31 protein-coding genes are annotated in these 50565 nt (G+C 40.8%); 11 read left to right on the top strand and 20 right to left on the bottom strand.

The annotated features are described in order from the left end of the window. Positions 1 to 508: 508 nt before the first annotated feature. The 3 genes from fba to epd all read right to left on the bottom strand — a co-directional run bounded on the left by fba (position 509) and on the right by epd (position 4027). On the bottom strand, positions 509 to 1573 hold the full coding sequence (gene fba / locus CWC16_RS16970; RefSeq protein WP_055015101.1) for a class II fructose-bisphosphate aldolase: 1065 nt from the start codon (positions 1571 to 1573) through the stop codon (positions 509 to 511). A gap of 204 nt (positions 1574 to 1777) precedes the next feature. Then, positions 1778 to 2953 carry a phosphoglycerate kinase gene (locus CWC16_RS16965; RefSeq protein ID WP_138542366.1) on the bottom strand — a complete coding sequence of 392 codons (1176 nt, stop codon included), beginning with the start codon at positions 2951 to 2953 and terminating at the stop codon, positions 1778 to 1780. 63 nt (positions 2954 to 3016) lie between these two features. After that, the gene (gene epd / locus CWC16_RS16960; RefSeq protein ID WP_055015099.1) at positions 3017 to 4027 is read right to left on the bottom strand and encodes an erythrose-4-phosphate dehydrogenase; all 1011 of its coding nucleotides are present in this window, start codon (positions 4025 to 4027) and stop codon (positions 3017 to 3019) included. 340 nt (positions 4028 to 4367) lie between these two features. Between epd and CWC16_RS16955 the strand changes: the two genes are divergently transcribed. Further along, the gene (locus CWC16_RS16955; RefSeq protein ID WP_138542365.1) at positions 4368 to 5027 is read left to right on the top strand and encodes a response regulator transcription factor; all 660 of its coding nucleotides are present in this window, start codon (positions 4368 to 4370) and stop codon (positions 5025 to 5027) included. Here the strand turns inward: CWC16_RS16955 and CWC16_RS16950 are convergent. Then, positions 5024 to 8563, bottom strand: a complete 3540-nt coding sequence (locus CWC16_RS16950) for a hybrid sensor histidine kinase/response regulator (protein ID WP_138542364.1) — start codon at positions 8561 to 8563, stop codon at positions 5024 to 5026. The genes CWC16_RS16955 and CWC16_RS16950 overlap by 4 nt on opposite strands. Before the next feature lie 210 nt (positions 8564 to 8773). On the opposite strand from CWC16_RS16950, the gene CWC16_RS16945 reads away from it, so the two are divergent. From CWC16_RS16945 to CWC16_RS16905, 9 genes are all read left to right on the top strand, one after another. Next, the gene (locus CWC16_RS16945; RefSeq protein WP_138542363.1) at positions 8774 to 9814 is read left to right on the top strand and encodes a DcaP family trimeric outer membrane transporter; all 1041 of its coding nucleotides are present in this window, start codon (positions 8774 to 8776) and stop codon (positions 9812 to 9814) included. Positions 9815 to 9939: 125 nt separating this feature from the next. Next, positions 9940 to 10758, top strand: coding sequence for an ABC transporter ATP-binding protein (locus CWC16_RS16940; RefSeq protein WP_055019332.1), 819 nt, complete (start codon positions 9940 to 9942; stop codon positions 10756 to 10758). Continuing rightward, a complete protein-coding gene (locus tag CWC16_RS16935; protein ID WP_138542362.1) occupies positions 10758 to 12728 on the top strand; it encodes a long-chain fatty acid--CoA ligase in 1971 nt (656 codons plus the stop codon). The genes CWC16_RS16940 and CWC16_RS16935 overlap by 1 nt, the downstream gene beginning before the upstream one ends. Next, complete coding sequence (locus tag CWC16_RS16930) at positions 12725 to 13618, top strand: branched-chain amino acid ABC transporter permease (RefSeq protein ID WP_138542361.1); 894 nt, start codon at positions 12725 to 12727, stop codon at positions 13616 to 13618. The genes CWC16_RS16935 and CWC16_RS16930 overlap by 4 nt, the downstream gene beginning before the upstream one ends. A 78-nt stretch (positions 13619 to 13696) precedes the next feature. Continuing rightward, on the top strand, positions 13697 to 14770 hold the full coding sequence (locus tag CWC16_RS16925; protein WP_138542360.1) for a branched-chain amino acid ABC transporter permease: 1074 nt from the start codon (positions 13697 to 13699) through the stop codon (positions 14768 to 14770). Between the two features lie 62 nt (positions 14771 to 14832). Further along, complete coding sequence (locus CWC16_RS16920; RefSeq protein ID WP_138542359.1) at positions 14833 to 16080, top strand: ABC transporter substrate-binding protein; 1248 nt, start codon at positions 14833 to 14835, stop codon at positions 16078 to 16080. Between the two features lie 78 nt (positions 16081 to 16158). Then, a complete protein-coding gene (locus tag CWC16_RS16915) occupies positions 16159 to 16980 on the top strand; it encodes an ABC transporter ATP-binding protein (protein ID WP_089348525.1) in 822 nt (273 codons plus the stop codon). A gap of 50 nt (positions 16981 to 17030) precedes the next feature. After that, positions 17031 to 18278 (top strand): phenylacetate--CoA ligase family protein, encoded by a 1248-nt coding sequence (locus CWC16_RS16910; RefSeq protein WP_138542358.1) that lies wholly within the window; start codon positions 17031 to 17033, stop codon positions 18276 to 18278. 83 nt (positions 18279 to 18361) lie between these two features. Beyond that, positions 18362 to 18838: a PaaI family thioesterase gene (locus tag CWC16_RS16905; RefSeq protein ID WP_138542357.1), complete on the top strand. Its 477-nt coding sequence runs from the start codon at positions 18362 to 18364 to the stop codon at positions 18836 to 18838. Between the two features lie 89 nt (positions 18839 to 18927). Here CWC16_RS16905 and CWC16_RS16900 read toward each other — a convergent pair whose 3' ends face one another. The 7 genes from CWC16_RS16900 to CWC16_RS16870 all read right to left on the bottom strand — a co-directional run bounded on the left by CWC16_RS16900 (position 18928) and on the right by CWC16_RS16870 (position 25818). Then, entirely contained in the window at positions 18928 to 19587 is a 660-nt protein-coding gene (locus CWC16_RS16900; protein ID WP_138542356.1) for a peroxiredoxin-like family protein, read from the bottom strand. 79 nt (positions 19588 to 19666) lie between these two features. Then, complete coding sequence (locus tag CWC16_RS16895; RefSeq protein WP_138542355.1) at positions 19667 to 20395, bottom strand: SIMPL domain-containing protein; 729 nt, start codon at positions 20393 to 20395, stop codon at positions 19667 to 19669. Positions 20396 to 20473: 78 nt separating this feature from the next. Further along, positions 20474 to 21169 (bottom strand): hypothetical protein, encoded by a 696-nt coding sequence (locus CWC16_RS16890; protein ID WP_138542354.1) that lies wholly within the window; start codon positions 21167 to 21169, stop codon positions 20474 to 20476. A gap of 58 nt (positions 21170 to 21227) precedes the next feature. Further along, positions 21228 to 21851: a 3'-5' exonuclease gene (locus tag CWC16_RS16885; protein WP_138542353.1), complete on the bottom strand. Its 624-nt coding sequence runs from the start codon at positions 21849 to 21851 to the stop codon at positions 21228 to 21230. A gap of 15 nt (positions 21852 to 21866) precedes the next feature. Beyond that, positions 21867 to 23705 carry a DUF294 nucleotidyltransferase-like domain-containing protein gene (locus CWC16_RS16880; protein WP_138542367.1) on the bottom strand — a complete coding sequence of 613 codons (1839 nt, stop codon included), beginning with the start codon at positions 23703 to 23705 and terminating at the stop codon, positions 21867 to 21869. A 114-nt stretch (positions 23706 to 23819) separates the two neighbouring features. Next, entirely contained in the window at positions 23820 to 25544 is a 1725-nt protein-coding gene (locus tag CWC16_RS16875; RefSeq protein ID WP_138542352.1) for a sodium:solute symporter family protein, read from the bottom strand. A gap of 10 nt (positions 25545 to 25554) precedes the next feature. Then, entirely contained in the window at positions 25555 to 25818 is a 264-nt protein-coding gene (locus CWC16_RS16870) for a DUF4212 domain-containing protein (protein ID WP_004586074.1), read from the bottom strand. Positions 25819 to 26210: 392 nt separating this feature from the next. On the opposite strand from CWC16_RS16870, the gene CWC16_RS16865 reads away from it, so the two are divergent. Further along, the gene (locus CWC16_RS16865; RefSeq protein WP_138542351.1) at positions 26211 to 29651 is read left to right on the top strand and encodes a PAS domain-containing hybrid sensor histidine kinase/response regulator; all 3441 of its coding nucleotides are present in this window, start codon (positions 26211 to 26213) and stop codon (positions 29649 to 29651) included. 70 nt (positions 29652 to 29721) lie between these two features. On the opposite strand, the gene CWC16_RS16860 is transcribed toward CWC16_RS16865, so the two are convergent. The 9 genes from CWC16_RS16860 to CWC16_RS16820 all read right to left on the bottom strand — a co-directional run bounded on the left by CWC16_RS16860 (position 29722) and on the right by CWC16_RS16820 (position 50540). Beyond that, entirely contained in the window at positions 29722 to 32427 is a 2706-nt protein-coding gene (locus tag CWC16_RS16860; protein WP_138542350.1) for a DUF2339 domain-containing protein, read from the bottom strand. Positions 32428 to 32558: 131 nt separating this feature from the next. Next, positions 32559 to 33920: a hypothetical protein gene (locus CWC16_RS16855; protein ID WP_138542349.1), complete on the bottom strand. Its 1362-nt coding sequence runs from the start codon at positions 33918 to 33920 to the stop codon at positions 32559 to 32561. A 153-nt stretch (positions 33921 to 34073) separates the two neighbouring features. After that, positions 34074 to 34931 carry a GGDEF domain-containing protein gene (locus tag CWC16_RS16850; RefSeq protein ID WP_249929298.1) on the bottom strand — a complete coding sequence of 286 codons (858 nt, stop codon included), beginning with the start codon at positions 34929 to 34931 and terminating at the stop codon, positions 34074 to 34076. 270 nt (positions 34932 to 35201) lie between these two features. Next, complete coding sequence (locus CWC16_RS16845; RefSeq protein WP_138542347.1) at positions 35202 to 35786, bottom strand: YqaA family protein; 585 nt, start codon at positions 35784 to 35786, stop codon at positions 35202 to 35204. A 117-nt stretch (positions 35787 to 35903) separates the two neighbouring features. Beyond that, positions 35904 to 36482 (bottom strand): OmpA family protein, encoded by a 579-nt coding sequence (locus CWC16_RS16840; RefSeq protein ID WP_138542346.1) that lies wholly within the window; start codon positions 36480 to 36482, stop codon positions 35904 to 35906. A gap of 2 nt (positions 36483 to 36484) precedes the next feature. Beyond that, positions 36485 to 37786, bottom strand: coding sequence for a TolC family outer membrane protein (locus CWC16_RS16835; RefSeq protein WP_138542345.1), 1302 nt, complete (start codon positions 37784 to 37786; stop codon positions 36485 to 36487). 12 nt (positions 37787 to 37798) lie between these two features. Next, the gene (locus tag CWC16_RS16830) at positions 37799 to 39106 is read right to left on the bottom strand and encodes an HlyD family type I secretion periplasmic adaptor subunit (RefSeq protein WP_138542344.1); all 1308 of its coding nucleotides are present in this window, start codon (positions 39104 to 39106) and stop codon (positions 37799 to 37801) included. Beyond that, positions 39106 to 41226, bottom strand: coding sequence for an ATP-binding cassette domain-containing protein (locus CWC16_RS16825; protein WP_138542343.1), 2121 nt, complete (start codon positions 41224 to 41226; stop codon positions 39106 to 39108). The genes CWC16_RS16830 and CWC16_RS16825 overlap by 1 nt, the downstream gene beginning before the upstream one ends. After that, entirely contained in the window at positions 41223 to 50540 is a 9318-nt protein-coding gene (locus CWC16_RS16820) for a T1SS-143 repeat domain-containing protein (protein ID WP_212747446.1), read from the bottom strand. The genes CWC16_RS16825 and CWC16_RS16820 overlap by 4 nt, the downstream gene beginning before the upstream one ends. Between the last annotated feature and the right edge of the window lie 25 nt (positions 50541 to 50565).

The following is a 50565-nucleotide window of genomic DNA, read 5'->3' as shown; positions in this document are numbered from 1 at the left end:
TAAATTGTCCCTAGGCAGAACTCTTCGGGCAGCGCCTGTTTGGCATTTATACGACGTTAGCGCCTATTCATGGGGAATAACCACACTACACAGGCTCTTCCTTGCCTAAATACCAAATAGACTGCTGCAAATTTAACCTCGAAAGATAAACAGGCTCTAGGACACATCATTGCGTGGTTAAAAATAGATCTTTTTTTTACTAAGCAGCCTAAAAAGGATCAGGTTTTTACTAAGCTGTTCGGATTTGGGATCATGGTTATACTTAGTCAAATAACTAACTAGCTGATCTATTGTATAAATAAAATACGATCTGATTAACTGAGCGCCAAAGTTAGCGTAAATCTATGCACTAGTTAGTAAATGAATGATCCAAAAACTGCGTGGTTAGTAAAACCGTGATCCCATTTTACTGTGTGGGTATAACAGTGATCCCGTGCTTTATGGTATAAAAAAACCAGCTAGATCACGCCAGCTGGTTTTTATTACACTATGACTTAGTCAAAGATCGTTATCTAATTTTTGGGTCTAGCTCACCGCTTAAGTATTTAAGGTGCATGTCGTCCAGTGAAATTGGCTTAATTTTACTCGCTTGCCCAGCAGTACCAAATGAATTGTAACGTGCTACACAAATCTCCGTCATCGCTTTGGTTGCTTCAGCTAGGTACTTACGCGGATCGAAGTTAGAAGGGTTAAGCGCTAAATGACGACGAATAGCACCGGTAGAGGCTAAACGTAAGTCAGTATCAATATTCACTTTACGTACACCGTATTTGATCCCTTCTACAATTTGCTCAACTGGCACACCGTAAGTTTCAGGAATTTCGCCACCGTATTGATTTATGATCTCTAACCACTCTTGTGGTACAGACGACGATCCGTGCATTACTAAATGCGTGTTGGGAATACGTGCGTGAATTTCTTTAATACGATCAATTGCTAAAATGTCATCTGTTGGCGGGCGTGTAAATTTATAAGCGCCATGCGATGTACCACACGCAATTGCCAGCGCATCAACATGGGTTTTATTTACAAAGTCAGCAGCTTCTTCTGGATCGGTAAGCATTTGGTCAGTAGTTAGTTTACCTTCTGCGCCTACACCATCTTCTTCGCCCGCTTCTCCGGTTTCAAGTGAGCCAAGTACACCTAACTCGCCTTCAACCGATACACCACAGGCATGCGCCATAGCGACGGTTTCGCGTGTTACATCTACATTGTATTCATAGCTTGATGGGGTTTTTCCGTCTGTCATTAGTGAGCCATCCATCATTACAGATGAAAAACCTAGTTGAATTGAGCGTTGGCAAACACCGGGTGAGGTGCCGTGATCTTGATGCATTACGACTGGAATGTGCGGCCATTCTTCAACGGCTGCTAAAATCATGTGGCGGATAAATGGAGCACCAGCGTAAGCACGTGCGCCTGCTGATCCTTGAACAATTACTGGGCTGTTTGTTTTGTCAGCCGCTTCCATTATTGCGCGCATTTGCTCTTGGTTATTCACGTTAAAGGCTGGAACGCCGTAACCGTGTTCAGCTGCATGATCTAAAAGTTGTCGCATACTGATTAAAGCCATTGGGTATTCTCCAATTTATCGACAGCAGTCTCCTGCCATCTAGTTTGAACGGATGTGTTAATTTGACGCAATCACTGCGTCACGAACCATCGCAACTAAAACTGCAAAGTTTCGTCTTAATTAACTATTAAATAAGGGTGAGAGGTATTTAATAATTAATCGTTGGTGAGGGTTTCCCCTCACCTAATGCGGCTAAATAATGAATTATTTAGCGCGCGACTCTAGCATCTCTACTGCTGGAAGTTTTTTGCCTTCTAAAAACTCTAAGAACGCACCACCACCGGTAGAAATGTAAGATACTTTATCGGCAATGCCGTATTTATCAATAGCAGCTAATGTGTCGCCACCGCCTGCAATCGAAAACGCATTAGAGTTAGCAATGGCTTGTGCAATAGCACGTGTACCATTACCAAACTGATCAAACTCAAATACGCCAACTGGGCCATTCCATACCACAGTGCCGGCGTTTGCTATAATTTTAGCTAGCTGGTTAGCTGTGTCTGGGCCAATATCAAAAACCATGTCTTCGCTGGTTACTTCGCTTACATCTTTAAGCGTAGCAACTGCAGAGTCTGAAAATTCATTACCTACAACAACATCAGTCGGTACCGGAATTTCGCCATCGTTTGCTTTAGCTGCTGCACACAAGCGGTTTGCTTCATCCATTAAATCAGCTTCATAAAGTGATTTACCAACCGGGTAACCCGCAGCTGCAATAAAGGTATTAGCAATGCCGCCACCAGTTACAAGCTGATCAACAATTGTAGAAAGCGATTCTAAAACGGTTAATTTAGTTGATACTTTAGAACCACCAACAATAGCAACTAATGGGCGAGCTGGGTTATCTAGTGCTTTGCCTAGTGCTTCAAGTTCTGCTGATAATAACGGACCAGCACAGGCTACATCGGCAAATAAACCAACGCCATGCGTAGAGGCTTGCGCACGGTGAGCGGTACCAAATGCATCCATCACATACACATCACACAGTGCAGCAAGTTGCTTTGATAAGGCTTCGTCGTTTTTCTTCTCGCCTTTATTAAATCGTACGTTTTCAAATACAACCACTTCGTTATCGGCAACTTCAACACCGTTTAAGTAGTCTTTTTCAAGGCGTACATTTTGCTCAAGTGCATCGTTTAAGTAATCGGCTACAGGGGCAAGTGAAAATTCGTCATCGTACTCGCCTTCAGTTGGACGGCCAAGATGTGACATAACCATTACTTTAGCGCCTTTTTCTAGGGCTAGCTTAATAGTAGGCAGTGCAGCACGAATACGCGCATCTGAGGTCACTTTACCTGCTTTAACTGGTACATTTAAATCTTCACGAATTAATACGCGCTTGCCGTTTAAATCTAAATCTGCCATTTTTATGACCGACATAACATCTCCTTAGTTAACGATACTTGAACCTGAAAAATAAATTTTTAAATTATTATAAAATGCTTACTTAGCCATCATCGCACGTGCTGTATCTAGCATGCGATTGGCAAAACCCCATTCATTATCACACCAGACAAGTAATTTTATCAGGCGTTTGTGACTAACACGTGTCTGCGTGCCATCAATAATACAAGAATGTGGGTCGTGATTAAAATCAACCGATACCAAAGGTTCTTCGGTGTAACTTAAAATACCTTCTAAGCGGTCTTTTGCTTGGGCTTTAAGAGCCGTATTTACCGCGTTTAAGTCTACATCGGCATTTACTGTAACACTTAAGTCCATTGCCGTTACGTTAATTGTCGGCACGCGAACCGCAATGGCTTCAAAGCGCCCTTCAAATTTGGGTAAAATGCGGTCTATTCCGCGTGCAAGCTTTGTATCTACCGGAATAATAGACTGACTCGCAGCGCGGGTACGGCGTAAATCATGATGGTACGCATCAATCACTTGTTGATCGTTCATCGACGCGTGAATAGTGGTAATAGCACCCGACTCAATGCCAAACGCATCATCTAGCACTTTAATAACAGGCACCACACAGTTTGTAGTACACGAGCCGTTAGATACAATAGTATGCTCGCGCTTGAGCTCATCGTCGTTAATGCCATACACAATGGTGGCATCTACATCGTTATCAGCTGGGTGCGAAAATAACACCTTTTTAGCACCCGCAGTAATGTGTAATTGTGCATGCTCGCGCGAGTGATAAACACCGGTACATTCAAGTACTACATCTACATCTAGGGTTTGCCAAGGTAATTCTACTGGGTTTTCTTCACAAAATAGTGCAATGGTATCACCTGCAACGCTAATGGTGTCTTCACCAAGTTTTACAGGAAAAGAAAAACGACCGTGGGACGTGTCGTATTTTAATAAATGAGCAATAGCTTCAGGGTCAGCAAGTTCGTTAATCGCAACAATTTTTATCTCGTCGCTCAAACCTGACTCGTACAACGCGCGGACAATATTTCGACCAATACGACCAAAACCATTTATTGCAAGTTTGATTGCCATGAAATATAAAATCCACTCTCTTTACGTGCAGACAAAGGCATCAATGCCTTTTAGATGGCTGTATTGTAATCGACCTTGAACATTTTTATAAGAGGGAGCGATTAGAAACTTTAAATTAATAAACCTTTTCATATCAATATTAATAATCAAAATTTGTTAACAGTATTTTTATCCCTCTAATTAACCAATAAAAGTCTTAGTCCTTTAGTCTAATTTGTAGAATTAACATTGAATTTTAATCTAATCGGGTTATGTTATAAATCTCAAAAAATTTACCTTTTATTAAAAGTAAATTATCAAATAAAAGATCATTTATCTAAACTTTAGGTTAGAAAATAAAATGACAACACACACTAAAATTATCATTGCAGATGATCACCCGCTGTTTAGGCAAGCATTATCACTTATGCTTACATCGAGCTTTAATGACTCTTCGCTCCTTGAGGCTCAAACCATAGCAGAACTAGAACAAGCACTTACTGATACACCCGACATCGATCTTATTTTATTAGATTTAGATATACCAGGTGCAGAGGGGTTTAATACACTTAATAATATTCGCTTAAAATACCCACATATCGCGGTAGTAGTTATCTCTGGATTTGAGGAGCCAGAAACTATTAATAAAGCAATAGAATATGGAGCTGCTGGTTTTATACCTAAATCGACCCCTGTTAAAGACATGGTTACAGCACTTAATAGCATTATTAATGGAGAGCTTTGGGTTCCTGCTTACGCATTAAAACAAGGGGCGCAGCAAGATAAAGAAGAAAGTAAAATTTCAACACTCACTAATCAACAGCGAAAAATATTGTTTATGCTGGCTGATGGACTACTCAATAAACAGATTGCGTACGACCTAAACCTGTCTGAGTCGACAATAAAAAGCCATGTGAGTACTATATTTTTAAAGCTGGGTGTTAAAAACCGTACTCAAGCCGTTATTTTGCTAAACCAGCATAAGCATGAGCATGACTTTTTTACGCATAACACACCTTAAAGAAACGTATCGGATATATAGTTTTTTTCTAACCGCTTAGTTAAAAGGGAGCTCATCAACGCTCTTAACGCAATAGGCTTAACTATTTTACGCAAATATCCGATATCAGCACTCTGCGCTTGTTTTTGAACTGATTCATCCATTGTCGCTGTAATGAGAATTGCAGGTAATGGATAAGGACTTACTTCACGTATAGCTTGAATCAGCTCAATACCGTTGTAATAACAAATGTTAGAAGGGCTATGTTTTTGTGCCCCGAGTAATCCCGTGCTCGTTTGTGAATCACATGCGGGTACTGCCTCGTCTGTTAGCTGATAATCAACTAGTAAAATATCAATATCTTCCTCGTGGCTTTTGTAAATTGACATAGCTTGTTGAGCACTTGAGGCTATTAGCACATTACACTTCCATGCAGATAGTAAATCACTCATACCCGCCGTCACACTTTCTTCGTTGTCTATGCATAGCACACACACGCCTTGTAAGTTGTTACTGGCCTGCATAGGTTCAGCTATTTCAGGCTTAGCTACTGACGCTAATGGCACTTCTACACTAAACGTACTGCCACAATTTACTTTTGAGAGCAACCCAAGCTTATGGTCAAGTATTTCAGCGAGGCTTTTTGCAATATTTAGGCCTAAACCAAGCCCTTTTGGCCCCACTAACTTGGTTGATAATTGTGTAAACTGCTCAAACACTTGTTGTTGTTTTTCGTGTGGGATCCCGGGGCCATTATCAATCACTTGTATGCACAAATTTTGCCCCTTTCTACGACAGCCTAATAATACTTTTCCATCGTGCGCATATCGAAAAGCATTACTCAAAAAGTTTTGCACAATTCGAGCAAGTAAAGTTAAGTCACTTTTTATATATAACTTACTCGACGTACACCTAAAATCTATCGCGTAATCGTGCGTTAAAGCTGAAAACTCAAGCGTTAACATAGAGAATAGTTTTTCAAGTGGAAATACGCTTATATCAGGAGATATATTACCGCTTTCAATACGTGCTATTTCGTTTAAATCGAGTAAAAGATTATTAGCAATCTCTAACGAGTTATCTATTTGCTTAATCTGCATACGCTCTTGTGGCGAAACTTTGGCGCTCAAACTCACCGCCGATGAAAACAAACGCGCAGCAGAAAGAGGCTGTAATAAATCGTGGCTACATGCTCTTAAGTATTGGCTTTTTTTAAGGTGGGCTTGCTCTGCTTTTAGTTGTGCTGCAACAAGTTCTTGATTCGCTTTTTCGAGCTCAACATTCGCTTGCTCTAACTCTTTTGTTCGTGCTAAAACGCGGCTTTCTAAATCTGTATTTTCTTCTTTTAAGTATTTCTCGGCTTTCCTAAACGCTGTTATATCCGTAAAAATCATCACAAAGCCCCCGCCTGGGATCGGGTTTCCTTCAATATTAATAATTTTATCGTTAAGCAAACGTCGTTCAGACTGGTGCCTACTACCTGCTTTTAAATACTCTAGCCGTTTATTTACTTGAGCTTCTATATCACATACATAACGCTTTTGATTAGTAAGATTGTATCTAATAAGTTCACTTATAGGGCAACCAATATAGATAAAGTCTTCAGGATAATTAAAAATATCTAGGTATTGCTTATTCCAAGCTACTAAATTTAAGTCGCCATCAATCACTGAAATACCTTCACTGGTATTCTCAATTGCCCCCTGTAAAACTGAGCGACTAAACTCGAGCTGCTGAGTAGAATTGTCTTCTACAATTTTTGCCACTTGGTCAAAAGCCATATCACGCCCCCCCAAGCCAAAAGACAATACTAGTTTGGCCGATGCGGCTCCTAGTACCGGCGCCAACGTATTTTCCGCATGAAACAACAACGCTTCATTGTAGGTTTTATGCTTTTTATCTTTATGCAGTAAATTAAATTGCGCAAAACACTCTTTTGACTTTTCTAAGCCAATAAAACGGGCCAACAATAATTCAAGCTCACTTATATCCACCTTAGGTTGCTTAGGAAAATGCCGGTGGTAGTTTTTACCTTTATCGTAAAAAAACTTGCTTTGCATTTCTTCGCGGATGTTTTGTCGCGTCAATAATGACACTATAAATAACACACTTATATTCAGACTTAGCCCTATTAAGGTCATTACGGTGGTTTTTGGCCAAGAGGTGCTACTAAATAAGTGCTCGTAAAAGCCAAGCTGAGGAAGTAAATTGCCAAACACCCAAATTAGAAAACCGCAACAGATCCCCCAAAACACGCCCTTTTGTGTGGCCCTAGGCCAGAAAAAAGCAGCAATCAATGCAGGTCCAATTTGCGCAATAGCGCCAAAAGCAATTTCACCCAACGATGATAACGCGCCTGGTGGTGAAATAAGCAACATTCCAAGGCTCAATGCAATTACAACAACCACTAACGCCTTTCGAATAAATAAAAGCCGTGCTTGAAAATGCAAATAATCATGGTTTTTTCTAGGTGAAAATTTAAATATAAGCGGAAAGACAATTTCATTGCTTAACATCGTACTTAAAGCAATGGTTGATACAATAACCATGGAACTGGCTGCAGAAACAGCCCCTAAAAATGCAAATAATGACAGCCACACGTGCCCATAATAGGCGGGTAAAAATAATACATAAGCATCAGCATTGAGTGAATCAGCATAATTTAAAGTACCCGCTAAACCAATTGGCCCTGCAAAAAATGCAAATACAAAAATATAAGTAGGTAGCAACCAACGTGCCATGCGGCTTGTTTTTCTATCTTTGATTTCAACAAACATAACTTGAAATTGGCGCGGTAAACATAAGCACGCTGACATCACAATAAATAGTAAACCAAACATCCCCACTAAGTTACTTGGCTCAAATTGCTGTGCTAAAGAAACATGCCCTTTTGACTTTTCTAAAATTTCTAAAGGTGAGTCATAAATTACAAACGATACAAACAGTCCAACAAGTAAAAATGCGATTAACTTAACTGTGGACTCAAAAGCAATGGCTATCATTACGCCTGGGTGGCGCTCTGTTACATCAATTGTTCTGATCCCAAAAATAATTGTAAAGCCAGTTAAAATAATACTCACAATCAAACCTAGCTGCCAAATAGGGAGGTCCTGGCTTTCTTGCAAAATAATATATGAGTCAATAATTGCTTTAAGCTGTAAGGCTATATAGGGCAAAGTGCCTATTAACGCGACTAGCGTAATAATAAGTGCCAAGCTTTGTGACTTACCAAAGCGGGCTGAGAGTAAATCTGCTATTGAGTTTGTTTTTAATTGCAGGCTCGTTTTTATAATTCGTTGTATAAAAGGCCAAGCAAAGACAAATAATAAAATTGGGGCTAAATAAACAGGGATATAATTGAAGGAGCCACCAGCAGCTTGTGCAGATGTGCCTAAGAAACCCCACGAGGTACAGTAAACTCCCAGCGATAGCGCATAAATAATGGCATGCTGCTTAGCAACTAGTTTGTGACGGTACTTGCCGCCTAAAAAAGCGATTAAAAACAGTAAACTTATATAGCCAATGCTTACACTTATTAGTAACCAATTAGAAAACATAATGAGCTTCTTTTGCGCGCTTTTAGCACGTTTTTTATTATTAGTAGAAGTGGGAGTTACCCTTTTTACATTCTGAATTTAACCATATAGCACCCAACTAAAGAACTAGACTAAAGGACTAAACGCTAGGTGCTAAGTCTTATTACTAATTGTTGCTTTGTTCGGTTTACTTACTATTAGCTGAACAACTAATACAAGGGAATAAGCTAGATGTTCGATTCAAAATATAAAAAACTACTCTTGGCATCTTCGTTACTAACTGCAAGTTCAACCGCTTTTGCCGGCTACGAAATCAAACTAACAGAAAACGATAAACTCACATTTGGTGGCTATATAAAAATAGACTCTCGGTATGTTGATGGAGATGTAGCTTATCGTGATTTTTGGATTGGGGATGGTGCAGCGCTTGAAGAAGACGCCTCTCAGTTTAAAATTTTTGCTAATGAAACCCGTTTCAACACCAAGTATGTCCATGGCGATGTTACCGGCTTTATTGAAATGGATTTTAACGGTGGTGGTGGTAACGAAATCATATCGAACTCTGCAAACCCACGTATACGTCACGCTTTTATAAACTATCAAGACCTTACTGTTGGCCAAACGTGGTCAACATTTATGAATACTAGTGCCATTCCAGAAGCAGCCGATTTTGCAGGTGCGACCACAGGCTTAGTTTTTATTCGTCAAGGGCAAGTGCGTTATAACATGGGTAATTTTCAACTGTCGCTAGAAAATCCAGAAACATGGGGCGGCGATACCTCTAACGACAAACTTCCCGATTTAGTCGCTCGCTATAACTTTAAAGATGATTGGGGCAACGTATCAGTATCTGCCCTTGCGCGTCAGCTTAACACCCTCTCAGGTGAACAAGAATCAGCTTTTGGTATGTCTGTGGCAGGCTTAGTTAAAACAACTGGCAAAGATGATTTACGCTTTCAATTTCACAAAGGTGAGCTTGGCCGCTATGTCGGCGCTGCCGCTGCAAAAGATGTATACGATAACGAAGTTGAAGATCTCACTTCGGTACTCATAGCATACCGCCATTTTTGGACAGATACACTTCGTTCAAGCGTACTCTACGGAAAAGTTGAAGGTGATGTGTCTGAGCGCGAACGTACTCAATGGGGCGTTAACGTATTTCAAAATTTAACCAAAGATTTAGTGGTGGGTTTTGAAGTAGGTAACTTCTGTATGGATGAACAAGATAAAGACTCTAACTACGTTCAAGCCACATTGAGGTTTGCACTTTAAGCCACTCTACCTCTAATGCTTAGCACCGCGTAACACTTCCAACCAATGTTGCGTTTGGGAGGAGAATACTCTCCTCCCCTTTTTTGCTTTAGAGATAGTCTACCCGAAAAATTTGGAGAGCAGCAATGACAGCTTCAATACTTAATGTAGAAAACATATCACTTGCTTTTGGTGGGGTTAAAGCCTTAACCGATGTGAGCTTTTCTGTAAAAGAAGGGTCTGTTTTTTCGATTATTGGCCCTAATGGGGCCGGTAAAACCTCAATGTTAAATTGTATTTCAGGACGCTACACCCCTAATAGCGGTAACATTTTTTTTAATAATAAAAACGTAACAAGTTTGCAGCCAAACGACCGCGCCGATTTAGGCATGGGACGAACATTTCAAAACCTCGCGTTATTCGGTCATATGTCGGTATTAGACAATATTATGGTTGGCCGTCACCACTTATTAAAAAACAATTGGCTAACGGGTCCATTATATTGGGCATCCGGTGCGCAAAAAGAGGAACTTGAACACAGACGAAAAGTTGAAGAAGTCATCGACTTTTTAGAAATATCACACATCCGCAAATCCATAGCAGGCACCCTGTCTTATGGTTTACGCAAACGCGTAGAGCTTGCAAGGGCAATGGCCCTCAATCCTAAACTTATTTTACTCGACGAGCCTATGGCAGGCATGAACCTAGAAGAAAAAGAAGATATGGCTAGGTACATTCTTGACCTTAATGAAGAGTTTGGGGTCACCGTCGTCATGATTGAACACGACATGGGCGTAGTGATGGATATTTCACATGAAGTAATGGTTTTAGATTTTGGCAAAAACTTAATTTGTGCCAAACCCGAGCAAGTAATGGCAGACCCATACGTAAAACGTGCCTATTTAGGACTCGAAGAAGCCGATAGCGAACCTGAAGAAGCTACCACATTAGAGGAAGTAAGCTAATGACTCACCATGATTCAATTAATGACTTTGAAATGGCCGAACTCAATACCTTTCCTAAAATATTACAGTTTAATGCCCAGCAATGGCCCCATGAAATAGCCATGCGAGAAAAAGAGTTTGGTATATGGAATGAATTTACATGGGAAGACTATAACAACCGAGTTAAGTGGCTCACGCTTGCATTACTTGATAAAGATGTAAATAAAGGTGATGCAATTGCTTTGCTTGGCGATAATCGCCCAGAATGGGTATGGGGAGAAGTAGCTGCACACGCAATGCGATGCCACTCTTTAGGTATTTATCAAGATTCAATGCATGAGGAAGTGGCCTACTTACTCCAAAGTAGCCATTCCACGGTTGTAATAGCTGAAAATGAAGAACAGTGCGATAAATTACTCGAACTAGGCGATGAAATTTCACACGTAAAATTAATTGTTTACTGCGACCCTAGAGGCATGCGCAAATACAGCGATGAGCGCTTAATTGACGTAAATTCGCTGTATACACTTGGCCAAACCATAGATAACAGTGAACCCAATCGCTACCCACAACTAGTTGAAGCAACCTCCCCAGACGACATAGCAATTTACTGTACAACATCCGGCACTACTTCAAAGCCTAAAATAGCACTACTCAATGGTGGTAATTTTGTTAAACATTGCAGCGCTTACTTAAGAGCCGATCCACGCCAACCAGGCGATAACTACGTATCGGTATTACCTCTGCCTTGGATAATGGAGCAAGTTTATGCTGTTGGCCAAGCGCTTATTGCACGTCAAATAGTTAACTTTGTTGAAGAGCAACAAACATTAATGTCTGATCTTAGAGAAATAGGCCCAAGCTTTGTATTACTTGCCCCACGCGTTTGGGAAGGAATATTAGCGGATGTTCAAGCTCGGATGATGGACTCAACTCCATTAAAAAGAAAACTATTTTCTTTTGCCATGAGCATTGCCCAAAAGAGCCAGCTTAAAGGTAAAAAGTCGTGGCTTGCAGAGCTTATTTTAATGAGAGCGCTTAGAGACAGACTCGGCTTTTCATATTTAAAATCTGCAGCAACAGGTGGAGCCGCAATGGGACCTGACACATTTAGGTTTTTTCAAACCATTGGGGTACCGTTAAGACAACTTTATGGTCAAACAGAAATGTGCGGCGCTTATACAATTCATCATCAAAACGATGTTGATTACGATAGCGTTGGCTTTGCGTTTGATAATGCGCAAGTAAAGGTTATTAACGAAGATGAAGCAGGTGTTGGCGAAATTGTTGCAAAAACAGTGGGTATGTTTACCGGCTACCTTAATAATCAAGATGCATACAACGAAGATGTTAAAGATGGATGGATGCAAACAGGCGATGCTGGCTACTTTAAGCCTTCAGGGCATTTGGTTGTTATTGATCGGATAAAAGACTTAGCATGTACAAGTAACGGCGTTCAATACTCACCGCAATACATTGAGAATAAATTGAAGTTTTCGTCATTTATTGGCGAAGCCGTCATATTAGGTAAAAACAAACCTTATTTATCAGCCATCATTTGTATTCGTTTTAGTATCGTTGCTAAATGGGCAGAACAACACGGTTACTCATTCACAAATTACACTAACTTATCGACCCACCCTGAAGTTTATAAAAAGCTCAGTGAAGAAATACAACGTGTTAATGAATCGCTTCCTGACGCACAAAAAATACATAAGTTTTTACTGCTTTATAAAGAACTTGATGCGGATGATGGAGAGCTTACACGTACGCGTAAAGTAAGACGCAGCGTTATTGCCCAAAAGTATGGCGATATCATAGATGCGATATACCAAGATCAAAATATAGTTGATATTGATACCCTTGTTGTATTTCAAGATGGCACTAAAACACGCATTCAAACGCAACTTAAAATCCAATCTCTTATTAATACTCCCACAGTCACTCCCGTGGCAAACACTCACACTGAAGCACAACGGAGAGCATCATGAACTTTGAATTACTCATTCAGTTAATCATTAATGGGCTTATTGTCGGCCTGCTGTATGGCGTCGTCGGTATGTGTTTTGTTTTAGTTTACAAGTCGACACAAATTGTAAACTTTGCACAGGGTGAATTTTTACTTGTAGGTGCCTGGGTGTGCTGGAGCGTGCTTATTTATTTAGAACTCCCCTTTATTGTTGGCTTTTTGCTCACAATGGCGTTTATGGCGGCCTTTGGTATTTTAATTCAAATGATTGTATTACGCCCTATGATTGGCGAGCCAATTATTTCAGTCATTATGGTCACAATTGGTTTATCTATCTTTTTCCAAGCATTGATGAAATGGAGCTTTGGTGTATCAGCGCAAAGTTACCCGCAGGTATTTGATGCGCAAAGCATTCAAATTTTTGGCCTAAATATTGAGTCAGCCTACTTAATGAGTACGGTTATCGCCTTAATTATTATGGTTGCATTTTACCTCTTTTTTAAACATTCAAAATATGGTCTCGCTATGCGAGCCACTGCATTTAATCAGCAAATTGCACAAAGCTTAGGTATTTCCGTTAAACAAGTGTTTGCTATGAGCTGGGGCATTGCGGCAACGGTATCAGCAACAGCCGGTATTGTAATAGGGATGGTTAACGGGGTTTCAAGTTCCCTATCAATGATGGGGATTAAAGTGTTCCCAGCCGTTATTTTAGGTGGCCTTGACTCGATTGTAGGTGCAATTGTGGGTGGTTTAACAATTGGAGTGTTGGAAAACTTAGCTGAGTTTTTTGATAGCCAATACCTTCATGTTGGCAACATGTACGACATAGCGCCATTTTACGTCCTTCTCATCATACTTTGGTTTAAACCTTACGGTTTATTTGGGACTAAAGATATTGAACGAATTTAAGAGCTTACATTTAGCGACGCGCTGAAAAAATACAGCGCAATGCGCTTACACATAAATTATAAAAATTAGGATTTTATTATGTCTAGCTTAACTATGCGCCCATGTGGCGACTTTAGAACCAGTTACAAACAAGACAATACCATTTACGAAACTAAAACTATTCGTAACGTAGCTATTATTGCCATTGCACTACTATGCTGCGCACCATTTTTGGTCGATGCATACTTTCTAACGCTTTTTATTCAAATTTCATATTTAGGCATTGCAGCACTAGGCCTTAACATTTTAGTCGGTTATACGGGTCAAATATCATTAGGCCATGGCGCCTTTTTTGGCTTTGGTGCGTTTTCCTCAGCTTGGCTGAATATGTCCTTTGGCATCCCTGTTTTATTGTGTATCCCTATTGCAGGCTTTTTAACTATGTTGGTAGGCATGCTATTTGGCCTTCCCGCTTCGCGTATTAAAGGGCTTTATTTAGCAATTGCCACTTTAGCCGCCCAGTTTATTCTCGAAGACTTTTTTGCTCGCGCCCAATGGTTTACTGGTGGCTCAGCAGGCTCATCAGCCGACCCTGTCTCTATTTTTGGCTTTGTGTTTAATACCGACCAACGCTTTTTTTACATTGCGTTGTTTGCCCTTGTTTTTATGTATATCTGGGGATGTAACCTAATGCGCAGCCGAGAAGGTCGCGCCTTTATTGCAGTAAGAGATCACTACCTATCAGCAGAAATTATGGGAATAAAACTTAATAAGTACCGTTTGCTGTCATTTGGAGTTTCATCTTTCTATGCGGGTATTGGCGGTGCGTTATATGCGCATTACCTAGGCTACGTTTCAGCTGAAGGATTTACATTATTCATGTCGATTCAATTTCTAGCGATGATCATCATTGGTGGCTTAGGTTCTATTAAAGGCACTCTTATGGGTGTTGTATTTATGGTGTTTTTACCTGAAGTGTTAGAAAGCTGCGTTGGATTAATGAAAATGACTGATTGGGGCAATATTCCTATGGTGGTTGATGGCCTTGCTTACATTAAGGAAATGGCTATTGGCCTCGTCATTATTTTATTTTTAATTTTTGAACCTGAAGGCATGGCGCATCGCTGGGCACAAATTAAAAACTATTGGAAATTTTACCCGTTTTCTTACTAATAAATTACACGACAACAACAAGCTCATTGGCAACACAGCCAAAAATGAAAAAGGAAATTATCATGCACAATAAATTAAAACTTAGTTCTGTATTTGTATGTTGCTCATTAGCCATGAGTAACCATGTTATTGCTCAAGATTCAGTCTTTGTAGGCCACTTAGCTGATATGTCAGGGCCTACCTCATTTGTTGGTAAAAACTATGCTGACGGAGTACGAGACTCACTTGCTTACATTAATAAAAATGGCGGCATTAATGGCACTCGATTAGAGTCTGAAACTATTGATTACGCCTATAAGGTACCACAGGCCATTGCATCTTATAAAAAATGGTATTCGCGTAAAAAAATGGTCGCAATGCAAGGCTGGGGTACCGCAGATACAGAAGCGCTAATTTCGTTTGTAGCCAGAGACAAAGTCCCCGTATTCTCAGCGTCTTATTCTGGACATTTAACCGACCCGACAGGCAAAAACCCACACACTAAAAAACCAGCGCCTTATAACTTTTTTTATGGCGCTTCATACTCGGACTCTTGCCGTGGACTTGTTCAATGGGCAGCTGAAGATTGGAAGAATAAAGGCGGTAAAGGTAAACCTAAATTTACTCACCTCGGCGCAAATCATCCATTTCCTAATGCACCTAAAGAAGCCTGTGCAGAATACGCAACTGAGCTCGGTTTTGATGTACAACCTGCAATCGTGATTTCAATGAAACCAGGCGATTTTAAAGCGCAATGTTTAAGTTTAAAAAGTTCAGGTTCTAATTACGGCTACATTGGTAACTTAGGTGGCTCTGTACTTTCGTTGGTTAAATCATGTAATACCGTGGGAACCGATATTCAATTCATGTCGAATATTTGGGGAGGAGACAAAAAAATATTCAATGCAGCGGGTGAAGGCATTAAAGATTATATTTTCCCTACTATGACCCCTTTTTGGGAAGATGAAACACCTGGCATGAAGTTGGTGAGAGAAATATCAAAACAATCCGATCCATCAGGACAAGAACAGCGCGTTCACCATTATGTGCGCGGTGTTTGTTCAACGTTTTATATGAAAGAAGCCATGGAATGGGCAAAAGAAAATGGCGGCATAACTGGCGAAAACATTAAAAAAGGCATGTACGTTAAAAAGAACTGGGTGCCTAAAGGGCTTGAGGGTGTGTGCTTAGCTGCCAACTGGAGTAAAGACGATCACCGCGGCGTAAACCAAGTAAACATATATAAAGGTAATTATAACAAAGGCAATGTAACAGCTGAGAAAGTGTCGGTAGTAACGCTTGAACGCCGTGACGATTGGTTAGGTTACTAATAAATACAAAAATTGGTTGCAAAGACCCCAAAGGTTTTTTGCAACCAATCTACAAGACTAAATAATTCCGGAGTATGTATGTCATCAGCAGCAAAAAAATTAGAGCCCGCCTCACCCATCTTAACCGTCAATAATATAGAGGTTGTGTACGATGAAGTTATTCAGGTACTCAGAGGTGTTAGCTTAGATGTTCCAGAGGGAGAAATTGTTACTTTATTAGGCCCAAATGGAGCCGGTAAATCAACGACACTTAAAGCTATTTCTGGATTACTTAAAACCGAGAACGGTGAAGTAACGAAAGGTGACATTACTTTTATGGGCGAGCGCATAGATTCTAAAAATGCAGAAGATGTAGTGCGCAGTGGTTTATTTCAGGTAATGGAGGGGCGTCGCATTATCGAAGATATGACGTCTTTAGAAAACTTAAAGCTCGGTGCATTTACTAGAAGAGACTCGCAAATAAACCAAGATATTGACATGGTTTATCACTACTTTCCGCGTTTGAAAGAGCGCACAGGTTTAGCCGGCTATTTATCTGGCGGTGAACAACAAATGTTAGCAATAGGCCGGGCATTAATGGCGAGGCCAAAGATGATTTGCCTAGATGAGCCATCAATGGGCCTATCGCCACTACTTGTAAAAGAAGTATTCGCGATAATAAAAAAAATAAATGAAGAGCAAGGCATCACTATGTTTTTAGTAGAGCAAAACGCTAATTACGCGCTGCGTGCTGCTAATTATGGCTACATTATGGAGTCTGGAAAAGTGGTATTAGACGGAACGCAAGAGCAGCTCATGAATAACGAGGATGTTAAAGAGTTTTACTTAGGCGGTGGTAACGAAGACCGTAAAAGCTTTAAAGATTTAAAGTCTTATAAACGCAGAAAGCGCTGGCTGTAATAAAAACAGTTTAAATAAATTTACTTTTTAGCATGACTTCGGAGCCCCTTATGACTAACTTATTTAGCTCAAAAGAAAGCCAATCGCATCTAAGCCGAGAAAACGATTTATTTGCAAAATTACCTGGCTTTATTTCGTACGCAAAGCAAAACAGTCCCTATTACAAAAATATATTAGCCAACATTACTGCGGATAATATAACTAATCGGGAACAATTGGCCACACTGCCCATTACCAGAAAATCATCACTCATTAGCTTACAAAAAACAGAATCGCCGTTAGCGGGGTTAAACTCAAAACAAGGACATATTAGTCGGCTATTTCAATCGCCCGGCCCTATTAACGACCCAGAAAACTGTGAAAATGACTGGTGGAGAATGGGTCAAGCATTTTACGCAGCTGGTTTTAGAAAGCACGATAAAGTGCAAAACTGCTTATCGTACCATTTAACGCCTGGTGGGTTCATACTTGATTCGGGAGCTCGCGCCTGTGGCTGTATTGTAATACCCGCAGGACCTGGTCAAACCGAACAACAGCTCGACACCATTGAAGGGTTGAAACCTCAAGGCTATTGCGGCACTCCCTCTTTTTTAAAAATTTTATTAAACAAAGCTCAGCAACAAAAGCGCGATATAAGCAGTATTACTAAAGCATTAGTCACCGGTGAGGCTTTACCTAAAGCACTGCGTGATGAGTTTACAACAGCAGGCATTAATACATTACAAGCCTATGCCAGCGCAGATGTAGGTTTAATTGCTTATGAGAGCATTGCAGATGACGGTTTAGTTATTGCTGAAGACCTTATCGTAGAAATTGTTCGCCCTGGCAGTTTAGAGCCGGTAGCCGATGGCGAGGTGGGTGAGGTAGTTGTAACCAGCTTCAACCATGACTACCCTTTAATTCGCTTCGCTACAGGTGACTTATCTGCTATTAAATCAGGGCAAAGTACCTGTGGGCGTACAAATTTACGCATAAAAGGCTGGATGGGCCGAGCAGATCAGACAACCAAAATTAAAGGTATGTTTGTCCATCCCGAGCAAGTGGAGCGCGTTAGGTTAAGTGTTAGCGGCATTGCTAAAGTCAGGCTTAATGTTACAAGTGAAAGCTATAACGATCAAATGCACCTTTTATGTGAGCTAAGTACAAACGCCAATGATATAGACACAACCACACTGCAAAACACACTAACAGAAAGCCTAAAGCTATATACAAAGTTAAATGGCAGTGTTGAGCTTGTGAGCCCCGGCACTTTAAACGATGACGGCAAAGTGATCGACGACCTAAGAGCTACTTGTTAGTTTTACTTTCAACAAGGCTTTGAGTTTGCTAATAAAATACCTACCTCAGCAATTTAAAGCCTTTATCTCTAAAAGAGCAATATATGAGTAAAATCGCTTTTCAAGACTACTATATACAAAGCTTAAGCCATTGTTATGGATGCGGTAAAAACAACCCCGAAGGGCATCAGCTTAAAAGCTACTGGTTAGATAACTTTGAGGGAAGTAAAACAATAGCTCACTTTACGCCTAAGCCTTACCACACCGCTATTCCTGGGTTTGTGTATGGTGGCTTATTGGCCTCTCTTATTGATTGTCATGGCACAGGGAGCGCAGCAGCCGTTGTCCACTATAAAGATAACTTAACTATTGGCAGCGACCCTACAATTCGTTTTGTTACAGCGGCCTTAAATATTAATTATTTAGCGCCAACACCTATAGATAAACAACTAGAGCTCGTAGGCGAGTTTAGCCAAGTAAAAGATAATAAAGTAATTGTTGATATTACTTTATCTACACATAACGTTATTTGCGTAAAAGGTGAAGTAGTCGCTGTTAAAATGCCAGCCACGTTTAAATAAGCAGTATTTAAAACTTTTAAATGAACCCAAAAGTAGCTTAATTACTCTGCTACTTTTGGGCGTTCACCATAGTATAAACTGATTATTTACTACAATGCTTTTAAAGCATTAATGATATCTTCTGGCTCTGAGCGTGTACGGTAATCAACATCAACATAACGCCACGTCACTTTACCTTCGCTATTTAAAACAAAGGTGGCAGGGATAGGTAAAATGCTGCTATTGCCGTTATTAAGTGACTCTAAATCAAGGCCGCGGTCTACACGCATATGCTCTAGTAAAAATGCAGGAACTTTCCACGCAACGCCATAGCTTGCTGCAACATCCGCATTTTGGTCACTCAGTACTACAAAGTCCATGTTACTTATTTCGTTTTCGCTCATTGAGCCATCGGGCACTTGTGGGCTAATAGCCACCAGCTGCGCGCCTAATGCATGAATTTCAGGTAAGCGCGCTTGAAGCGCTTTTAGCTGTAAATTACAGTATGGACACCAACTACCACGATAAAAAGTAATAACCACGGGGCCTTTAGCAAGTAACTCGGCTAACTGCACCGATTCACCTTGTTGATTTGGTAACTCAAAGCTTGGCGCGTTTTGGTTTAGAGCAAGTGCATTAGCACCCTCTTGAAAAGATTTTGCTTGAGCAATACTCTCATCAACACCTTTCATAAAAGCAGGATTGCCCTTTCGCCCTGCTGCTACTTTTGCCTCGGTTTGTGCTTTTAATGTGTTGCTTTCATCGTTCATAGTATGGCTACCTTCAAATTTATCAAAAACGTAAAGCTAGCTTACAGTACGAAAATGTATTTGGAATGAAAATATTAGCTTAATCATCTACCTCTAAATCAAACACCACGTTTATAGATGATTTAAAGCTTATTGTTGCCTGTAAATCGTTACTACGTATTTGAGGAAAAGAATTATTGCCTTGCTGCGCCCTGTGCATTTTGGATATGGCTGTACTAAAACCACTGTCATAGTTGTTTTTAGTTGAGCGAATAGTGCGTACTTCACCTACTTTTGCATTGAATGAATCAGCAAGGGAACCCGCTTTTATTTTTGCATCTTTAATTGCTAGCTGAGTGGCTTGCGCTTGCAGTTGCTCATATTTAGAAGATAAAAACTCAATGTTTTGAATGGCATTTACTTTTTGGTTCAATAAAAAATCTGTTAAATCGCTCACTCGCTCAATACTGTTTAGCGTTACTTCAAACGTTCTTATCGCTGAGTAATCGCTAAGGGCCTGATGCCCTGTTTCAATATAATCCATCCCTGTTTTTTCAATTTTAACGTTTGAGGCAACTACGTCATCGGCGCTTATTTCAAATTGATTGAGCCCATCTATTAATAACTTCACTTTATTCTCAAGCGCGTTATTGGCGGCTTTCGGCTCATTTTTAACACTATTCACCTTAAATAGTATTTTAGCCATGTCAGGCTCAACTAATACCTCAGCAGTGCCTTGCACTGAGATATGACGATTGGCTGGTAAGCTCGAATTAGCAAAAGCGATAACAGGGAGTAAGGTTAGAAAAATAGTGGTAATGAGTTTCATAATTTGCCCTGAATAAAGTGCCATGCTGAGCTATGCGTCCATACTAATAAATAGCAGCAATCGTGTTTTAGCGAATGTTTAATCACTGTGTGTTTGAGCAGCTTTTGACTTTGGCTTAATCGTTTTTTCTTTGTGTGGGTTAGGTATTAATGCTGAAATATTTTCTTGTGAAATAATAAGTAACTTATCTTGTTTATTATCATAAACAAATAAATTCCCCATTGTTGAGGCTACTATTTGAACATTTTTAATTTGAGTTATTTTACTCTTAGCAATTGGATAATTTAATGACAAGTGATAATTCATTGTTCTTTCATTTATTATATCTTTACTGTGTGAATGCGCCAACATAGTAGGGTATGTAGATATTATAAGTGCTAAAAGTAACATGAATGAGTAACTAGGTTTTAATAAATAGAACGGGTAACCAAAACCATAATAAAGTTTTTTTAAAACGGTTGTTTTACTAGGATCTGGCATATGTCCTGAGCGCCAATTTAAATAAATTGCTGTTAAAACGATGATCGCAGTATAAAGAGTAATAAGTAAAGGATTTGAAATCAGTGCCAGTAAAAAGTCACTTATTTCAATGAAGTTGAATACATCAACCGAGAAGTCATTAAGTAAAACGTAAAGATACACAACACCTGATAAACTACCCAGTAAGTAAAGAATAGTAAGAAACACACCAAAATTATTGTGAATGTACTTTTTAACTGCTTTGAGGTCATTGTTTAACTGGTTGTAATACTTACTGGCGGCTTCAATTACCATAATAAATCCTTTTAAAGTTATTATCTTAACAAAATAATTAGTAAATGCTGTAGTTTTGTTAAATTATTGACCTCAACTGCAACTCTTTGCCACGGTTTATTTGATAGCACTGAGCTAGCAATAATTCGGCGGTGGCTTGTGCATCTGTCAGTGCGTTATGACAGTGATAACGTGGTAACTCATAACGTTTGCGACACGCACTTAGGGTTAAATCATCTTGTTTTATTTCTGCACCTTGGCAAATAAGGCGTTTTTTTTCTATGTGTAGAGTGTCGAGTATTAGCTTTGGTTGCGTACTAATGTTGGCGTTTTTAAGGGCTGCTTTTAAAAAGCCCCAATCGAGTATCGCGTTATGAAACACCAAAATGCTGTCGTTAAAATGCGCTTTTAACTGCATTAATATACTTTCTAAGCTCTGCCCTTTAGCCACTGTGTCGTCAATAATGCCGTGAAAAATAGGGCTTTGATCTAGGCTTTTTACATCCTTGTTTATTAAATGCTGCGACTCGCTCATTTTTATACATTGGTTGTCTATTTTAACCCAAGCCACCGATACAATTTCATGCTGGTTTACATCAAGCCCAGTAAGCTCTAAATCAATCACTAAATAGCGTTGCGTTAACGCGTTTTGACTTAATAAATTTCGCCTTTTTATACACTTACTGAGCCATTTTTTTACCACAGCGCTTACCTCCTGTTACAAACTGCCACGGGCAAATTTAAATGCGGCGGCTTGCTGGGCTTGTTTTACTAAGTAAAAGGCTTCTTTTAATTGGTGGCGTTCAAGTGAGGTAAGTTTATCAGGGTTTATGCAGTTACTTGGTAAACCCTCTTCGTTTATTTGCGTGCTAAAGCGTAGCTGAGTTAAAAATCGCCAGCAATCTTTTAAGTTATATATGTCGTCTTTATTTAGTAGTTTATGTTTAAGTAGGGCATCTAGGCGCTCTTGTGTGTTAGCCCGTTTTATACCGGCTTTTAACGCATATAAACGCACTATGTCGTTAATAATAACCACGCCACGTTTTTTTAAATCTATGTACTTATGATTGTTGTCGCTTTTTTGCGTTTTAAGCTTATTAAATAAACCTATAGGCACTGAGCTGGCTCTTATATCGGTTGCCATAGCAGCATAAAATAACTCATCGCGCGATATTCTATTTAGCTGCTCGCAAAAACCACTATACAAAGCGTTTGAGCCTTCAATAAAGCGCAAATCAAAAAATATTTTACAGTTAAGCATGGCACTTGGAGTTGGGCTTTTTATCCATTTAAAAAAGCGCTCACACCACTGGCTTACACTCATTCTGCACTCATCACTGCTGGCCATTATATTACCTGGGCAACGTCTAATTCCGCACTCTACTAGCTGTTCACAAACAAACTCCCCCATGTGTTTAAAGTAAGCTTGATGCTCGTCGCTTAAGTCATCGGGCAGTAGTAAGCCGTTGTCTTGATCTGAGTGTAGGGTTTGCTCCTCCCTTGCTTGTGAGCCAAAGCAAATAAAACAAAAACTGGTGGGGGCTGCGCCGTTTTCTTCTTGAAATAAGTGAATAAGGCGCGAGGTTAACGCATCGGTTAAGCCACTGAGTAATTTACCAATTAACGATATGTCTTCTATGTTGTATGAAAAGCTGCGCAGTAACTCAGGAATTTCGCCCGCATAACGTTTTAAGTCGGCAATACTATGCGCTTTATAAATGCGGCCAATAAGCTGCACAGGGTCGCTTTTTTGCTGCCGTAGTAAGTCGGTGCTAGTAAGCATACCCAACGGTTTATGATTTTCGTCGAGCACGGGTAAATGATGAATATTATATTTAAGCATTAAATGTAATGCCGAAAACACGCGATTGTTTTCAAATATAAATTTAGGTTTGGCACTCATTATGGTGCTTACTGCATCTTGCGGGTCTACTTCGTCGGCCAGTACGCGGTTACGTAAATCGCGGTCGGTAACAACACCCACTAATATTGCGTGTTCGGTGATCATAATTGACGATACACCGTGTTTTTTCATTTTTTTAGCGGTTTGCCTAATGCTTGCATCGGGCGCGAGGGTAATTGCAGTGCGGGTCATTAGCTCAGATATTCTTCGCTCAGACCAACTATCGTTTTTACTTTTATAATGCGATGAAAGCAAACGGTTAGCGTGTGCTCGCACAAAGTATTGCTCAAACGGTTTATATTGGCGGCGTAAAAAGTCAAAGTGCTCTTGGGAGAGCATATACACTATACCTTCTTTTTGTACCTGCAACCTATTTTGAATCGCTTCCCCTGTTAACAAAGAGGGGTAACCAAAATAATCACCTTGGGCTAAGCGTTTTACTACATCGCCTTTTGCATCGACAAGGTCGTATAAGCCTGAGCGAATTAAAAATAGCTTTGGACTTTGCGTTTGCAGCCATTGCGCTTGATTTTCTCGGGTTAAATACACACTGTCTATATGCCCTACAAAATACTCACACGCACTGTCGTGCAGCATGCTAAACGGCGCCTGCATACACACAAACTGGGCAACTTCCTGCTGCTCTACACTCATTGTTGTACTCATTAAAAAGTATACACAAAACCTAATGTACTCATTATTTAAACAAATAAAAAGCCCGACTAAAGTCGGGCTTTTGGTGCTTTATTTTTAAGTAGGCTTAACACATTAATGTGCGTGTGCTTCACCTGACCCTTTTGGATTACGAATCCCCTCCACCATTTGCTGTATTTCAAGCGGAGTCGATTTTGTTAATTTAAGCACTATTGCGGCAACCACAAAGTTGATGACCATACCCACTAAACCGATTCCTTCGGGTGAAATACCTAAGAACCAATTTTCTGGGCTATTGAGCTCAGGGCTTACAAATTTAAAGAAGATAATATACGCAGCGGTAAAGCCTATACCGGTTATCATGCCGGCAATGGCGCCTTCTTTGTTCATTGTTTTAGAGAATATCCCCATAATAATTGCAGGGAAGAAACTCGCTGCCGCTAAACCAAAGGCAAATGCCACTACCGATGCCACAAACCCAGGCGGGTTAATTCCAAAGTAAGCTGATATTACAATAGCAATCATCGCAGCTAATCGAGCGGCCAATAGCTCTTGTTTATCGCTAATATCAGGCTTAAGGGTTCGCTTGAGTAAATCGTGCGACACGGAGGTCGAAATAACCAGCAGTAAACCGGCGGTGGTAGATAGTGCTGCTGCAATACCACCGGCCGCAACGAGTGCAATTACCCATGCTGGTAAATCAGCAATTTCAGGGTTAGCCAGTACCATAATATCGCGGTCTACTTTTACTTCGTTTGCGCTAGTCGGATCTTCTACTTTACCGGCGGTGTAAAACATTTTGCCATCGCCGTTTTTATCATTAAAGGTAATTAAGCCTGTGCGTTCCCAGTTTTTGATCCACGCAGGCGCTTGAGCGTACTCTGTACCGCTACCATCTTTACCGTTAATGGTGTCAATCATGTTTACGCGTGCAAACGAAGCAACTGCAGGTGCCGTAGTATAAACAATGGCAATAAATACCAGTGTCCAAGCTGCAGAAATACGGGTATCTTTAACGCGAGGTACAGTGAAAAAACGTACAATTACATGCGGTAAACCGGCAGTACCAACCATTAAAGCACCAGTAATAGCGAATACGTCAATCATGCTTTTAGAGCCTTCGGTGTACTGTGCAAAGCCCAGCTCTGCGCTTAAACCGTCTAGCTTATCAAGTACATACATGCCTGAGCCATCACTTAATGTGGCACCAAAACCGGTTTGTGGGAAGAAGTGGCCTGTCATCATCATTGAAATAAAGATAGCGGGTACAAGGTAGGCAAATACAAGCACACAGTACTGCGCCACTTGCGTGTAGGTAATGCCTTTCATGCCGCCAAGTACCGCATAAAAGAATACAATCACCATTCCAATATAAACACCAGTTTCAATTTCTACTTCTAAAAAGCGCGAAAATACCACGCCTACACCACGCATTTGCCCAGCAATGTAAGTAAAACAAATAAAGATAGCACACAAAATAGCAACAACACGTGCTGTTTGTGAGTAGTAACGGTCGCCTATAAAGTCAGGTACAGTGAATTTGCCAAATTTACGTAAGTAAGGCGCTAAACACATAGCGAGTAATACATAGCCGCCAGTCCACCCCATTAAGTAAACACCGCCATCGTAACCTGCAAACGAAATAATACCCGCCATTGAAATAAACGACGCTGCGCTCATCCAATCGGCTGCGGTTGCCATACCATTAGCCAGCGGAGGTACGCCGCCCCCTGCCACGTAAAACTCATTTGTAGAGCCTGCGCGCGCCCAAATTGCAATACCGATATAAAGCGCAAAACTTAAACCAACAATTATAAATGTGAGTGTTTGAACATCCATTACCTAGCTCCTATTCGTCTACGCCGTATTTTTTATCTAACGTGTTCATTTTGAAAACGTAAACAAAAATCAAAGCTACAAAGGTGTAAATAGCGCCCTGTTGTGAAAACCAGAAGCCAAGTTTAAACCCAAAAAAACGTACTTCATTGAGTACATCTACCAGTAATATGCCAAAGCCAAATGAGACCACAAACCACACTGCTAGTAACTTAAACAGTAGTGAAATGTTTTCTGCCCAATAAGCTTTTGCCTGTTCTTCATCTTTAAAAGCCATTTTTATTTTCCCCTTTAAGCATTGCATAATTGCAATGAGTGGTTTTTTTATAGTCGGTTATTAATTTAGCAACGCGGCGTAAAGAGTGAAGTGAGACCATAGTCGTAACAGCTTGTTAACGTTTACGTAAACTGCAGATTGAGCTATATTTAAAAACCAAATAATAACTATTTTTCAATAACTTAATTTTTAAAAAAGGATGTTCATCACAAAACTTAAGTGTATTTGTGTAAAAATGCGACATTAGTCTAATAAATCAACAAAACTATAAATAGCCATTTAAAATCAATTAGATAAAATCAGCATTGAAATTTTGAACAAAATTGTGCACGCACACTTAAAGTTATCTCTGGTATTGTGTATGGGTATAAATAATAAGGTTTAATAACAACATGACTGCTGTACTGATTTTTGTAGCACTGGGCTATATTGGCGTGCTGTTTTGGCTTGCTAATTGGGGAGATAAAACAACACCACTGGCTAAACGGATTAGCCATCATCCTTTTGTGTATTCGTTATCGTTAGGGATTTATTGTACCTCGTGGACGTACTATGGGTCGGTTGGTACAGCTGCCACCAGCAGTTGGAGCTATTTGCCTATTTTACTGGGGCCCTCATTGTTGTTCGTTTTTGGCCAAGGTTTTTTACGCAAACTGGTATTAGTAAGCAAAAAACAAAACATTACCACCATTGCCGACTTTATTTCTGCGCGTTACGGTAAGCGCCAAACCAGTGCAATACTGGTCACTGTTATTGCTCTACTTGCTACCATTCCCTATATTGCACTGCAGTTAAAAGCACTTAGTACCAGCTTTTTGCTTTTGCAAAACAGCAATCAAATCTCTGGCGAAATGCTTACTCTCACCGCCACGTTAATTATGGCGCTGTTTGCAATATTTTTTGGTACCCGTAAGGTAGATGTTACCGAATACCGCTCTGGGCTCATGCTAGCAGTTGCCTTTGAGTCCATGATCAAACTCATCGCGCTTGTTGCCGTTGCTGGATTAGCTCTGTACACCTTATTTAATTTACCTAACCTTACGGGCGATAAAGTCACAGAGTCGATGTGGCATCATTGGGGCGACTTTAACTTTTTTAGTTTTAACTTTATTGGCCAGTCACTTATGGCTGCCGCGGCCATAATATGTTTACCACGGCAATTTCATGTCACCGTGGTAGATAACCAAGACAAACGCCATTTATTTACCGCTCGCTGGGCTTTTCCGCTGTATTTATTACTCACCGCCGCAATGATAATTCCTATTGCTACTGCCGCAATTCACCCCAGCATTGGTAGTAGCTTTTCACCCGACAGCTTTGTATTAGCGCTTCCACTTATTCACGACCAAGCTTTTTTAAGCACCTTTGTGTTTATTGGCGGGCTAAGCGCAGCCACTGCTATGATAGTCGTAGCTACACTTACCCTCAGCACCATGATCTCTAACGATGTAGTGCTGTCGCTTATGCTACGCCGTAAATTTAAGCGCAACTTAATTACCAGCAGTTATAAATCGCAAATTTTATTAGTCAGGCGCTTTACCATAGCTGGCATTTTAATATTGGCTTACTTTTATCAGCAATGGTTTGGGCACGGCAGCGCGCTTGCAAGTATGGGGCTGGTGGCGTTTTCATTAGTAACGCAGCTGCTCCCAGCTATTGTAGGCGGACTTTACTGGCGTAAAGGGCATGCTTATGGTGTATATGCGGGTTTACTTGCAGGGTTTATTTGTTGGGTACTATTTTTAATGATGCCAATTTTAGACGCCGGCAACGCCCTTAATAGCGAGCTTCAGCAAACACTTATTACACGCGGCACGCTCATTGCCTTATTTGCTAACATTGGTTGTTATATTAGCTTTTCGTTAGGGGCAGAGGAGCGCTTGATAGACAAAATTCAAGCAGCTGCGTTTGTTAACCCTAAAGATCAGGCTATTTTATCGCGCCGTTTAAACAAAAATGTTAAAGCCACGGTTTACGACTTTAAAATACTGCTGCAAACCTTTTTAGGTATTCAACGCAGCCAACAAGTACTGGCGCACTTTTCACTTTCGCACCAGCTAAGTGACAATAATGCCCACCCCGAACCCGAATTTATAGCCTACTGCGAACGTGCGCTAACTGGGGTGTTAGGGGCATCTTCGGCGCAGGCACTAATCCGTACGGTTTCATCGGGTAAGCGTATGGCCTTTGAAGAGGTGGTTAACTTTTTTGACGAAACCACACAAGCATTGCAGTTTAACCAAAACCTGTTGTATACCTCGCTCGAAAATTTAAGCCATGGTATTTCGGTGGTCGATAAAGACTTAAAACTCGTAGCATGGAATAAACGCTACAGCCAAATGTTTTGCTACCCAGATGGCTTTTTAGAAGTGGGGCAACCCATTGAAGATATAATTAGATACAACGCAGTACGCGGTGAATGTGGCCCTGGCGAAATAGAGCGCCAAGTAGAAAAACGCGTTCAGCATTTAAAAAATGGCAGCTCGCATCACTTTATTCGCCACCGCCGTAACGGCCAAGTATACGAAATGATAGGCAACCCTCTACCCGATGGCGGTTTTGTAACAAGCTTTTCTGATATTACAAACCATATAAGTACGCAAAATGCGCTTGAAGAAATTAATATGGATCTTGAAAACCGCATTGAAGCGCGAACTCAAGAAGTTCAAACTATCAATAAAGACTTACAAGCTCAAATAGATAGCCGAGTAAAAACAGAGCAAGCACTTACTTTAGCTAAGCGCGAAGCAGAGCAAGCTAACGATAGTAAAACACGATTTTTAGCATTAGCAAGTCATGATATTTTACAGCCCCTTAACGCGGCGCGTTTGTACCTTGCAGCCATTGATGAAACACAACTTGATACCACTAACCAAAATAGTTTTAATAAGCTTGGCCACAGTTTAGACTCAACCGTGCATTTAATGTCGGCTTTACTAGAAATAGCCAAGTTAGAGCAAGGCGCAATGACCCCTACCCCACGCCACTTTTGTATAAACGATATACTTATGCCACTGCAAAGCGAGTACGCTATTTTATCAAGCGATAAAGGCTTAAAGCTTACGGTGCGTTCAAATGCACAAATTGTGCATAGCGACATTACCTATTTGCGCCGAATTATACAAAACTTGGTATCTAATGCGGTTAAATACACCGAAAAAGGGCGAGTTTTAATAGCGTGCAGAAACCGTAAACATAATTTACGTATAGAAGTATGGGACACGGGCCCTGGCATTAGCGAAATAGAACAAGCTAAAATATTTAACGACTTTTACCGTATAGAAGCCGGTGATAACAAAGGCGTAGGTTTAGGGCTAGGCGTTGTAAAACGTATGGCCGATTTACTGAGCTTAGAGCTAGATGTGCACTCTGAGCCTGGTAAAGGCAGCCGCTTTAGTATTGAAGTGCCTTATGGTGATACGCAGTTTGTACAACAAAAAGTTAAGGCCAACAGCTTGGTAGAGAACCGCGCTGCAATTAATATTATAGCCGTTGACGATGACCCCGAAAACCTAGCTGCAATGGCTAGCCTACTTAAAAAGTGGCAAGCCAATTACACCTTATTTGACGATGTAGATAAAGTGCTTGAGCACGCCAAACAGCACACGGCTCCCGATGTAATTTTAATGGATTATCAACTAGGTAATGAGTGCGATGGCATATCTTTGATAAAAACACTTCGCAAAACATGGCAAAGCGAAGTCCCTGCCATACTGATTACCGCAGTACGCGACACAGAGCTTAAACAAGAAACCAAAGCCGCTAATATTCATTATTTAAGTAAGCCTATTAAGCCAGGTAAGCTAAAAGCACTGCTTAATCACAGTACTTAGGCTGAGCTCAAAAGTGTAAAACAAAAGCCCAACAAATTGCTGGGCTTTTGTTTATAGCTTATAGCTACAATTATGCTTGTTTTACGCGGCTTCTGAGTTTTTGAAATAACCAGCTCAGCCCCACTAACGAAAGCCCTAAGCCAATAAACGAGAGCGCCTTTAACAGCCCTGTTAAATTTGCCATATCAATTAAAAACACTTTAACAATAACAGCCGCGAGTAACCCTAAACCTATTTTTTGAATGAGTAATTTGTTTTTAAGGTGCCCTAATATAACTGTACCTGCGCCCAGGGTTAGCCAAATAACAGAGTAGCTATATAGCTCTGCATTACTTGCCCCTTTTGAGAGGTAAATATAAGGCCCTTGCCAGTATTGGCGAATAAAACTGTTAATAGCGATTAAGCCAAGTATGCCAGCGGCTGCAAGTATAAATGGCGCTACCTTAACGTTAATAGGTTTAATAAGCGTATATAGCCAAATCGTTAAACCCGCAGGAACTAACCAAAGTAAAAATAGCCAATTAAATACAATAATTTCACCAATATAAATAGCACTTAAAAATGGGTTGGCGTTTACTAAGGTGCTCAGTGCCGTAATACCCGCAGCGCCAGCTAATGCCATGCCTGCCACTTGGTATAATTTAGCTAAGCTACCAGCAATACGAGCTCGGTGTAAATATACACAACCCAGTGCAAGCCAATTACAGGTGAGTAAAGCTTGTTCGTAAAAGCTTAAAGAGCCAAACTGCGGATAATGCCCCACCAGTTGATAGCTGGTTTCGGTGGTAATAAATAACGCTAAGCAATGCAGCGCTGCGCCTTCTAGCCAAACTTTTAACTGGGATGCGCTAAAGCATTTGGCTGCCGCGTAAAATAACATCACGCACAAAGGATAAACGACTAAACTCCAGTGCACACCCAATACACTAAGCGCCTCGTAACTTGGGGTCCACGGTGACAATGTAAGGCGAAGTAATAATGCAGCCACCAGCGCTTTAATTGGCCAATGTGGCATAGGCACGCGATAGCGGTTTATTAACACGCTAATAAGTAAAACCTGAATCGCCAATGCAATGGTTAACCCGCTGTCATTTAATAACATAGTGATAGCAAGTGTGATGTTGGCATTTGCTCCCACCCAATATGTAAAGCGCTGAAAAAGCGTCGCGCCACCCATTGCGCACTTAATTAAAATGGCGCTACTTGTAAGTAGTATCACTGCCCACAACGGATAGGCTGCGGCCAAGGCATGGTTTGGGATGATAGCGTATAAGGTGGCAATCATTATAAATACACTAAACGAAGCAGTAATATGAAAAGCCAAGCGTTTAGGCGTCCACTTTATACCAAAATAAAGTCCATATGCGCTCAGTGCTAAACCTAAAAATAAAGCGCTCCCATATGGGTGTTTAAAAATAAATAAAGAGTCTGAAAAATCAATATAATATGACGGCGTGCTTAGTAGTATTAGTGCAGCAATAATTAACGCTGCCCCCTGCCATAAATCCCAGCGGCTATTTTTAATTACTAAAAACAGTAAGGTTAATATGCCCAATGCATTTATTATTTGCCATTGAAGGTAGTTATCACTATCAAAAAGCATAGCTATTAGCAAAGGGACAATACAGGCAAGCATTAGAGGGTGACTAGGGAGTGCGTTTATCAGGCGTTTTAAACTATGTGGGCGCGTTTCAACCACCGCTAGTTTTAACCCTAAGCGCGGTACGGCAATTAAACCAATAACACTTAATAGCCCATACGTGCCCATAAGCCAAATGGTGCTGCTGTTAGCTATGGTAAAGCCAACAATATACCAGCCTAAATGCCCCGCCCACAGCAGATACCACAACCATGCTCGCTGTACTTTATGTGCCACCAACGCCGCTGATAAGCTAATAAAACCAATATACATATACAGCGCAAATAAATTATTGCTGCCAGTATTGACCAGTACGGGAACACAATAAGCACCAATAATGCCTAGTACGGCTAATACCGGGCCAAGCATTATTGCCATAGCGCTCGCACTTATGGCAATAACCCCTAGTACAACAAAGGCTGACAAGGGGCTGATGAGACTATAGCTACTATACGCTAATAAGGTCAGTGCAAAGCACGTAATAAATCCCCCTGTGGCAAGTGCTGCAGGTATATAGTTATTAAACCCTTCGAATACACTATTTTTGTAATGCATATAAGCCGCGGCTGCAATTAAGCCACCACCAAATAGACCGCCCAAGGTTAAACGCATCGTAGGAGAGAGTAGCCCAGCTTCTAAACTGTACTTTGCTAAAAATATACCGCCTAACGCCAATGCTATTGCGCCTATCCAGGTCATCCAATTTTGTTCAAAGTCGCTACGCAATTTTTCAAAAAGAGAAGTAAAAAGTGAGGGAGTGAGATTTTTACTGCCTAGCTTATGGTTACTTTCAGAAACATTAGCGGGAGGCTTTATTGATGAAGCTGGTGTTTTTACCTGCTCACGAGGCTGATTTGACTGCTTAGGTTGATTAGGACTAACTTGATTAAAAGTCGGCTCATTGCTATTGGCTTGAGCCGTGTCCGCATGCTGGGCTGTGGAGAAATCGACGCTTTTATCTTCGCCTTCATTGTGGCTTAGCTTGTTATTAGCTAGTTCTAAACTGAGTACTTTTGCTTTTAATTGAGCAATTTCTTGCTTTAAGTTACTTAGTTGTGCAATTGCTATAATACCGCAAACTGCACCGGCCATTATTGCAAATGCAAATAAACCTACTATTCCTAAAAACTCATCCATGGCACGCTCTTTTTATTTATTTTGTAATGAGTGTACCTAAAACTCTTTAAGTTTACGTAAGTTTTTGTTCAAAAAAAGCCCTAAACAATAATGCTTAGGGCTTTTACTTTCTAGAACGTGTTACATGTTACTTAGTCTACACTGTCTGTAATTGTGCGCGTTACACTCATTTTAAAGCCAGAGCTTGTTGTCTCATCGTGCTCTAAAATTAAGATGTAGTTACCTTCTTCGGTAAAATCTATATCACTTTGTTGAATTAACACTATTTGTTGGCCGTTATCTTCATATACGGCATACACAGTGTAAGCTTCATCATCTACGTCAATTTCTTCTTGGTCGTATCTATCTAAGCCATCAATTACATTGGTGGCGTCATCAACGGTTTCGCCATTTAAGGTAAAGTACACGTCAACTTCACTTACGGTTTGCCCAGCGTAGCTTTCAATTAGGTTAATAACCGAAATTGTATGGCTGTAGCTACTCGGTGTTAGGTTTTCCTCAACGCTCATCATACGTAAACCATTATCGATGTCGTTGTAGAAAACGCCTACCGCACTTTGCTCGCGCTCTAAGGTCATTAAAAAGTTATCGGCAAGCTTGGTGCCTTCCTCATCATACATTGCAACGCTGTAACTATTCGGCGAAAGCTCAACGTAATCGGTGTAGGTATCACTTGCTACTGTATTTGTATTGTTGACTGTGGTGCCACGAGTTGTGCTAAAGCTAACTGGCGAGTAATCGTCAACGGTATTTATAAAGCGCAGCTGCCCAAGCGCTGATTGATGTTTTAGTGCTGTAACGTAGTTATTGTCAGTCACAATATCAAGCGTGATACCATTTTCTTCTGTTGCATAGCTTGGGCGGATCATGGCTACGTAGCTTTCTTCATCATAAAAATAAACCGACTCTGACTCGTACACTACATCTGTACTACCTGCCTCAGTGATATAAATTGTATAGTAGCCCTCATCAAGGGTTTGTAAATCTAGCTCACTTAAGTACTGTGTTGATGTAAATAGTTCAGCACTTTCAAATACACCGTCATCGGTTGCTAGGTAAACATCGTAACTGATATCTTCGCTGGTGATATTGTAAAAACCTAAATTAAACTCATCTGTATCGCTTGAAATGGGTACACTTAACTCTGTGAACGTCGGCTCATCAAAGTTACCACTCATAACAATAAGTTCGGTTTTATCACCTTTGATTGATACTTCTTGTTCGCTAATTGTAATGTAGCTATCGTTTGCATCTAAGTATTCAAAACTTAAATCGTAAGTACCGGTGCTGTAATTATGACGCGTGGTTACATCTGCAAAGTCGGTGCCCGAGCGCTCTGTTTCATCTACAAATAAACGCGTATATGGGCTGTTATATGAGCCGTTATATAATTGTACGTAGCCTGTATCACTTGAGCCGTCGCTGCCGCCACAACCAACTAAAATAGACATTAAACTTAGAGGTAAAGCAGCTTTCAACAGAGAGTTGGTCATTAAAGTTTCCTTATTATTAAAATCACTATTATGACGTCTTTGCTGCATTTTAATTTCATAGTTTACAAAGTATTACCCTCGCTGACAGTTCTTTACGAAAACGTTTAAAAGTGTAATAAATGTGCAAATAATAAGGATATTTGTGTAGAAAGCTTAAGGGGCTATTTTATATTGATCTCGGCCATTATTTTTAGCAACGTATAAAGCCATGTCTGCCCGCTTCATTACCTTGTCGTGGGGCTCGTTAGCGCTTTGCAGCGCCATACCAATACTTACGGTAAGCTGTTTGACCTGTTTAACTTTAATATTGTGTGCAATGTCTATTAGTTGCCCACAAAATTCAGCCGCTTGGCTTATATTACCGGTAGGCAAATAGCCGCCAAACTCCTCACCGCCTAAACGAGCAAATACTGCATTATTAACAAATGCACTATTATACTTAGTAGCTAACTGCTGTAGCACTAAGTCACCCTCATCATGGCCAAACTCATCATTAATAGCCTTAAAATGATCAATATCTATAATTAAAATAACGTAAGGCGTACTAGGGGCAGTTTTAACATGTCGATAAAAATAGCGTCTATTATGTACTTGTGTAAGATCGTCCGTTATCAACTCGTGCGCTAAACGGTTATGTATACTTTGTACAAAACGCATGGTCTTAAATAATCCATAGGCGGTAAAAAGCATTCCCATGGTTCTGCATAAGTCTTCAAAATAAACACTCATCCAATAAGGCTGCACAACTAATTCATCTATTACATCAGCCGTTGTACCCATACTCCATAGCAATAAACCTAAAGTAGAAAACACGTACGCTTGTTTTGAAAGCTCAGAGCATTGCACTATCCAAAATAAAAATACGAGCACGATGAGATTGCAAAAATCGGTAGTAAAACCATACACATTGTTTTGCACGTTTAAAGGGGGGAAAGTATTTAAAGCATAAAGCGAGAAGGTAATGATATAAAGCAATAATGCTATACTTACCGCTTTATTTACCCAACTCATTTTATAAAAGTTTGATAATCTAACAGTAAGTTTTACAGTTTCAATCATATGCTGTAGTTATTTGGTGCGTTATTAACAAACTATAGCATATAAGAAAAAACCGTTATGAAAGTGTACTTTAAAGTATTTGTTGCTTTGGTCCTTTAGCATAAAAATGACCTGAGACTTAAGCCAAGCAATGCAAAAAAATACACAGCTCAACTATAGAACTGCAGCTTTGGTATCAAGCCGCAGTTATGGCGTAGTGTAGTTAACTTTAAAGTTTAAAAGCTATATTAGGGTGCTTATACCCCACAATGCCAATACTAAAATAGTAATAGCAATCATCGCTTTAGTTTTATGTTTACTGATTATTTGCTCAGCTTTATTACCTGCGTAATAAACCACTATTGCTAATCCAAAATAGCGAATTGAACGAGCAATACCAGAAGCGAGTAAAAACAACCAGATGGAATATTTAGTAGCGCCTGCTGCAAGCATTGCTATTTGAAACGGTATGGGCACAATGCCCAGCGTCATTACAAACCAAAACCCTTGATTTTGCATTTGCTGCTTCACATTTTCAAACTGCTCCTGGCTCGAAAACATTTCAATAACCCAGTCACCTATCGCGTCAAATAAATAATAACCCAGTGCATAACCAAATAAAGCACCAATAATACAGCCTAATGTCGCCATAAGGGCGATTAACCACAGCTTCTCACGACGCGCTTGCATAAGCGGAACAAGCACAGCCTCAAGCGGGATAGGCACTATCGTGGACTCTAAAAACGACGCCACCGTAATGCCTGTAAGCATGTGCTTTGAGTCAATAAAGTGTCGTGTTTTTTCTTTTAGCTTTTTTTGAATAGCCATGTAAATCCCTTAATAAGTTGCCACTTTACTCAGAGTGTATAGTAAAGAATATTAAGGTAGGCTTAAGTATAAAAAAAGCCCGTTAAAGACGGGCTCTTCTTAAATAGCATAAGTTAATTAAATAGTTGAGTTGTAAACATCAAACTGCATTTGCATAACTCTAGACTGTTCACCTTCAACTAAGGCAATAACACGGGTTTCTCGACCTTGTAGCTCTGGCGGAATTTTTTTAGTTTCAATAAACGTTTGTTGTGAAATTTGATCTTCGTTCACATTAAGCGCAAGCAGTGCTGACTTGACTGTTTCAATACGTTTTAACGCTAACTTTCGGTTGTATTCTAGTGATCCCTTTTTACTCGTATCCCCAATCAAAATAACACTCAATAATGGTGAGTTTTCAATAGAGCGGGCAAACTCAGCTACTTTTTGCTTTGCATCAGTAGTAAGTACATGCTTATCAAATTCAAAGTTAATTACCACACCACGTGTTGTACTTATGTTTTTCTCAAGCGCACAACCGTCGTTATCGGTAACTGCTTTAAGGGGCGTATCTGCACATTTATCGCGCTCGTTAATAATCCCGTCTTGGTCTTGATCAAGCAAATCATTAGACTGTAACTTTTGCTCGTACGGCCCAGGCTCTGTCGCACAGGCAGTTAAAAGTAAAGCGGCACTTAATAAAGCTATTTTTTTCATTATTATCTATCTCCAAGCTGCCAAGCATCTGGCTTATCTACTTTTAAGGCACTCACTAAACGACCCGTTGCATTAATTAGTCTGTAACTTGCAATACGTTGATCATACGCTGATTCAATATAGTTTCTTCTTGCAGTAAACAACTCAATTTGCGAATCAAGAACATCTAATAGTGAACGCCGCCCTAAGCCAAATTGTCTTTCGTAACCTTGTTGTGCCACTTCAGCATAACCAACGTTTTCCTGATAAAACTTCTTTTGCTCGTCTAAAAACACATAAGCATTCCACGCAAAGCTAGTAGCCTCTTTGACCTGTCTGTGGGTTGAATCTTTTACTGCTACAGCTTCTTGATAGCGCCATTTTGCGGCATCTGTATTTGCATTTGTTTTACCGCCGCTGTACAAATCGTAACTCATAGTTAGCATTATACGACCATTGTCATCTCGCCCAGGTGATCCTGATATATTTCGGTTATCTGCAACATCAAGCTCTAAACTCACTTTAGGCCAGTAACCGCTTTTTTCACGTTGTATTTGCTTATTCGCCGCTTGAATATCATAAATAGCCGCAGCTATTTCAGGGTGAGAACTTTTTGCAATTCTCATCGCTTCCTCTAAAGAGCTAGGTATAAAATGCGCATCTGCTTTAGGAATAACAAGGTCTTCGGGGTACTTGCCGACTAGATCATAGTAATTTGCTTGTATATCTAATAAGTTGTTTTTAGCCGCTAAGTAGCCAGACTGTGATGTTGCCAAACGCGATTGCACTTGAGCTACATCGGCATCACTTGATAAACCACGCTGATGACGCTGCTCTATATCACTTAAAATCTTTTTATGTATTTCGATATTTTTTTCAGACAGCTCAATTAATTCAATTGCTTTAAGTAAATCTAAATACACTTGCACAACTTCAAGGCTGATGTTTTCTGCCTCAGAAATTAAACCAAGCTGATCGGCCCGCGCTTCATTATCTAAACGCGCTACCTCTGAAGAGGTGCTAAAACCATCGAACAGCATTTGTGTTATTTTTAAGCCCAGTTCACGGCGGTCAAGCTCAGTATCAAATTCGCTACCAGATTTATAATTAACGTGCTCATAACCATAGGCTGCATATAAACGTATTTGTGGTAAATATTCACTAAATGCACTACGTTTGTCACGATACTTAGCCTCAAAGCTCGCATATTTTTGCATTAAGCGAGGGTTTGTATTTAATGTTTCTGCTACCGATTGCTCTAACGTAAGAGCACTTGCATACCCCGGTGTCAAAGCTAAAACAGAGAGTAATCCTATAATTCGCATTTAATATTCCTATTATGGTTCACGCATGGCATTCGCCTTTGCTCTTAGCAAAGGTTTTAACCAGTAATCTAAAACAGTTTTTTTCCCAGTAATTATATCTACCTGAGTTTGCATACCCGGTATGATAGGCTGCTGAGCAATCTGACTTACGGTGGTTTTTATAAAAGCTTGGTAATAAGCGGTGCCATCTTCTAAATATTGCGCATCCGCACTAATGTATGTGACCTCACCTTCTAAACCTCCGTATATAACAAAATCATATGCAGTAAATTTTACCTTTGCAGGCATACCCACTCTTATAAAGCCAATGTCCTTAGGCTGTACTTTAGTGTCAATTAAGAGCTGATCATTTTGAGGGACAATCTCCATCATAACTTCACCAGGGTCGATGACACTGCCGATAGAACGCGAGACTATATTTTTAACCGTTCCTCTTACAGGCGCTCTTACCTGTGCTTTTAACAGCCTGTCCTCAAGCGCTTTACTACTTTGTGAAATTTTGGCCAGTTCATTACTCACTTCATCTAACTGATTTTGTGTATCAGCTAAATAATCAAATACAATCGCTTTGCGTTCTTCAAGTACCTGGCTTTTGGCTGCTCTAAGCTGCTGTAGCAGTGCCGTAGCTTGGTTTAGTTCACCTTTCATTGCAATTTCATCGCGTTGTAATTTAACCAGTTCCATTTCAGCAACGGCTCCGGCATCTACTGCGCTTTGCGTTAACTCTACCTCTCTGCTGGTAAGTTTTAAGCTTTGCTTTAACGCTGAAATATTAGCCAGTTGTTCATTACTTGCCTGCTCTTGTTGCAATAAGCTTTGCGTACGCTGCTGTAGTTGTGACTCGAGCTGAGTTAAACGAGATGTGTAAGTGTTATAGGCTTGCCTATATACCTCTGGCGACACGCCTTTTCGTGGTATTTCTAGGCGCTGAATTGTGGCTCCAAAACTACTTTTATCATCAAGTTCAACACTTTTAAGCTCTGTTAACAGGCGGTTACGCCTTGCGAGTAAAGACTCTCGCTCTTGGCTTGATTCTGCAAAAGCGGCCGCAAAGCGAGTTTCGTCAATTAAAAGCAATGGGTCGCCCACTTCAACTAACTGTCCCTCATGTACAAGTACTTCTTTTAATATGCCACCGTCGAGGTTTTCTATTGTTTGTACACGCTGAACAGGAATAACAGTGCCTTGTCCAATAATTACCTCTTCTAGCTTAGCAAACTTGGCCCACAAAACGACTGATAACAGCAAAATAAAAACAATAATAACCAACCGCTTAGCTTGCTTTGCAGCTTGCAGCTGCCCCATATATAAATCAGCCATTATTTAGACACGCTCCCACTATTGGCATTACTTACTCGCGTCACTTTTTTACTCACCAGTTTTACGCCGCCCGATACTTTTTCGCTAAATAATGATTTGGGGGTTTCTATACTCGTTAATCGACCATGGTCAATAACAAAAATCCTGTCACATATTGAGAGCATCTCTTTGCGGTGGCTAGAAATAACAAGCGTTTCTGTACGCTCTTTTAAAGTTTTAATTAATAGTTTTTCATGCCCTTCATCCATAGCTGAGGAAGGCTCATCTAATAGGAGTAATGAATTATCACTTTGTAATATTGCGCGAGCAATGCAAACAGCTTGTCGTTGTCCTCCAGATAAAAATCGGCCGAATTCGCCTACTTGCGTTTCAAGTCCCGACTCTAAGCGATCAATAAAGCGACTCACACCTGATTGCACAAGCGCTTTTGTCAGCTCCGTTGGGTTGATGTTTTGAGCGCCTAACGTGATATTCTCAAGCACAGTGCCATAAAATAGGCTTGGGCTTTGTGCTACCCAGCCGCTTTGTCTACGTAACGCACTTAAAGACCAGTGTTTTATGTCAATGTCATCTATTAATAATTGCCCAGACGTTGCTCTGTATTGACCTGCAATAATAGCCAGTAAGGTAGACTTACCGGACCCTGCTCGTCCATACAAACCAATTTTTTCACCTTTTTTGATATCAAAATTAATATTGTGAATAGCTTCAAGTTCTTGCTCATGGTACTGAAAACTTAAATAACGCGCTGTAATATTGCCATTTAAAGAAGCATCAATTGTACTTTCGCCACTTTGCTGCTCTTGCTCTAATGCCATTATATTTTTAACTGACTCAATAGCTGTTTGCGTTTGTTTGTACTTTAAAACAAGCCCAGCCAACGAAGATATAGACCCAGATGCTCGACCACTTAACATAACAATAGCAATCAGTGCGCCCATACTAATGTCACCATTACTTATTAAGTAAACACCAAATACAATTAAGCCTATGCTAGTAAATTGACTTAAGCTTGCCACGGTATGTGTAAGCGTTGTAGCACTATGGCGAGATTTGTTTTGCCAATCAACCATTTGAGCGAGTGTTTGCTCAAGCTTTTGCTGCGCATTTGCCTGGCCGTTCATCTGTTTTAATTCAACAAGTTGGTTTAAGTTTTCAATTAAATACGCTTGGCGCTGAGTTGATAACTTAGAGGCCTGCTCTACGCTTTCATTTAATTTAGCTTGTAATACAATACTTGTAATAATAACAATGCTGAGCACAGCAACAGGGATGAGTACAATCAATCCCCCAAGCCAAAATATCAATGCTAAAAACAATAAGGTGAAAGGTAAATCAATAACAGAAACCAATGTGGCAGAAGTAATAAATTCCCTTACACTGTCAAAGTCTTGCACTTGTTTGGCGTAGGCACCTGCAGAGGCTGGGCGTTGCTCAAGCCTCATACCCAACACCTTAGCGTACAACATACTACTGATACGTAAATCTATTTGTCTACCGGCGGCATCAGTTAAATGCCCTCTTGCTTGCTTTAACAACCAGTCAAAAATAATCGCTATTGTGGCACCCGTTGCTAATACCCATAAGGTATCTAACGCTGCATTGGGTACAACACGGTCATACACATTCATAGTAAATAGTGGCACTACTAATGCGAGTAAATTTACCGTTAGTGACGCCAATAATAATGAGTTATAAAATGGTTTTACCTGCTCCCAAGCAGGTCTTAGCCAACCGGGGATACGGGTATGGAGTTTTTCTGAACGCTCATCGGTTACATCTTCGTGAGAGAGATACCAAATTAACTCTTTATCAATATCAGTTAACTGCTTTGGTTCCGCTCCATCTTGCGAGCTAAATGTACTTTGTCCCTTACTCTCAAAAAACCAAAAATAGCCATCTTTATCGAGTACCAAAGCAGGATAAGCATAATGCTTAGGCGCAGTTTGCTGCTGAGCACTGACATTAATATTACTCAATGCTTGTTCTAAATGATGAGCCGAAAACTCATTGCTAGGCAAACCAAGTAACAAGTTATCGCTTTGATGGCGTAAATGCAGGGCATCAGCAATGTGCTTGCCAAGTAGCTGCATTTGTTCTCGTTTTAAATTTAACTTCATACGTTTTGATCGCCATCTAGGCTTTCATTCATACTTTGAGCGAAAGCAGTGTCGCTGCCACTTGAGCCCTCACTATATGATTGAGCTTGAGCGCCGCTTGAGCTTGAAGTGTTACTTGCTGAAGCTGAAATTGTCACATCCACCTCTTCGGTGGGAGCTTGTTGAGTCTCACCGTTAAGTGTAGAAAACGCATTAAGTGTTAGCGTGAAGCTATCACCAGCGTCGGCATCAATAATTTCTAAGGCTTCAATATCAGTAATATCAACAGTCCATGTATCACCGATTTTTTCACCAAAATTAAAGCTGTACCCATCTGGTAAACCTGTAATTTCAATATAGCCCGTTTCATCTGCCGCAGGGTTTTGCAAATCTACATCTAGGTTTAAGGCGATATTATTAGTTGAATTACTTGTAACATCATTTGCAGCAGTCCATACAGGCGCATCAGCTTGAGGTTCTAACTCAATAATAAATTCTGATGATTGTGTCTCACCCACACTTGTTACTGTTTCACCATTAATTTGTGCGGTATCAACAGTTGCAACATCAACACTCATGTTTAATGTTCCAAAGGCAAGGCCACCGGCATTAAAGTCAAAGTTTTCGATTGAGTTACTGTCACTGGTAATTGTTGCACTAAAGCCGCCATTACCATCGCTAGTAAAGAACACAGTTTCACTTCCTACTGTGATAAACGCTTCACCGTCTACAAACTGCAAGACTGAATCATCTGAATCTGCGGCTATATTCACCGTTAACTGAATTGTCTCCGTACCATCCGCTTCTTCACTAAAGGCCTCTAAGTCAATAGTTAGGGTGTCATCTTCTTGTCCATCGTAGCTTTCAAACGGCTTTTTAGAAAAATCCAATGCATCGGCTTCTGGGTTTACAACAACCATAAACGAGGCTGAAGTCTGTACTATTTCACCTGGTGATTCATCCTGAGTTAGCGCATTTAGGGTTAATTCAAATTCACCACTAAAATCAAGTGGCGGTACAATAATCAAACCAGCTAATTGCTCAGCAGTAACAGTCCAGCTTGTGGTGTCTTCACCATTAAAGGTGCCACCATCTTTACCATTATTAACAAGTAAATTACCATCAGCATCTTTTAGTACGGCATCTTTTGGTACGCCAGAGATAGTAATTGAAATAGTTTCTGAGCCGTCATTATCTTTTAGCAGTGCACTTAAGCCCGTTAATGCTATATCAGTATCTTCGCTACCTTGTGCATCTGCTACTGTTAATACTGCTTCGTCAGTCACTGCCTCCACTGCAATACTAATTGTATTAGTAACTTGCGTTGTATCTGTGGCAGTACCTGTACTTAATTGTGCAGTATCAACAATGGTTGCCGTTATTTGAATATCTATGTCAGTACCAGATTGATCTTCAATTGGCTCAACCCCAATACTTGCCAGTGCAGCAGCAAACTCTGCCTCTGTACCGTTATATGTGTACGTGTTATCGCCGTTATCGGTAAACTTGCTATCAGGGTCATACAATCCAACGCCATCCGGTAAGGTAATAATAATTGGCTGAGAAAAATCAACTTCTTCAACCCCGCCATTTTGCTCTGGGTTTGACTCATCATCTACTTGGTTTAAATCGGTTAAAGCTAATGTTAAGCCAAGTGCTGTGGTACGGTTATCTTCCTTAATTTTGCTAATAGCAGCACTGAACTCACCACCATCAGCGACTGGGGTCACATCTATTTCTAAAGATTGCGTGTCATCAATATATTCATCGCCACTATCATCATCTACCGCAATGATCGTTACCGGAATAATTAACTGCCCTGAATAGTCATCACCAGCACTGGTAAAGCTTAAATTACCAAGTGATCCTTCAGGAATAATATACTCAGCAACTTCACCGTCATCACCTGGAATTGCGATAACACCATCACCTTCAATAATAAGACCTTCAGGTAAGTTATCTGCACTTATGTAAACAGTAACGGTATCGTTTTCATCGTCAGTTAAACTGGTATTAATATGCCCTGTAAAATCAACTGCTTCATCTTCTACTGCATCTACCACCGAAATTTGTAACTGCCCTACTTCAGAAGCCTCTGACGTACTACCGTCTCCTTCAACAGTAAAGTTAACGGTAAAGTTGTCACTTAGTAATACCGCATGGCTGCCATCGGCTACGCGCGCTTTAACAGTAACCTCTATATCACCTGTAGAGTTTTGTGCTTCTAAGGTTACATCAGCAAGTAAGTCATTAATTACATCTGTTACTGTGTCACTTGTGCCTGCATCAATAGGTATAATCCACCGGCCAGAGCCATCTGGGTACGCACCATTTGGATGAAGCACCTCTATATTTACGCCATCAGGGAGTATTATCTCTATGTGAGTAATAACCTCAGAGCCATCAACATCTTCTTCAGTAAAGCTAACAGCCCCCGATAGGCTTAGTGTTCTGCTTGAGCTAGTTATTGTGTCATCCGTTGCTTCAAGACGGGTAACAGCACCACTGTTATCGCGCTCAGCACTACTTTGGGTATCAACCTGTCCATTAACAGTGACTGTAACTTGACTACTAATATCCTCGCTCACACTGCCTACATTAGAGGTATCGGTCACCGTGTAAAGTACATCAACAGTTAGCGTGCCAGAGAAATCCTCATCAGGCAGCAAACGCACTCTATCGCTGGCTAAAACATCCTCAAGCGTTGGGTATTCGTCATTAATTAAATCAGCTAAATCAAACCCACTACCTGCGCTCACTTCGCTGCCATCAACGTACAAGGTAGTGTTTGCTGGTATACCTGTAATTACAGCACCTGTTATTGTTTCTGACCCGTCGCTGTCGATTAAATCTGGGTTAAAGTTAAGCGCAATACGTGTATCTTCATTGCCTTCAGACGTTGTTGCTAGGCTTTGCGAATTATTGTCAATTGTTGGATTAAAGTTTGTAGTTACAGCAATGTTGTAATCAGCAGTATCACCATCAGCCTCTGTCGGGACTACTTTAATATTAAAGTTAACTTCACCACTAAAGTCATCAACAGGCGCTAAATAGTAATTTTCCATCTCTGCGGCCGTTAAGCTATACATTGGCTTGCCATTAGCATCAGTACCAACAATTGATAAATTAGCAGGGTCGCCGTTTACATCTACTAGCATTACCGAGTCTGGTAAGTCAGAAATAACTAAACTAATTGCTTCTGACTGATCCACATCAGAGGTCACAATTAAGAAATCTAAACGTAGATTAGTATCTTCTATGCCTTGAGTATTTTGCAGCGTAAAGTTGTTTTCATCTACTGTAGCAAAGGTCCAGTTATCATTGCTGTTTTCTTCATCAAGCTCTGGTGGGTCTATTTTACCTATAACCGTAAGTTGTAAAGTATCAGGCTGTGTACGTGCTTCTTCACCAGTGCTGGTTTCTGTTGCTATGGCTGTAACCGTAATATCAAATGTAGCATCGGTTGCACGGCTGGCATCTTCTTTTTGTTTTAAGAATATGTTCCCTGCTTGCAGCTCTACATCACTTACAAGCCAATTGCCATCTGCATCTTGAGTTAACACATCTCCATTTTCGTCTACCAGCTCAAAACCTTCTGGCAATATAACTTCAAAACTAAGCGTTTCGGAGCCGTCTTGGTCAACCAGTAAACCACTAAATAAGTCTATAGCAGGGGTGAGCGAATCTTCATCTACGGTTTGGTTACGCACAAATAAGCGAGGCTCATCAGCAACAGGGGTTATTTCAACCGTTACCGTTTGCGTACTTGATGATGCACTATCGTTGTTTTCAGCTTCTGTTGCTACAGCAGTAATATCAAAAGTAAACGTGCCCGCTACATGCTCTTCGCCAACTACAGTTAAGCTTTGTGCCTCTGCTGCGGTTATTTCATCACCGTTTGATAGCGTACGGCCATTGGCTGTAACAATTAGGCCCTCTTGTATATTATTGATTATATAAGTGAGTGTTTCTGAGCCATCTGTATCTTGCAGTGTAGCGCCAATATTAATAGCAGCTTCGGTATCTTCTGCAGTTGTGTAACTGTAATCGTTTGTGTTATCCCAATCAGGGGTGTCGGCCACTGATATAACACTTACTGCTTGAGTGGCGTTGTATTCACGATTGCCATTATCAGTCGTTACTGTTGCATCAATAGTCAGGTTTACCGTTTGAGTTTGGTTTGAGCTATCGGCAAGCGGTTCAAATATTAAAGCGCCGTTTATAGTTGCTACGCCATTAGCATCAATACTTAACTGGCTGCCACTTAGTACATAATAACCATCAGTAGCTGTTAGCTCACTGCCATTTAATAATAACTTTCCACCTTGTAAAGAACTTTCTTCAATACGTATTTGAGTAACCGTTTCATTTTGGTCAATATCGCCTGGGTTTACGGTAACAGTAATTGTAGAAGAGCCATCTTCATTGGCATCTGTTGCAGTGGTGGTCATCTCACCAATGTCATCACTTGTAGTCAGTGATAAATCTGCTGTCGCTGTATCACCGTCAGTATCTGTTACAACATAAGTGATTGTGTCAACAAAATCATTAGCTGATGAGCCAAATGTAGTGGTGGTAATTGTTACGCTACCATCTGAATTAATTGTAGCAGTACCGTAATCTTCATCACCATCATTTAAAGCGAATGTATCGCCCACATTTCTAACCACATCGTTATAAGTAATGCTTGTTACCGTCGCCCCATCAGCTCCCCCTTCAAGGTTAGCTAATAAATCGATTGTAACGGTTTCCCCTTCCGTCAATGCTTTACTTGCACCAGGTAAGCTTGGGATGTCATCAGTTACTGTGGCAACAACAACACTTTGTGAATTTGATATATCCCCGTCGGCATCTACCGCTACTAAATCGATTATTACATCAAGAGTGTTTTCTCCATTGCCCGCTTCGTGGTCTAAGGCTTTGAATTGCTCATACTCAAAGGTTCCATCAGCATTAAACCTAACGCGGAAAACTGTTTCAGCTGCCCCGCTTTCGCCTGTTGGTGCTGTTGCTAAATACCAGCCATTATCGTCAGCTGTATTTGATAGCGTAACGTCTTCACCTGAAGAGGTGTAACCAGAAAAACTAAAGTTGTCAGCTAGTTTCACTTCAACAACTTCATCTGAGCCTGACGTAACACTAATATTGCCCTCGGTTTTAATTGAGTCGTTATTACGCAAGCCTTCTTCGTCAACCACAGGAGCGCTGTCGCCTGAAGTTGTGACACTCGGTGACTGACCATCTTCTACGTTTACTGCTAATGCACTTTGTTCTCTAGTGCCATCGGCATCAGTTGAAATAATAGGTACGTTAATAGCAAGCGCTGTTTCTTGTGAATCTAAATGATCAATAGCCCCTACGATTTCAAAGACAATGTTGTAACTTTCAGAGGTGCCTGCAGCTACATCCACATCAGTTGGAAGAGTTACCGTAAATACAGTAACGCCATTAACTACACCGTTTGCGGTACCATCCTCATTAACTTGCCATGTAATCGGCTCACCGTTTTGGGTAAGAGCATTGCCATTGCTATCAAGTACCGCCTCACCTGAAGCTACATTCATACTAAGTGATTTAACAGCCTCACCGCCAGCCGTAATAGTAATGCTCTGTGTATCTGATTGACCAGTACTGCCTGTTTCTGGGCTTTCTGCGACATTGAACGTAGGTGAGGTTTGCGTTGCATTAGCACTATCTGTAACGTTTACAGTAATATTTTCCTCATCAATATCGCCATCTTGATCTTGCAATTCAATTGCAAGGTTAAAGCTACTATTGCCGTTATTATCAATAGGGCGAATAAGCTCAATGGTATATTGTAAGTTTTCTTGGCTGCTTGTGCTGTTTGTGATCTCAGGTAAAGTTGCAATAAATACAGGGTTATTTATATCACCTGTATGTGCTGTAAGCGTTAAGCCATCTTCACTTAAAGTATATTGAATATCCTCACCACCAGAGGTTAGTGCAGGTTGCGAGCCAGTTACAGCAAAGGTTAACGACGCAAAGCTATCACTGCCAATAACAGTATCTAATGTACCGTTAAATGTATCTGAGCCGGACGCTAAACCTGACTCATCAAGGTTTGCAGAGTCTATATTGGCAAGCTGTGGTCCTGTGCCATCTACAATGGTTATGGTTACATTGCCATTACCGCTAATTACCGTACCATCACTATCCTCACCATTAACAGAAAGCGCAAAGTCTATATTTTCTCCATCAGGATTATCAAGCGGTAAGCTTACTGTTGTTTGAACCCTAGCATCTAAATCTTTACCATTGGCATCTTGCGTTGCACTTACGCTAAAGCGGATAACTTCGTTACCATTTGCAGAACCCGTAATTGTTTTTCCGTCTTCGCTTAATGCAAAAGTAATAGCTACACCAGCACTTGTTAAGTTTAACGCATTTAAGTTTGCGATAGTGTCATCAAAGGTGATTGAATCAGCAACTAGTGCATCAGAGCCTGCCACAACAGCAAAGGATTTATTATTTGTTGTTGTAACGCCATAATCACTTTCTGTATAAGTAGCAGCTTGATTTGTAAAGCTGCCCGCACTGCCATCTTGTACTGTAAATGTGGCTGTACTTGATGAACTACCAACACCGTCGCGATCTTCTATTGTGTATTCAATCGTAAACTGTGGTGAAGGAGTTGAGTCTCGATTATCAAGCGCGTTAAAGCTCCATGTGCCATCGCTGTTAACCGTTAATGTACCTTCATCGGTTACTATCGTGGCTGGTGTACTTGTTGTTACACCATAATCAGTGCCATTAAATGTTACACTTGTAACGGTTGGTGCGCCTTCAACTACACTGTCGTTTGTGACTAAGCTACCTGTTGATACTCTACCCGCATCAGTGTCGGCTTCTGTAACTGTAAAGCTGTCGTCACTACTTTGTGGGGCAGAGTCGATAATAGTCACGGCTGTTGGTACAACGACTAGTTCGGTTGTGCCATCGGTATCTGTTTGTAGTGCATCTACAAAAATATCAGTAAGTAAACTATCACTTTCACTTTCGTGATCAATAGGTGCATGTAACGTAGTAGTAAGTTCTCCACCTTCAAGCGACACACTTAACACTAAGTTACCTTGCGAGTCTTTTACCTCTAAAGATAAACCATCGCTTGCTAAGGTAACCGAAACAGGGTTGCCGTCTACCGTTAAGCCTTCAAGACCTGATTGATTTGTACTTAATGTAAGCTCTGCGTTATCTATTTCTATTGAACTAGTCGCTGAGCTTGTGCCACCATTTGCAGTATTACTTTCATTTAATGATTGGCTATCAAGCGCATCGAGTATTGGCGTGCTGTCTTGCGCGGTATTACCTGCTGAGTCTGTAACAGAGGCAACAATAGTCCACTGTTGCTCATCATCAAGCGCAGACGCAGACACATCAATATCATTAACGTTCCAAGTTCCATCATTTGCGACTGCAGCAGTCACTACTTCACTGTTAATACCATCAAAAATAGTGAGCGTGACTGTAGAGCCAGGTTCTGCATCAGTTGTACCGTTTAGCGTGGTTACTTCACCCGCTTTAAAGGCTCTACTGTTAATGCCGTTTTCACCAGTATCAATATCAATATTAATGGTGGCGTCTTTGGCGAAGGTGGTTGAGTTTGTGGCTAAATTGCCCTCAACGTCTAATGCGCTAACACTTGCTGTAATTTCACCATCGGCAAGCGTTGTTATGTTTGCTGTATTAACTTGCCATTTTCCATCTGCGTCAATAGCGACGTTTTCAACCGTTACTTTTTTACCGTCTTTATCGGTAAATATTACGGTGGCTGTTTGGTTTTCATCGGCTTCATCAATTACACCGCTTACTACTACATTACTTTGCTCATCGCTATTAACTACGTCATAGCCCGCTGCCATTGTAATGGTAGTAGTTGCTGTTTTATCGTGTGTGGCTGTGTCTGTATTCGTGGCTGTGTTACCGGCTACATCACTGACTGTGGCTGTGGCAGTTAATGTGCCATCGTCAAGCGCTGATACGTCTGCACCTGTGATTGTGTAAGCATTATTAGTAACGGTGGCTTCAAAGCTGCGCTCATTACCGGCTGCATCTTTTACTACAACAGTGACCGTTTGATTGTCTTCAACACCCGTTGTGGTACCTGTAATTTCAACGCTTGTATTTTCACTATTGCCATTAATTACGTTGTCGTCTGTATCGTTTATATCGACTGTTATTGCAACTGTAGTGTCTTTAGTAAAGCTGGTTTCGTTTGTGGCTAAATTGCCCTCAACGTCTAATGCGCTAACGCTTGCTGTAATTACACCATCAGCAAGCGCTGTTATGTCTACTGCATCAACTTGCCATTTTCCATCTTCGTCAATAGCGACGTTTTCAACCGTGACTTCCTTACCGTTCTCATCGGTAAATACCACGGTCGCTTTTTCGTTAGCATCAGCCTCTTCTATTACGCCACTTACAACTACATTACCTTGCTCTGCGCTATTAATAACAGCGTCATCGCCTGTTGCAACATCAATGCTGGTTAGGGCTGTTTTATCATGTGTCACTGTATCTGTATCTGTTGCGTTATTTCCTGCTATATCACTTACCGTAGCTGTGGCGCTGAGCGTACCATCATCTAGGCTACTGGCATCAATCGGATCGGTAACGTATTCGCCGTTTTGCACAAGCGCCGTGGTTTCAACTTGGTTTGTGCCATCGCTGATGATCACCGTCACGGTTTGACCGTCTTCCACATCGCTCACCGTCCCACGCACGACCATGGCGGCGCTTTCGCCGCTGCCATTAATCACGCCATCGGCTGTTTTATCAATGCTGGTTGTAATCGCTGCGGTATTATCAAGTTCAACTGTATCCTCAGCTGTAACAGGGTTACCTGCCACATCGGATACGCTGGCTGTGGCGGAGAGCGTGCCGTCATTTAATGCGCTTGCGTCAATCGGATCGGTAACGTATTCGCCGTTTTGTACAAGCGCCGTGGTTTCAACTTGGTTTGTACCATCACTGATGATCACTGTCACAGTTTGACCGTCTTCCACATCGCTCACCGTGCCACGCACGACCATGGCGGCGCTTTCGCCGTTACCATTAATCACGCCGTCGGCGGTTTTATCAATGCTGGTTGTAATAACTGCGGTGTTATCAAGTTCTACGCTATCTTGCGCGTTTACAGGGTTACCTGCCACATCGGATACGCTGGCTGTGGCGGTGAGTGTGCCGTCATTTAATGCGCTTGCATCAATTGGATCGGTGACGTATTCGCCGTTTTGTACAAGTGCCGTGGTTTCAACTTGGTTTGTACCATCGCTGATAATAACAGTAACAGTTTGACCGTCTTCCACATCGCTCACAGTACCACGCACGACCATGGCGGCG

The organism is Pseudoalteromonas sp. S3776 (assembly GCF_005886915.1).
Classification (GTDB): domain Bacteria; phylum Pseudomonadota; class Gammaproteobacteria; order Enterobacterales; family Alteromonadaceae; genus Pseudoalteromonas.
The sequence above is the reverse complement of the archived record's forward strand: the minus strand, read 5'-3'. Positions and strand labels throughout refer to the sequence as shown.

Excerpts from the sequence above, each read along its gene's own strand:
- fba (WP_055015101.1), bottom strand. The coding sequence starts at position 1,573 with ATGGCTTTAATCAGTATGCGACAACTTTTAGATCATGCAGCTGAACAC.
- CWC16_RS16965 (WP_138542366.1), bottom strand. The coding sequence starts at position 2,953 with ATGTCGGTCATAAAAATGGCAGATTTAGATTTAAACGGCAAGCGCGTA.
- epd (WP_055015099.1), bottom strand. The coding sequence starts at position 4,027 with ATGGCAATCAAACTTGCAATAAATGGTTTTGGTCGTATTGGTCGAAAT.
- CWC16_RS16955 (WP_138542365.1), top strand. The coding sequence starts at position 4,368 with ATGACAACACACACTAAAATTATCATTGCAGATGATCACCCGCTGTTT.
- CWC16_RS16950 (WP_138542364.1), bottom strand. The coding sequence starts at position 8,563 with ATGTTTTCTAATTGGTTACTAATAAGTGTAAGCATTGGCTATATAAGT.
- CWC16_RS16945 (WP_138542363.1), top strand. The coding sequence starts at position 8,774 with ATGTTCGATTCAAAATATAAAAAACTACTCTTGGCATCTTCGTTACTA.
- CWC16_RS16940 (WP_055019332.1), top strand. The coding sequence starts at position 9,940 with ATGACAGCTTCAATACTTAATGTAGAAAACATATCACTTGCTTTTGGT.
- CWC16_RS16935 (WP_138542362.1), top strand. The coding sequence starts at position 10,758 with ATGACTCACCATGATTCAATTAATGACTTTGAAATGGCCGAACTCAAT.
- CWC16_RS16930 (WP_138542361.1), top strand. The coding sequence starts at position 12,725 with ATGAACTTTGAATTACTCATTCAGTTAATCATTAATGGGCTTATTGTC.
- CWC16_RS16925 (WP_138542360.1), top strand. The coding sequence starts at position 13,697 with ATGTCTAGCTTAACTATGCGCCCATGTGGCGACTTTAGAACCAGTTAC.
- CWC16_RS16920 (WP_138542359.1), top strand. The coding sequence starts at position 14,833 with ATGCACAATAAATTAAAACTTAGTTCTGTATTTGTATGTTGCTCATTA.
- CWC16_RS16915 (WP_089348525.1), top strand. The coding sequence starts at position 16,159 with ATGTCATCAGCAGCAAAAAAATTAGAGCCCGCCTCACCCATCTTAACC.
- CWC16_RS16910 (WP_138542358.1), top strand. The coding sequence starts at position 17,031 with ATGACTAACTTATTTAGCTCAAAAGAAAGCCAATCGCATCTAAGCCGA.
- CWC16_RS16905 (WP_138542357.1), top strand. The coding sequence starts at position 18,362 with ATGAGTAAAATCGCTTTTCAAGACTACTATATACAAAGCTTAAGCCAT.
- CWC16_RS16900 (WP_138542356.1), bottom strand. The coding sequence starts at position 19,587 with ATGAACGATGAAAGCAACACATTAAAAGCACAAACCGAGGCAAAAGTA.
- CWC16_RS16895 (WP_138542355.1), bottom strand. The coding sequence starts at position 20,395 with ATGAAACTCATTACCACTATTTTTCTAACCTTACTCCCTGTTATCGCT.
- CWC16_RS16890 (WP_138542354.1), bottom strand. The coding sequence starts at position 21,169 with ATGGTAATTGAAGCCGCCAGTAAGTATTACAACCAGTTAAACAATGAC.
- CWC16_RS16880 (WP_138542367.1), bottom strand. The coding sequence starts at position 23,705 with ATGAGTGTAGAGCAGCAGGAAGTTGCCCAGTTTGTGTGTATGCAGGCG.
- CWC16_RS16875 (WP_138542352.1), bottom strand. The coding sequence starts at position 25,544 with ATGGATGTTCAAACACTCACATTTATAATTGTTGGTTTAAGTTTTGCG.
- CWC16_RS16870 (WP_004586074.1), bottom strand. The coding sequence starts at position 25,818 with ATGGCTTTTAAAGATGAAGAACAGGCAAAAGCTTATTGGGCAGAAAAC.
- CWC16_RS16865 (WP_138542351.1), top strand. The coding sequence starts at position 26,211 with ATGACTGCTGTACTGATTTTTGTAGCACTGGGCTATATTGGCGTGCTG.
- CWC16_RS16860 (WP_138542350.1), bottom strand. The coding sequence starts at position 32,427 with ATGGATGAGTTTTTAGGAATAGTAGGTTTATTTGCATTTGCAATAATG.
- CWC16_RS16855 (WP_138542349.1), bottom strand. The coding sequence starts at position 33,920 with ATGACCAACTCTCTGTTGAAAGCTGCTTTACCTCTAAGTTTAATGTCT.
- CWC16_RS16850 (WP_249929298.1), bottom strand. The coding sequence starts at position 34,931 with ATGAGTTGGGTAAATAAAGCGGTAAGTATAGCATTATTGCTTTATATC.
- CWC16_RS16845 (WP_138542347.1), bottom strand. The coding sequence starts at position 35,786 with ATGGCTATTCAAAAAAAGCTAAAAGAAAAAACACGACACTTTATTGAC.
- CWC16_RS16840 (WP_138542346.1), bottom strand. The coding sequence starts at position 36,482 with ATGAAAAAAATAGCTTTATTAAGTGCCGCTTTACTTTTAACTGCCTGT.
- CWC16_RS16835 (WP_138542345.1), bottom strand. The coding sequence starts at position 37,786 with ATGCGAATTATAGGATTACTCTCTGTTTTAGCTTTGACACCGGGGTAT.
- CWC16_RS16830 (WP_138542344.1), bottom strand. The coding sequence starts at position 39,106 with ATGGCTGATTTATATATGGGGCAGCTGCAAGCTGCAAAGCAAGCTAAG.
- CWC16_RS16825 (WP_138542343.1), bottom strand. The coding sequence starts at position 41,226 with ATGAAGTTAAATTTAAAACGAGAACAAATGCAGCTACTTGGCAAGCAC.